We start from the raw sequence: 57,671 nt of genomic DNA, 5'->3' as shown, positions 1-57,671 counted from the left end.
ATCGGCCTGGCCGGCATGGCCGAGCTGGCGGCCATGGGGGTCGGGGCGGCGCTGCTGGGTCCGGCCTTCGGCGCCAGACGTCTCAGGCCGGCGGCGATCGCCTGCGGCTGTTTCCTGGCGGCGCTGAACCTGGCCTCGACGCAGGTGGACGGCGGCCTGCTGGTGCTGGTCCGCGCCCTGGCGGGCCTGCCGGCCGGGGCGCTGATCTGGGTGGTGACCGGCATGATCGTGCGCTCGCCGCGCCCCGATCGCTGGTCGGGGATCTACCTGACCGTCCAGACCCTGATCCAGTTGGCCGTGGTGGCGACCTTGAGCGCCCTGGTCATCGACCGGTTCGGACCGGACGGCGGCTTCGTCGTGCTGACGGGCCTGGCCGTCACCGCCGTGGCGGCGGGCTTCCTGGCCCCGCGCGCCTGGACCGCCCTGCCCCAGGCCGATGACGCCCCCCCGAACGCCTTGAAGGGAGGTCTGCCCAGCCCGCGCGGCTGGGTCGCCCTGCTGGCGGTGTTCTGCTTCCAGGCCTTCATCCTCGCCCTGTGGATCTACGCCGAGCCGCTGTCGCGCCAGGCCGGACACGCGCCGAAGGTGGCGGGCCTGGCCTTCTCGATCTCCCTGGCCGCCCAGGTGGCCGGCGGCTCGGCGGCGACGGCCCTGGCGGGGCGGGTGTCTTGGTTCGTGTCGCTGGCCGTGGGCGTGATCGCGGCGGCGGCCTGCCTGCTGGTGTTCGCCGCCCTGCCGCCGGCCCCGGCCTTCCTGGCCGCCTCGGGCCTGTTCGGTTTCGCCTGGCTGTTCGCCTCGCCGTTCCTGACCCCGCTGGCCATCGAGGCCGACCCCAGCCGGCGCGCCGCCCTGCTCGGTCCCGGCGCCAGCCTGCTGGGCTGCGCGACCGGACCGCTGCTGGCGGCCCTGATCGTCGGCGAGCACGACGTACGACCAGCCGTCTGGCTGGCTGGCGGCCTGGCGCTGGTCACCCTGGCCCTGATCGCCGGCCTGCACCTGACACGGGCCAAGGAACCCCGCTGAGCATTGGCCGCGCGCCCAAACCGCCACGCCGGAAGTGATCGCTGGGGACGAAGCGAAGTTGGCCATTGCGAGCGCGGCCGCCGTCTGGTAGCCATCCGCCCTCTTCGCCGACGCAACCTTGTGTCGACCCGGTGGCCCGGTGGCGGAGTGGTGACGCAGCGGACTGCAAATCCGTGCACCCCGGTTCGATTCCGGGCCGGGCCTCCACCCTTTCCCCTCTGACTTTTCCACGACTTCGAGACGCGTTGCCCGCGCGCCCCTCCGGTCAGCGATCCTTCTCCCCTTGCGGGAGAAGGTGGCGGCGAAGCCGGCGGATGAGGGGTCTCTCAGACATGAGACGCTCCGCCCCCCCCCCGGTCTGACCGCCATACGCCGCGCGGAGGTCTGAGAGACCCCTCACCCGACCTCGCTCCGCGAGGCCACCCTCTCCCGCAGGGGGAGAGGGATCATTTGGCGGCGCTTTCGCGGGGGACTTCCCCTTCCGGGCCGCCTCCCCTTCAGGAGTAGGATCCCTAGACCGTCACTTCGTAGAACAGCGGGTCCTCGACGATGTCGGGACCTTTGACGCCGTTCTCGTCGGCGCGGACCAGAGCTTCCTTGGCCTGCTTGCGCAGGGCTTCCTCCAGCGACGGCAGGGGGATGTGGTCCCAGTGCTTCTTGCCGGCCATCACCTCGTCGACGGGGTTGAGCGCGATGCGCAGCCGCTCCATCGACAGCAGATAGTCCTTCAAGGTGGCGTTGTGGCTGCCGTGGTGGCCGACCTTGTAGACGATGGTGCGGCGCACGAGATCCAGGCCCTCGACGTCGCCGGCCTCGCCCTCGGGCTTGGTCCACTTGACGTCCTTCCAGGACAGCCAGTTGCCGACCTGGGCGTCGGCGGCGAACAGCAGGACGTCGCGGCCGGCGTCACCTCCGCCATCCCCCGGGCCGTCCAGCTCGATGGCCAGCACCAGGCTGGTGTTGTTGGTGTCGTTGTCGAGCTTGATGGCGAAGTCGAGCGCGCTGGAGCCGACGTCGTCGATGCCGCGCCAGCCGGACTGACCGACCTGGTTCCAGTAGTTGTCCTGGAAGAACTTCACCTCGGCGCGGGCCACGTCGAGCGGGATCGTGAACAGCGGCGAGAACGGACGCCCCTCGAGCCCCGGCGGCGGTGCGCCGCCCGGCGCGTCGAGCGCCATGTCGAAGGTCTCGGGCGCCTTCTTGCTGGGCGTCGACTTGCGGATCAGGTCGTGGTCGCGCGGCGGCCCCAGCACCATGATCCGCGCCTTGGCGCCCGGCGGCCGGTAGGGATCCTGGCCGGGCTTGCAGTAGAGAAGCTTGCCCTCGGGGGCCAGTTCGCGGGCCACCTGCACGGCGTCTTCCGTGGTGGCGCGGCCGCCGGCCGCCCCGAACGGCACGTCGTCGATCCCGAAGAAGTCCATCAGCCCGGCGATCTTCTCGCCCGCCGCCGCGTCGCCGGCCGCCTGCATCTGTCCGGCCACGGCCTGCAGGGCGTCGACCGCCCCGCGCCGGCCGCGCGCATCGAGCAGCGACTTGGCGAAGCTGTCGTCCGGATCCTCGGTCCAGGCCATCCACACCTGGCCGACCTCAAGCTTGCGGAAGATCGCCTCGGCCTGGAGGAAGCCCGAGACGTGGTCGCCGTGGGCATGGGTCAGCACCAGGAGGTCGATGACGTTGCCGGTCTCGGCGACGACGTTCTCCATCACGGCGTTGATCTTGGCGCGGGCGTCCTTGGTGCCGAGGATGACGCCGCAGTCGATCAGGATGTTGAAATCCCGGTCGCCGTCGCGGGCCAGACGGACGAGCAGGCAGTCGCCCAGTCCGTGGCGATACATTCTCACCTTGGCGCGATGATCGGTCACGCTCGCCCTCCCCGTCTCAACAGCAGTCGTGAAGCATGGCGAAGGGCTCGCGGTCGCCCATGACGCCGAAATAGGCGCTGCGGACGTGGCCGGTCCCGCGCGGCGGCGGGGCGGCGGCCGTCTCGGCCCAGGCCTGGGCGAGATTGGCCACCCGCTTCCGGATCAGATAGCGGGCCTGGTAGCTCTCCAGATCGAACAGCACCGTGCAGCCGCCCCGGCGCGTGACGCCGCCGCTGTCGGTCCATTTCTGGGTGATCTCGACGACGATGTCGCTGACCGTGACCCCGTCGGGGCCGATCCGTCGGGCGGGCCGCACCGAGTGGACCTCGATCTTGCCGATCGTCACCTCCTCGCTGAAGGTCTCGCCGTTTTCGACATAGTCGATCTTCTGCACGCCCTCGTCGCGATAGAGGCCGAAGGCCTTGAGCTCCAGGTCGGTGGCCCGCTCGTCGAGCGGGACCTGCACCCAGGCGCCGTTCTCCCAGCGCCGGCCCGAGAGCCAGGCGTGCAGGACGCGGGCGTTGTCGCGCGACAGGTTCCAGGCCTTCTGGCGGCGGTTGCGCAGGTTCCAGCCGAGATCCAGCTTGGGCAGCAGCCGCGAGGCCGTGGTGATGACCGGCGGCGGCGCCTCCCAGACCAGGCTGCCGGGCGACAGGTGCGGCACGTTCTGTGGGAAGATCCCGCGCTTGGCGAAGCCGGCGATCAGGGCCAGGCGATAGCCGCGCACGTCGTTGGGCACCACGTCGCGGTCGGCGGTGATCATCGCCCGCAGATAGTCGCCGAAGGTGGCGTCGACCGGCGGGCAGTAGTCGAGCGCGCGGATGCAGATGTTCAGCAGCTGCTCGGCCAGCTTGGCCGCCACCCGCGCCAGGGCCTTGACCAGGGGCTGGGGCAGCTGGCCCTCGGGCAGCACGCCGCTGCCGCCGGTGGCCAGCACGATCACCTCTTCCTGGCGGGCGGCGTAGAGGGTCAGGAAGGCGTCGAACACCGAGGCCACCAGCATGGCCCCGCGATCATGCGCCTCCATCGGCAGCTCGGGCGCGGCGCCCTGCAGCTCCGACAGCTTCTCCTTCGACAGGCCGTCGACCGCCTCGCGCAGGGCCTTCTGGAACTGGCCCTCGCGGCTGGTGGCGCGGCCGAACTCGACGGCCAGCTGCACCAGCGGCCCGCCGCCGGTCAGGTCGCCTCGGCTGCGGCCGATCTGGTGCTCCAGCGCCTCGGGCAGGGTGAAGTGCTGGAACAGGGCGACGATGTCGGCGAAGGCCTCGTGCAGGGCCATGGCGTCGGGATGGGTGGATTCTCGATAGCGCGGATGCAGGCCGTCGAGCAGGGCGTGCGAGGTCTCGTGGGCGACGATGTCGTGCGACAGGCAGCTGAAGGTCATCTGGCCTGCGGGCGAGCCGCGCCAGTCGCCGCCGGCGGCGGGGAAGTAGCCGAACAGCAGCGCCTTGCGATCGGGGCTGTAATAGGCGTTCGCGCCCCGGAAGGCGTGCGGATAAATGCGCAGGCGCTGGACATATTCCTCGCGCTCGCGGCGCTTGGGCGGCTTGCCGACATCGTCGGGCGCCAGGGTCGGCACGTCGCCCTCGTTCAGCCGGCGCGACGACCATTGCGCCGTGCGCCCCAGGGCCCGCTCGAAATGGCCGATGGTCTTCATCGCCACCGCATAGACCATCTGCTGGTGGAAGCGCGGATCGGAGGGGCTCGGCGACAGGCCGTCCTGGCTGAGCAGGTGCGGATGGTTGAGGTCGACGGGCGCATAGGCCGCGTCGCTGACCGGATCGACGTCGATGACTTCCAGATATTCGCCGATCGGCCCGGGCTTGAGATTGGCGTCCCAGGGCACTTCCAGCCGGGCGACATTGATGCCGGCGGTGTCCTGCGAGGCGCTGAACGACGGGTCGAAGGCGTAGACGCGCAGGCGGCGGCCGGCCGGCTCGCGCACGGTCGGGTTCAGGGCGTGGTCCAGGTGCAGCCGCTCCATGTCGCCCAAGGCGGGGGCGGGGGCGGGGGCGGGCGTCGGCGCTGCGGGCGCGGCCGGCGGCTGGACGGTGCGGCTGTCGGACCCGCGCAGATAGGCCTTCAGCCGGCGCGAGGCGCGGGGCTGCTCGGCCAGGGCCTCGCGCAGCTTGCGGCGGCCGGTCTCGGTGTCCGGCGGCTCGGCCGGATCGGGCATGATCGCCTCGATCGCGGCCGACTGCGACAGCTGCAGGATCTCCAGTTCCAGCATCCGCTGAACGGCCGGATCGACCGGCGGTCCTCCGGCCGCGCCGAGGCCGGCGGCCAGGCGGATCAGGGCGAAGGCCGCATCGTCGGCGGGCGACTTTCTGAGCGAGCTGGCCGCAGCCGGCTTGACGCCCAGGGCCTTGTCGGCGCGCAGCAGGCCAGCGCCGAAGGTGGTGCGCGCGCCCGGACGGGCGCTGGAGAACAGCGCCTTGCGCACGGCCTCCACCCGCATCCAGCCTTCGGGATAGGCGTCGAGCTTGGCGCGGTTCTCGGCGATCCACAGGGCCGCGGCGGCGGCGATCTGCGGCGTGGCGCAGGAGGTGCCCTGTCCGCTCCAGTCGACCAGGTCCGCGCAGCCGCCCACCGCCCAGGGCAGGTTGGGCGTACAGGCCGCCAGCGCCGTGCCCATCTTGCTGTCGGGACCGTAGTTGCCGGCCATCCGCCCTTGGCCGAGGTCGGCGTAGGGCGAGCCGTCGGCCATCACCCCGCAGGCGGCGACCACGCGGTTGAAGCGGGCCGGATAGACGACGTTGCGGGTCGGGAAGTTGTTGTCGTTGTTGCCCGCCGCCGTGACGATGAAAATCCCCGCCTCGTACAGCCGGTTGACCGCCTCGGCCCAGGCCTGGGAGGCCAGCCCCCCCATGCTCATGGTGATGACGTCGATGCGGGTCTTCGGGTCGTTGCGCAGGCCGTAAACATAGTCGAGCGCCTGGGCGAAGGTGCTCGAGCGGAACAGCACCACCCGATCGGCGATGCGGATCGGCACCACCTCGGCCCCGGGCGCGCCGCCGTACTGCTCGCTGGCCAGGATGGCGATGGTGCCCATGCCGTGGCCGTCCTGCACCCACAGGCCCTCTGAGCGGTCACTGGCGTCGCGCGGATGGTCGCGGTCGACGAAGTTGCGCTGCAGATCCAGCCGCAGGTGCTTGGGCAGGTAGCGGTGGGTCGGGTCGTAGCCAGTGTCGATATGGGCGATGCGCGCGCCCGCGCCGGTCTGGTGGCTGGCCGGGCCGAAGCCCGAATGGTCGCCGTTGCGGAACCACAGATTGTCGCTGTCGACATGCGGGAAGTTGCGGCGCTGCGGCGTCGGCTGGGCCCGGCAGGCCGGGGCCGCGCCCATCGTCACCTCGGGCGCGGGATAGGACCAGCGCTGCTCGAGGTCGGGCTCGGCGAAGACCGGTCCCCCGCCGCCGGCCGCGCCGAGGCCTTCGCCGCCCTGGCCGGCCAGGGCGTGACAGAGGTCCCACAGATTGCGCTCGTCCCCCTGCTCCAGGCTCAGCTTCTGCCATTCGGCCCCGCCTCCGCCGGCCGCGGCGAAGCCTTCGCCCTCGCCGGCCGGCTGGGAGATGTGCTCGAACAAGGGCTCGGCCTTAAGCCGGACGGGCGCCGCGCCGATGCCCAGGCGCAGGCTCTGCGACTTCAGCGGCGGGGCCTTGATCAGGACGGCGGGCGTGCGATCGGTCGCCATGGCGCGCGCCTCCTTAAGGCCGCGTCATGACGTGGGCGCGGAACAGGCGCAGGTAGAACAGGAAGATGATCAGCGCCCAGGCGTAGTCGAACAGCGCGAACCACAGGAAGCCGCCGCCGCAGAACACCCAGACCGTGCCCATCCAGATCCGCCCCAATATGCCGATAAGGTTGGGGGCGCGCTTATGCACCGGCTCCAGCAGGCCCGGAACGTACAGCGCCGTGACCAAGATCAGGGTCGCGCCCCAGCCGCGCGTCCAGCCCGCGACGTTCGGCGCGTCCAGGCCCACCGTCTGCGAGACGAAGTTCGGGGCGAACATGCACAGCAGGCCCACGACCAGGTGCAGGAACATGTTGAAACCGAGCACGCCGCGATAGACGTTGCGCGCGCGCCTGGCCTGCTCATCCGACCAGCCGATGCTGAGGCCGTCGCTCATCGTCGTTCCCCCTTCAGAAAGTCAGCAGATAGGCCAACAGGTCGGCCTTCTGTTCGGGCGTCAGACCCACGCCGTAGAGGTGTCCGCCATTGCCGTTGCCGGGCAGGGCCGTGTCGTAGCAGCTGGTCCCGCGCGGGGTCGGCTGACCGGGCGTGCAGGCCGTGGTCAGGAAGCCGCCGTTGACCGGGTCGATCACGTCCTGGTCGCGACCGCGCAGGAAGGCCTTGGGCCGCTCGGCCGGCGCTTTCAGCAGGTCGGTCAGGGTCGGCACCGAGCCGTTGTGCAGATAGGGCCCGCGCAGCCACAGCCCGTCGAGCGGCTGGTTGGAATAGCCGTCGGTCTTGCGGAAGTAGCGGAACTGGTAGGGCGTGCCGGCGAACATCTTGCTCAGCTGCTGCTCGCGGAACTCCTTGGTGTAGGAGTCCAGCCGCGCGCGGTCGGTGCCGATCAGGGCGATCGGCGTCACCTTGCCCAGCTTCTCAGCCTTGAAGACGTAACCGCCGGCCTCCTGCCCGCCGTGACAGGCGAAGCACTCGGCCTTGTAGATCGCCTGGCCGCGCAGGGCCGCCTGGGCGTTCAGCGGATGCGGGCTGACCGGCGCCGGAAGGTCCATCAACCAACCCGCCACGCGCCGGAGCGAGGCGTGGTCGACGGTCTTGGGCGTGACGCCCGCGCCGATGGCGGCCGACAGGTTGCGTTCCTGCAGCGAGGTGTTGTTGCCGTCCCAGTGCAGTTCCATGCCCTCGCGCGGGCGCTGGTTGAAGATCGCCGGGAAGTCGGAGACCCCGTGCACCTCGGCCTCGGTCAGGCTGGCGGCCGGCGTGCCGAACTGCAGCAGCTTGTAGGGGTTGAAAGTGTCGACGCGGCCGGCTCCCCAGGGCGACTGCCGTTCCAGCAGCGGCGCCAGGCGGCCGCGCACGCGGATCAGGCCCTCGCGGAAGCGCGGCATGACGGCGGCCTGCCAGACCAGGCGGTCGAACCAGTCCAGACGCGTTCCGGCCTTCTCCATCGGCCCGAACAGGTCGGCCGCTTCCAACCGCTCGTCGGTGGCGGCGGTGAGCAGCAGCGACACGAAGCGGTGGAAGTCGAGATTGTTGGACGGCATGCCCGGCACGACGTGGACGACGCCGCCGTCCGAGGCGCGCCAGGTGCCGGTGTGGCAGGTGGCGCAGTTCAGCCAGACCACGTCGACGCCGTTGACCTGGCGCTTGGAGACGCCGATCGGCAGCTCCTTGCGCACGCCCTTGTCGTCGGTCTCGTAGATGAAGCCGAAGGCGGTGTAGTCGTTGCGGCCCTCGAACTGCTTGGGATAGAGGGCCGGCAGGGCCTTCCACAAGGCATAGGGCACGCCGCTCTGCGGTTCGGAGCCGATCGAGCCGTACTTGAAGTGGTCGACGTCGCTGGCGTAGCGCGGCGTGGCCGAGCCCGACAGCCGCAGGGCCGCGCACAGGCCAAGGCCCAGCACGATCACCGCCAGGGCGATCAGCAGCGCCACCACCGCCACGCCCAGCCGAAGCTGCCAGCGCGTTGCGGCCAGATGGGCCTCGACCGCCGTCACCGCTTTGCGCGCCGCCATCCTACAGCTCCGAAGCCAGGGGAATGCGCATGTCGGCGCGCGGCTTGTAGACGCTCATGATCTCGTCGATCATCGCCTCGCGGGACGGGAAGCGGGCCTCCTCGTAGCAGCCCATCGGGTTCTTGGGCGCGTTGGCCAGGCACTTGTTGCAGTAGGTGCAGGGCTTTTCCGGCAGGTCGTGGCCGGCCGCCCACTGCTGGACCAGATCCTTGTTGGCCATCAGCGAGCGGGCGATCGACACCCCGTCGACCACGCCCCCGGAGATGGCGTCGCGCACGAACGAGGCCGTCTGGAAGCCGCCGGTGCACAGCACCGGCACGCTGACCGCCGCCTTGATCGCCCGGGCCTCCTCCAGGCTGACGCCCTCGATCGGATGGCCCTTCTTCATGCGGAACCAGATCCAGTGGAAGATCGGCCGCAGCAGCGGGTAGCGGAACAGCAGGAAGTTGCGGAAGCCGTAGACGCCCGAGCTGATCATGGCGTCGTAGGTCACCGCCAGGATGTCGATCGGCAGGTCGCCCGGCGGGTTCAGCGGGTGCGGGAACAGCGAGCCAGACGAGACGTGGATGGCGTCGGCGCCGGCCGCCTCGACCCACTGGGCCACCTGCACCGTGTCGGCCAGGGTGTTGCCCTTGTGCTCCCACGGGATGACGTTGTTGCGGTCGATGGCGCTGAGCTTGACCTGCAGGTGGAAGTCGCGCCCCACCCGCGAGCGGATGGCGCCGATCACGTCGAGCAGGAAGCGGGCGCGGTTCTTCAGCGAGCCGCCGTATTCGTCGGTGCGGTCGTTGATCCCCGAGCTGAGGAACTGCGTGAACAGGTAGCCGTTGGCCGCGTGCAGCTCGACCCCGTCCAGCCCCGCCTCGCGCGCCCGCCACGCGCCCGCCGCGAAAGCGTTGATGGTGTGCTCGATGTCGCCCTTGGTCATGGCCCGGCACAGGAAGCCGTGCAGGGTCTCCCTGTTGCTGGTCGAGGTCAGGCTCGGGCGCATCTGGTTGTGCACGCCCGGCAGGTCCATCTGCCGGCCCGAGTGGCTGAGCTGCATGATGTACTTGGCGTCGAAGCTGTGCACCGCCTCGCCCAGCTTGGCCCACAGCGGAATGAACTCGTCGCGGTGGACGGTGGCGTAGCCGGCGATGATCCGGCCTTCCATCAGCACCGGCACGTAGGACGAGATGATCGCCCCCACCCCGCCCTTGGCGAACTTGCTCTCCCAGTTGATCCGCGTCTGGGTCAGCGAGCCGTCCTGGTTGTCGAAGATGCCCGAGATGTTGGAGCGGAAGATCCGGTTCTTGACGGTCAGGTTGCGGAAATGCAGCGGCTGGAAGATCGGGTCGCCCGCGGCCGCCGCGTCGGCGGGGGTGCGGATGATCGGACCGGCGGCGGCGCGCGGCGGCAGGACGTCGGTCATCAGCGCGCTCCCTTACCGGCAGGCGCACTGGCCTTGGCCTCGCGCCAGACCGCGCCCAGCAGCGAGGCGGTCCAGTGGTGGGCGGGACAGCGGCTCCAGCTGTCGGTCATGAACACGATCTGGTGGCTGGGGCTGCGATAGCGGGCCGCGTCGAGTTGGAAGAGCGTGATCGCGCCGGGCTCGACCTCGCCCCACAGGGTGCTGGCCGGGGCCTTCCACTGGCGCAGCACATTGGCCGGGGCGACGGCGCACTGGCAGATCACCGCCTCTTCGGTCAGGCTCTCGCGGGCGAAGGGCTGGCGCCACAGGCCGCGCATGATCTTCAGGCCGCGCACCAGGTTATGGACCGCGACGCCGGTGGCGTGGACGGCGGCCGGATCGTTGTCGACCGGCGCGGCCAGGGTCTTGCGGGCCCGGTCGACGGCCCCGGTCAGGCCCCACCACAGGATCTGCAGCGGATTGAACGAACGCGGGGCGGCGTCCAGCGTGCGGGCGGCCTTCCAGCGGTCCTTGCGGGCCGCGTAGCCGGGGGCGAACAGCTCGCCGACGGCGGCCTGGGCGGTGGGGCCAAGGACCCCCTCCCCCTTCTCGCCGCGCACATAGGCGGCCAGGGTCGCGCGCTGCTCGGGCGTGCCCAGCTGGGCGTTCTGCAAGCGCTGCTCCAGCAGGGCCTGCAGGCGGGCGCGGTCCTCGGCCTCGCGCGGGGCGACGGCCGGCAGCGGGTGCGAACCGACGCGCAGCACCTTGCGGATGCGCCCGGCCAGCAGCCGGTTGATCAGCGGCCCTTCCTTCTTGAAGTCGCGGTCGAGACGCGGATCGGCGACGATCGCGCGAATGGCGGCCGGCTCGTCGAGGCGGATCACGTCGACGAGGCCCGGAATGCGGATCCGGCTGCTCATCCCGCCGTCCCCTTGGCCCAGGGGAAGAACATGCTGCGGGCGTCGGCGAACTGGGCGGCCAGGGCCGGAACGTGGCGCTCCATCACCTGGCGCAGGCCGTTGTCGCGCACCCAGGCGAAGCCGGCCGGGGTGTAGACCTTGGCGTTGAAGTCCTCGCCGTAGAAGCGGTCGCTCTTCAGGCGGCGGGTGGCCATCAGGATGAAGATGCGGAAGGCGGTGTCGGAGAAGCCGAAGCCCGGCGGCGTGCCGTTACGCGTGCACTGGCTCTCGGCGAGGGTGCCGACCAGCAGGTCGACCTTCTCGACGTCGCCGTAGATCTCCTCCAGCTCCTTCTGCCATTCCTTGTTGTCGGTCAGCTCGGCGAAGGTCTTGGGGGCGCGCATGCTCATGTGGCGCCGGAACTCGCAGTAGCGCGGCACGCCCCGCTCGCGGTCGCGCAGGATGTCGGTGGCGGCGAGATCCGTCAGCACGTCGTTCTCGCGCTTGGGCGGCAGGCTGCGCAGGGTGTTGGGGTAGTTGTGCAGGCACAGCGCGCCCGGATGGCTGGTGGCCAGCGAATAGACGACGTCGTCGAAGCTGGCGTGCTCGTAGACGCTGGAGGCCTGGCCGCGGGCCACGCCGATCAGGTCGCGCTTGAGCAGCTCCCTGTCGTCCACGTGGCTGCGGAACGAATAGTCGTCCGGCATCAGCGGGTGCATGCGGTAGCAGGCCGCGAATTCTTCGGTCATCGCGTAGGGCGCGTTGTGGTGGTCGACCGGCGAGCCGGCCACCCCGAACAGGATCTCGCTTTCGCCGCGCCGGCCGAACGCCCGGTGGAAGGTCTCGCCCGCCAGGCCCCACCAGTTGGCGCGCATGGCCAGGCGCCCCTCCGGACTGTTCATCAGGGCCGGCGTCCACTCGACGGTGTGGATCTTGGCCAGCAGGGCCGAGACCACCAGGCGCGCCTTCTGGAACAGCCACTCGCCCGAGGCCTCGGGGAAGTCGATCTTCAGGCGGTCCACGACCGAATTGTGCTCGCGCACGAAGACGGTGTGCATCACCGACAGGCCGATCCACCAGTTGCCGTTGACCCCGGCCAGCTCCAGGCCCGGGATCTTGCCGGCCTCGTCGATGGGCAGTTGGCCGTTGGGCTGCAAACCCAGCTTGCCGTCGGTCAGGAACTGGCCGGTCGTCGGGTCGGTGCGCACCTTGATCTGCCGCCGCAGCGACGAGCCGTAGATCTGCGAGGCGTCCCACCAGTGGGTCTCGACATTGGTGTAGGCCTGGGGCCGGCCCGCGTCGCCCGGACGGTCGGGATCGCGCAGGGTCTTGAGCACCTCCATCACCCCGCCCGGCCAGCTGTCGCCCTCGGGGATCGGCACGTAGAACTTGTCTTCCGGATCGTTCTCGCCGTGGCTCAGCCAGTCGTGGACCATGAACTGCAGCCAGGCGCCGGCCAGGGCGTTCAGGTGCGGGACCGGCACGAACTCCTTGCGGGCCAGCAGCCGGTTGCTGATCACCCGCGGATTGGGGGTCATCAGGGCCGGCTCTTCCTCGCCGAAGGTGCGCTCGATCGGCATGTTGCGACCAAAGCGCGCCCCGGTCATGCCCATCCACGGCTTGGAGAGGTCGTTGTAGCTGCCGTCGGCGGTGCGGGCCTCGCGCACGTCGATCCCGCCGGGCGCCGGGTCGGGCGCGGCGATCGTCGGCTCCATCTCGGTGTCGAACAGGTTTTCGTGGCGCATGTTGACGCGCAGGCCCGCCAGCGTCGGCACGGCCAGCGTGGTCGGATACTTGTGCCAGGGTTGAATCCGGCTCAGCACCCGCGCCGCTCCGCCCAGCAGACTTTCCAGTAACGAACCCGCCACTCGTCGCCCTCCCCGCAGATGGGCACGCCCCACGATTGCAACCCGGAGCTAAACACGGATTCGGTGCAACCGCGAGGGGAATATCAATGTTACGCGAAGGGGAATTTCAGGCCGATCGGCGGCCATGATGCAGCGTTGCTTGGCCAATGCCGCGCCCCATTTGGGCAAACCGGCGAGCCGACGTGAATTCCTCGCGCTTGGGTCACAGAAAATTCCCAAATTGGCGAGAGACAGGGCCTAGCGTTCGCTGCACCCAGGCGTGCATCGCTTCGCGCAGTACAAAATTTACAGGCATGGCGTCAGAGATGGACATCCGCTCTCCCTCCACGACCGAAGCGATTCCCGCCCCTCCCCGCGAGGAAAAGCGGCCCCGCATCGAATGGATCGACGCCGCGCGGGGCCTCGGCATCGTGCTGGTCGTGCTCAGCCACGTCGCGCGCGGGCTGGTTTCGGCCAACATCGCCCAGGGTCCGTTCTGGGCGGCGCTCGACTTCACGCTCTATACTTTCCACATGCCGCTGTTCTTCTTTCTGGCGGGGCTGAACGCCCGCAAGAGCGTCGAACGCAGCGCCAGATCCTACCTGCTGAGCAAGGTCGTTACGGTCGCCTATCCCTATGTGCTGTGGTCGCTGATCCAGGGCCTGATCCTGGTGGCCGCCTCGTCGCAGACCAACCGGCAGCTCGACGTCCACGAACTGGCCTATATCGGCTGGAGCCCGATGGCTCAGTTCTGGTTCCTGTACGCGCTGATGCTGTGCCACATCGTCCTGGCGATCGTGAACTACCGCCCCATCGCGCTGGCGGTCATCGCGATCGGGGCCCTGGCGGCCAGCCAGTTCCTGCCCAACGACGTCATTCTCGAGCGCTTCACCTATTCCCTCCCGTTCTTCCTGGTGGGCGTGCTGACCGCGACCCGCGCCCTGTCCTGGCCAGGCGTGAAGAGCCTTGCCGCCCCCGCCTTGCTGTGGGCGCTGTTCGCCGGCGCGGTCTGGGCGGCCAGTCTGGTGGCGCACGGAGACTACAGCTCCATCCCCGCCCTGCCAGCGGCGCTCCTGGGCGCCGCGGCGCTGGTCGCCACGGCCAGCGCCCTGCCGGCCGCGATCAAGCGTTGGGCGGTGGCGCTGGGCGAGGCGTCGATGAGCATCTACGTCATGCACATCATCGTCGCCGCGGGGCTGCGCATCGTGCTGGTCAAGCTGCACGTCCCGCCGATCGCCGGTCTCTATGCCTTGCTCTGCACCGGGGTCGGGGTCGCCGCCCCCTTCGTTGCGCACCTCGTTCTCACGCGCTGGGGCCTTCTGCCGCCGCTCGGCCTGGCCGCGCCGCGCTGGCTCTCGAAGCTGTCGCGGCCCGCCTCCACCGAAACCCGCCCTGTGCGGGAAGGGGCCTGACACCTGCCGGGCGAGGCCTGTTCACCCAAGACGCGCAAAGTTCATTTCGCGCGTGTAGTCAAGGTCAACTGCTTGGAACTTAGTGAATAGAGCCCACTGAGCAGGCGAAATACGACAGGTCCGGGCACTTTCTAGAATTTTCACGAACGGACGGTTGCTTCCAACTTCTGATTACGCAATTAGGAGCCGTCCGCCTGCCTTGTGTCGCGAGGCGTTAAGTCTAAGAGGTTTCGATGCGCGTAGCGATGATTGGCACGGGCTATGTGGGCCTGGTGTCTGGGGCGTGTTTTGCGGACTTCGGTCACGTGGTGACGTGCATCGACAAGGATCCGCGCAAGATTTCGCGGCTGCTGGCCGGGGAAATTCCGATCTTCGAGCCAGGCCTGGACGATCTGGTCGCCCGTAACGTCCGCGAAGGCCGGCTGTCGTTCACCCTGGAAGGCGCCCAGGCGATCAAGGACGCCGACGCGGTGTTCATCGCCGTGGGCACGCCCACCCGTCGCGGCGACGGCCATGCCGACCTCTCCTACGTCTACGCCGCGGCTGAAGAGATCGCCGGCCTGATCGACGGCTTCACGGTGATCGTCAACAAGTCGACCGTGCCGGTCGGCACCGGCGACGAGGTCGAGGCTATCGTCAAGCGCGTGGCCCCGAACGCCCAGTTCGCCGTGGTGTCGAACCCCGAGTTCCTGCGCGAGGGCGCGGCGATCGAGGACTTCAAGCGCCCCGACCGCGTAGTCGTGGGCACCGAGGACGAGCGGGCCCAGGCGGTGATGCGCGAGCTCTATCGCCCGCTGAGCCTGAACGAGACCCCGATCGTCTTCACCGGCCGCCGCACCAGCGAGCTGATCAAGTACGCCGCCAACGCCTTCCTCGCCATGAAGATCACCTTCATCAACGAGATGGCCGACCTGTGTGAAAAGGTCGGGGCCGACGTGCAGCAGGTGGCCAAGGGCATCGGCCTGGACAAGCGCATTGGCTCGAAGTTCCTCAACGCCGGCCCCGGCTACGGCGGCTCGTGCTTCCCCAAGGACACCATCGCCCTGGTCAAGACCGCCGCCGACTACGGCGCGCCGACCCGGCTGATCGAGACCACGGTCGAGGTCAACACCGCCCGCAAGAAGGCCATGGCCGACAAGGTCGCCGCCGTGCTCGGCGCCGAAGACCTGAGCGGCAAGACCGTCGGGGTGCTGGGCGTGACCTTCAAGCCCAACACCGACGACATGCGCGACGCCCCCAGCCTCGACATCCTGCCGGCCCTGCAGGCCAGGGGCGCCAAGGTTCGCGCCTTCGACCCCGAAGGTCGCCACGAGGCCGAGCACCTGCTGCCCGGCGTCGAGTTCGCCTCCGGTCCCTACGAGGCCGCGCAAGGCGCCGACGTGCTGCTGATCCTCACCGAGTGGGACCAGTTCCGCGCCCTCGATCTTGTCCGCCTCAAGGGCCTGCTGGCCGCCCCGGTCGTCGTCGACCTGCGCAACATCTACAAGCCCGCCGAAATGGTGCGGGCCGGCTTCACCTATGCTTCCATCGGCCGGGGAAGCGTCGTCCAGCCGGAAGCCGAGACCGTCGCATGAGCGGAGGTCCTGTTCTGGTCACCGGCGCCGCCGGCTTCGTGGGCATGCACGTCGCCGAGCGCCTGCTCGATCGTGGAGAGACCGTGATCGGCGTCGACGTGTTCAACGCCTATTACGACCCCGCCCTGAAGGACGCCCGCGCCGCCCGTCTCGACGGGCGTCCGGGCTTCTCGATGGTCCGCATGGACATCGCCGACCACGAGGCCCTGCTCGAGCTGGTCAAGTCGTCGGGCGTGAAGCGGATCGTGCACCTGGCCGCCCAGGCCGGCGTGCGCTACTCGATCGAGAACCCCTTCGCCTATGAGCGCTCGAACCTGGCCGGCCACCTGGCCGTGCTGGAAGCCTGCCGCCATGGCGGCGTCGAGGCCCTGGTCTACGCCTCGTCGAGCAGCGTCTACGGCGATCGCCCCCTGGCCGGCGAAGGCTTCCGGGAGACCGATCCGGCCGAGACCCCGGTCTCGCTCTACGCGGCGACCAAGCGTTCGTGCGAACTGCTCAGCCAGAGCTACGCCAAGCTCTACGGCTTCCCCCAGGCGGGCCTGCGCTTCTTCACGGTCTACGGACCGTGGGGCCGCCCGGACATGGCCTATTTCAGCTTCACCCAGAAGATCCTGAAGGGCGAGTCAATCGAGGTGTACGGTGAGGGCAAGATGGCCCGCGACTTCACCTATATCGACGACATCGTCGACGGGATCATCGGCGTGCTCGACAACCCGCCCCCGCGCGGCGGGCACGAGGTCTACAACATCGGCGACAACGATCCCGTCGGACTGATGGACATGATCTCGGCCCTGGAGGCGGCGATCGGCGTCGAAGCAAAGAAGATCATGCGCCCCATGCAGCCCGGGGACGTCACGGCCACCTACGCCAACATCGACAAGCTGCAGGCGCTGTGCGGCTACAAGCCCAAGGTCAAGCTGGCCGAGGGCCTGCAGCGCTTCGCCAAGTGGTACGCGGAATTCTACCCGCGCGCCTGATCGCGGCGCGATCGCGCGAATGATCGAAGGGGCGGCCGCCGAAAGGCGACCGCCCCTTTTTCATGTCAGGACGCGGCCTGGCTGGCCAGTTCGACGCCCGTGAAGGTGGGGCGCGCCGGCTCCAGCAGGCGGCGATAGAGATCGTCCAGCGAGGCGTTGAGGCGGCCGCTGGTGTAGCAGGCCTCGAACCGGTTCAGGCCGGCTTCGCGCAGCGCTTCGAGGCGGGAAGGCGTCAGGTCCTCCAGCACGTCCTTGAGGGCGTCGGGCTGGTCCAGCGAGACCACGAGGCCGGCCTCGCCGTGATTGACCACCTCGGGCAAGGCGCCGCGGTCGCTGACGATCACCGGCAGGCCGGCGCGCATGGCCTCGATGGCCACGAGGCCGAAACCCTCCCAGCGCGAAGGCATGACCAGGACGTCGGCGGCCTGCATGAAGGCGGCCACGCGCTTGCGGTCGGCCCAGCCATGGAAGGTCACGCGTTGGCGGTTCGTCGCCGAAATGCCGGTCGACACGACCGCCCCGCCGACGACGTGCAGGTGAATGTCGTCGCGCTGCTGCCGCTCGATGGCGTCGAGCAGGATGTCCAGGCCCTTCTGCGGGTCGTGCCGGCCGACGAAGAGCAGGTTGAGCCGCCCCTCGCCCAGCTCGACCTTGGTCCCGACCTCGGGCACGCGACGCACGCCGTTGTGGATGACCATCATCCGCTCGGCCGGCACGCCGGCGGCGATCGCGGCCTTCTGCTCGTAGTCGGAGATGTTGACGATGGCGTCGCTGAAGCCGCTCAGCACCCGTTCCAGCACCGCGTAGACCTTGGAGCTGAGCGCCTTGCCATCGCGGGTGAAGGCCCAGCCGTGCGGGCAGTAGATCACCTTCGGGCGCGGCTGGCTCAGCGCCAGCACCGGCCGGGCCACGCCGGCGAAGCTGCTGTGCAGGTGAACGATGTCAGGCTTCAAGGCCGCCGTCGTGCCGGCCAGCTTGAGGCCCAGCCGCGCCAGGTCGGCGACCGTCCGCTGCTCGCAATCGAACCCGACGATGCATTCGCGCGGGATCGACGGCACGTGGTCGAGCGAGGATTCCGGCAGCAGGAAACGGACGTTCTCGACGCCGTAGGCCTCGATCTGGACGGGCGCGATCTCTTCGAGATAGCTCGCCGTCCCGCCGGGCAGCATCTGGGCGAAGTGCAGGATCTTCATGACTGGGCGCTCTCGGCGACGCGCGTGTAGAAGGCCTCGCGCACGGGGTAGACGGCCGTCGTGGTGTAGCTGCGCGCGTTCTCCAGGTTGACGGCGCTGGCGCGGACCAGCTCGTCGCGGTCGGCGGCAAGCCGGCCGACGACGTCGGCCCAGCCCTTGGCGTCGTCCTGGGGCACGAGGAATTCGGGGCCCACCAGTTCGGTGTTGCCCGGCAGCTGGCTGCAGACGCACGGCAGGCCTCGGGCCTGGGCCTCGATGACCACGCGCGGCAGGCCTTCCTGGCGCGACGGCAGGACGAAGAGGTCGGTCTGGTCGAGAATGGCGTAGACCTCGGCGCCGGCCTTCTTCTTGCCGAGGAACCGCACCTGATCGGCGACGCCGAGCGCGGCCGCCTGGGCCTCGAACTCGGCGCGGGTGTCGCCGTCGCCGACCAGCCAGAGATCGACCAGCACGCCGCGCGACTTGAGGATGGCCACGGCCTCGATGATCAGGTCCTGGCCCTTCAGGTGCTTCTGCATCATGGCCACGTTGACCAGGGTCAGCCGCTCCTTGCCCAGGCTTTCGGCCGAGCGCGGCGCGGCGGCCAGGTGATCGGGCGACAGGTCCAGCGTGGTGTAGTTGAAGGTCGGCCGCTTGGGGTTCGGCGGATAGTCGGCCTGCAGCGAGCGGGCGGTGACGTAGGACGAGACGGCGGCCATGCGGCACTGGGCCTTCATGATCGCCGTCCAGATCACCCGGTAGAAGGCCCGGAAGCGCTTCTTGTAGGCGCCGGGCGCGAACTGGGCGTCGGCGTCGGCCATGGCCTCCACCGCGAAGGGCATGCCGCGCAGGGTCAGCACCATCCAGGCGATGGCCGGGAAGATGCCCGGCACGCGCAGGATCACCGGCGACTTGCGGGGGATCGAGAAGAAGGTCTTAAGGATGCTCGGCCCGAAGCGCAGCAGGTCCGCCGGTCCGTGAACGGGCGGCAGCGCGATCACCTTGACCCCAGGGCCCTCGACCGCCAGCGCGCCCGCTTCCTCGATGTCATGCACGCGGCACAGCAAGGAAACGTCGTTGAACACCGTAGTGTAGCGTTTCGAAAAGTTCTCGTAGTGCGTGCGATTTGACGACGGCGCACCGTCGGTTCGCGTGAAATCCCCATCCAGGACGACAAAAACTCGCTCGAACTTAGTCATTTTCCGTCCTGGACGTCTTCACACAAGCGTTGCAGGCCACATCAGGCCGCGAAAAGCCAAGCCATAACCGGACATGGCGGCACCCTAGCCACTAGATGTGACGACAATTAGCGATGAAACGGGTTTTATACCCGGGCTTTGTGCCTCAGATCGTCTTCAACACGCCCGAGCTTTTCTTCAATCGCGATTTGTTTCGCCAGTCCAGACTGATGGCAATGGCAAACGCCGCCACTTGCACCAGAGAACCGATAGTGATCGCGACATATGCACTGTAGAGGCCAAGACTGGCGCTGAAGAAGCCAGCCACGAGGGTCGCGGCCAGGCCGATCCCGTAGCAGACGGCCATGCGGCTAGACAGGCCGGCGGCGAAGGCGGCCGAGGCCAGGATCGACACGCAGTAGAACGGGCCGGCCGAGATGGCCGCCATGGTCAGCGGACCCAATTGTCCCGCGAACTCGGGACCATAGACGATGCGCAGCACCTGCACGCCGACCAGGCGCACGGCGACGACGGCGACGATCGAGACCCCGACGGCCAGCGCCAGGCCGATGCCGGTCTGCCGGATGAAGCCGCGCCGGTCGTGGGCGCGCACCGCCGAGGCCAGACGGGGCAGCAGAAGCTGGCCGACGGTGGCGAAGGCGACGCCGCCGACGGCGACGAAGTGGAAGGTGGCGGCGAACACGCCCAGCGCCTCGTTGCCGATCCGCTCCAGCGCGTAGCGGGGGGCGTTGGAGTTCAGCGACATCAGCACCGACGACAGGGCCATGGGCGCGGAAACCAGCGCCAGGCTCATGCGCCGCTTGACCGTTTCCGGCGTGCGGTCCCAGACCTGACGGAGCGTGACGGGATTGGCCATGCGGCGCTCGGCGATCAGCGCCGCGGCGCCCCAGACCCCGGCCAGGATCAGCAGCGCCAGCCCCAGATTGTGGGTCAGCCAGTAGGCCAGCGGGAAGACGATCGTCGACACCACCAGGCGGCTGATGCTGACCTCGACGATCAGGCGGACCTGGGAGTCCCGCTGCAGGAAGCCGTAGGACAGGTCGAAATAGCCCTCGGCGAAGCGCAGGGCGAACACCCCGAAGGCCAGCCACAGAGCCTCGGGACCGCGCCCCGAGAGGGCCAGGCCGGCCATCAGCACCAGATAGATCACCGCCGGCAGAACCGTGCGCAGGAAGGTGAAATCGGCGTCCTCGACGCCGTCGACGCGCTTGGAGACCACCTGCTGGCGCAGGGACATCCAGGCCATGTAGCCGGCGGGCACGGCGATGCCCTGCAGGAAGGCGAACTCGCCCAGGCGGTGCGGCCCTTCCGAGCGCGCGACCAGGGCCATCATCAACCATTGCAAAGCCGCGGGCGTAATACTGGCCAACATCAGGCCGATACTCTGGGCGCCTAGCCGACGCATACCCTGAAGCTTGGGCTTATCGGCGAAAACTGCTTCTTCCGTATCCCCTCGCGGGTCGGAGACGGACATGCGCACCCTCATCGATACAATTCGCGCTGGCTTTCACACGTAGGCCTTTCGGATGCAAGGCCAGCGTCATACACGGGGCGCAATACTTAAGAGGAGCAGTCGATGCGCTTCGAAAAGGGCGATGAAATGACTAGACGAGTGGCGCTGCTGTCCACGGAGTATCCGCCCTATCCTGGCGGTATCGCCACCTATGTCGGCGGCATCGCCAAGGCGCTGGCCGCCCTGGGCCACCGGCCGACCATCATCGGCGTGGGCCCCGAGGCGCCCGAGGCGTCCGAAGGCGTCGAGACCCGCCACATCGCCCTGCCCGCCTATTCGCACAAGCAGCTGCCGCTGATCGCCCGCAAGACCCGCGCCCTGCTGGCGGCCGAGGACTACGACGTGATCTTCGCCTGCGACTACCGGATGATCATGGCGATCGGCTGGCTGAACCGCCGCGCCAGGATGGTGGCCGGCGTGCACGGCACCGACATCAAGAGCAAGATCCTGACGAGCCTGGGCGCGGCCGGCGTCTATCGCCCGCTGCGCAACTTCCGCAAGGTGGTGGCCAACAGCGAGTTCACCAAGAGCGAGCTGCTGAGCAACCACCCCTATGTGGATCCGGGCAAGGTGGATCCGGTGCCCCTGGGCGTCGACGCCTTCTGGCGCGAGCCCGACGTCGGCAGCGACGTCCTCGAGCGCCTGGCCATCGGCGAGGACCGCATCGTGCTGGTCTCGGCCGGCCGGCTGGAGCGCCGCAAGGGCCAGAACATCACCATCGCCGCCCTGGAGCGCCTGCCGCCGCACCTGCGCGAGCGCGTCACCTACCTGATCGTCGGCAAGCCGGTCGAGGCCGACTACACCGCCGAGCTGGAGGCGGCGATAGCCGCCGGCGCGGCCGACGTGCGCCTGCTGGGCGTGGTCACGCGCGAGGACATCCGCGCCCTGTACCACCGCGCCCACGCCCTGATGCACACGGCGACCTACATCCCGCGCAAGGCCGAGGGTTTCGGCCTGGTCATCGCCGAGGCCGCCGCGGCCGGCGCCCCGGCGATCGCCTCGCGCGTCGACGCCATCCCCGAGGTCGCCATCGACCAGGTCACAGGCCTGCTGACCAACGACGGCGATCTCGACGACGTGGCGCGCGCGATCACCGCCCTGATCGAGGAACCGGGCCTGCGCGAACGCCTGGCGGCCGGCGCCAAGGCCCGCAGCGACATGTACGTGTGGGAAGTGGCCGCCAAGGCCGTGCTCAACGAGGCGGCCTGACGCACCAGGAAACGTGGAGCGCCGCCGACGCGGCGCTCCACGGTCTTTTTCAGCCTAGCGGAACAGGCCCTGCTCTTCGAGGCGGCGCGCCATGAACGCCGAGCCCGACTTGGTCAGGTGACCGTAGTCGAACTGCACCGGCGAGCCGTCCGGCAGCGTCTGCACGCAGCGATCGGCCGAGCACAGCGCCTGGTAGGTCGAGACGTAGGACACGCCCTCGCGTCGGGCCAGAACCCGCATTTCCTTGTCCAGCTGACCGGCTTCCGGCACCCGGTGCTCGGCCGGCAGGTGCGGCTTGCCTTCAGTCAGGGCGCGGGCGATCAGGCGCGGCAGCGGCGCGTCGTATTCCACGATCGGCCCGACCAGCACGACGCTGAGGCCGCGCGTGCGCAGGGCCCGCACGGTCTCGACCAGCCCCGGCATGTCCTCGGCGCGCCAGCGGGCGGCGATGATCACCCGGCGCGGCGTGTTGTGCTTGAGGAAGTCGTCATAGACCAGGCCCATGATCGCGTCGCAGGCCGGCTTGGCGTTGGCGGCGCGCTTTAGGACTGGCTTGCAGCCCGTCGCGGTGGCCTGGAGGATCACGTCGCTCGACTGGGTCTGCGCCAGGCCGCTCCACAGCTGGGCGGCGTGGCTGTCGCCGACCAGCACGTCGTAGGGCTTGCCCACGGGCGGCGTCAGGCAGGTCTTGCGGTCGTAGTCTTCCAGGCGGTGACCCGAGGCGATGAAGCACTTGCCGCCGCGATAGGCCGGGTCGGCCTCGTAGGACAGCCAGCTGGCCATCTCGCGCGCCTGCGGGGGGAAGCGCTCGGGCCAGCCCTTGGTGGCGACCAGGCCGCCGAACACGGCCAGCAGCACGGCCGACCAGACGCCGACCACGATCAGCAGCCGGCGGGTCGAGAACAGGTCCTGGCGACGGAACGGCCGCTCGACGATCCACCACGAGGCCACGCCCAGCGCCAGGCTGGCCAGGACGAGGACCACCTTGACCAGCAGCAGCGAGCCGTTGGCCAGCAGCACGGCGTTGCTCTGCTGGAAGACGATCAGCGGCCAGTGCACCAGATAGAGCGAATAGGAGATCTTGCCGATGAACACCGCCGGCGGCAGCGACAGGCCGCGATTGACCAGTGAGCCGCCGCAGCCGCCCAGCCAGATCAAGGCCGCCGCGCCCAGGCAGGGCGGCAGGGCCGCCATCCCTGGGAAAGGCGTGGAACGGCCGTAGAGGAAAAGCGGTCCGACGATGCAGGCCACGGCGACGACGCCGATCACCTGGCGCAGCCAGGCCGGCGGCCGCCAGCCGAGCGGCAGGATGGCCAGCGCCGAGCCCAGCATGAGCTCCCAGGCGCGAGAGTACGGCAGGTAGAAGGCGGTGCTGGTGTCGATCGCCACGGTGATCACGGCGGCGACGAACGAGACCGCCGCAATACCCGCGATCACCGCCAGCCAGGTCCGCAGCGAGCGGCGGCGCAGCAGGAACAGCAGCGGCGGCAGCAGCAGGTAGTACTGCTCCTCGACGGCCAGCGACCAGGTGTGCAGCAGGGGCTGGGTGGCGGCGTGGGCGGCGAAGTAGTCCGAAGTCGCCCAGAAGAAGATGTTCGACACGCTGGCCAGGGCCGCCAGGCCCGAGCGTCCGAAATCGTCGAGCTCGGACGGCAGCAGCAGCATGAAGGCCGCCGCCGTCGTGACGGTCATGGTCGCCAGCAGGGCCGGGATGATCCGGCGGATGCGGCGCACATAGAAGGTCGAGATCGAGAACGACTGCCCAACGATCTCCTTGCGCAGGATCGAGGTGATCAGGAAGCCGGAGATGACGAAGAACACGTCGACGCCGACATAGCCGCCGGCCAGGGTGCCGAAGCCCGCGTGGAACAGCAGCACCGACATGACCGCGACGGCGCGCAGGCCGTCGATGTCGGCGCGATAGGCCAGCGAGGCATGCTGGGCGGAGGCCGGAGCCGCGCTTTCGCGGGTCGCGGCGGAGGGCAGGACGGCGTCGTCCGCGGTCAGGGCGCTGCTGGTCACGAGGCGTCTCCGCTGGCGGCTGGGGAGGAGGCGTTGGAGGTCGGGGCCCGGAAACGGGCGGGTCGCGAGGGGGGCGGAGCCAGGCGGGCGCGGACGCCCTCCATGCCGCCGGCGGCGACGGCGTAGGCGGCCGCCAGCCCCAGCGGCCCCCAGAAGCAGAACATCTTCATCGTCGCCACCGACCAGCCGGCCAGGACCGTGCCGAACAGGGTGGCCACGATGGCCACGGCGATCAGCGGCAGCCGTCCGGTGGCTTCACGGTAGCGGTTGGCCGCGCGGCCGGTGATCTGCACCATGACGCAGCCCATGGCCGTCCAGACCAGCACGCCGATCCCGCCCAGTTCGGCGGCCAGCCGCGAGTGCAGCGAGAACGACGGGAAGAACGACGAGTTCGGGTCGGTCATCCAGCGGACGAACTCCCAGCTCAGCGCCCAGCTGGGGATGGTCGAGGCCACGTAGAAGCCGTACTGCCCCATGCCCACGCCCAGCAGCGGATGCTGCAGGAACAGCTTGATCTGGATGGCCACCGTGCCGAAGCGCGTGACGTTCGAGACCTGGCCCGACTGCATTATGGACTCGGCGATCTGGTCGCTGTTGAGCGCGATGTAGAGCAGCGGCAGCAAGTTGGCGGCGATGAACAGGATCAGCACCACCCGCCAGGCCATGCGGAAGCTGAAGCCGCGCATGCGCAGGATCTGGTCGATCAGGAAATAGGCGGCCGTGATGATCATCACCCCGACCAGGGCGGTCCGGCCGGAGATGAAGCCGAACACCACCAGCAGCGCCGTGCACACGAAGATCAGCGGCTTGAAGGCCGAGCGGACCGGCGAGCGCAGATACGAATAGGCGAACGGCAGGATGAAGATCTGGAACGCGCCGAAATTGGACGGCTCGTAGGTGATGCTGTGGATCCGCCCCGGAATGAAGTGGCCCCGTCCGACCGCGGCGTGCAGGAACTTGCTCGAGAAGGCGGTGTAGGCCGTGGTCACCGGACCGATGTGCCAGGCCATGAACTCGATGCAGCCGACGACCGCGGCCACGACCAGCACGATCATCAGCGGGCGCATGACATACTTGTCGAAGTCGTAGATCGCCGCGTTGCGGATCAGGTGCGCATAGTAGAGGCCGAACACCAGCACCATGGTGCTGGTCATCATCTTCTCGCCGCCGCCGCGGTTGCGGAAGTTGGCGACCGAGATCTCGTTGAAGTTCACGACCATCGACAGAAAAATGACGAGCGCGAACAAGCCGAGAAAGACTGTCAGCGTCTTGTCGATCGACAGCCGGCCATCACGGAAGAAACTGAACGCGATCAGCGGCGTGGCGAACACCGCAAAGATCGCATAGGCCTCATGGCCAAGCTCTCCGAGCGGCGAGAACGAGAATTCGCCGTTGAACGGAAAAATAAACACAGAAAACGCGATGAGCAGAAAGCTGACGTTTGTCACGCGCGACTGCGTAACGCGACCAGTCGCCCGGCTCGACGCGAGCGAATTCTGCCTAGCGGACATGAAGACCATGCTTGTTACGATATCCGTAGCGACGCCGTCTCGTGATCGTCGCCTGGACGCCGCGGCAACTCTTCTCGGTGCGTGTAGCAGCCTCCTCGCTCCAGGGGAAGCGAGGCGCCGCAGCGCAACACAGAGATCATGCAATTTTCACGCGGCGCCGTCGGAAGAGGCGGACGGCGGCGGCCCCCGCGTCAGTCGGGGCGCGACGAGACCGCCGGGGCCGGCGCGACCGTGGGCTTGCGCGAGAGGGTCTTGGCGAAGTCGATCATCGGCGCCTCGATGAAGCGATAGGTCAGGCTGGCCAGCGCCGCGGAGACCGCCATCACCGAAACATAGAGGACGATGAAGGCGGCCGTCGGCCAGCCTTCGAGCCGGGCGACCACCGTGTCCAGCACGTGCAGGACCAGGAAATGCAGCAGATAGACGCTGAAGCTGATCTTGCCGATGTAGCGCAGGACGCGGTTGTCGATGATCGGCCAGGACGCCTGCATCGTGAAGAAGACAAGCCCCGTCAGCATGGCGCTGACGACCAGCGGATTGCGCAGCGGCCCGAAGCCGAACGCGCCGACGCCGCAGAGAAGCAGCAGCACGGCCAGCACACCACCGTTGGCGTAGGGACGCAGCCGCTGGACCGCCGGCGCCGCTCCCAGATGATAGACCACCACGCCGAACAGAAAGGCCGGCAGGTTGGTGAGGAAGCCGAAATGGACGAAGTGCGAAAGCGCCTCGGCCTCCACCCGCCCCGCCAGCAGGACCGGCAAGGCCAGCCGGGAGATCACCGACAGCGCCACCCCCGCGACGGCCACGACGAGCGCGCGCCTCAGGGTGGTCATCGTGGCCAGCAGGAACGGGAAGATGAAGTAGAACAGCGCCTCGCAGGCGATGCTCCAGCCGCCGGGGACGATGTCGTTGATCGCGCTGGGCGACAGGCCGTGCACGAAGAACACGGTGAGCAGCACGTTCTTGACCACGGCCGCGTCGATCTCGTAGCCCGGCGAAGTGATCCCCCGCAGCGCCAGATAGAGCACCACCGCCAGATAGAACATCGGCGCGATCCGGAAGAAGCGCCTGATGTAGAAGTCCCTGGCGACGAAGGCGCGGCCGGCATAGGCGCCGAACATCGTGAAAGCGCTGACGATGAAGAACAGCTGGACGCCGCGGAACCCGAAGCTGGCGAAGCGTTCGAGCGCGAACGGAAGGCTCGGGATCGCCTGGCCGACGTGTATCAGCACGACCCCGCAGATCGCGAGCCCGCGCAAACCGTCGAGATAGCTGAGCCGCGCCCCGCCGATCGGCGCGGCCGGTCGCGCCGCCTCGAGCGCGGCCGCATTTTCATGCCGCTGATCCATCGCCCCCGACCTTCCCCGCCCAGAACGAACACCCCTCCAGGAGGCATTCACCGGGCGCTCCACCCATAGCCGATCGCGACGCCGAGCGACAGGCCCGCCCTCCGCCAAACTCAACCAGGGGAAGCTTTGTCAAAAATCTCGTCCACTTCGAGCAAAAATTAGGCAAGAGCCGCGAAGAGCCCCATCCACGACTCCATGCATACCTCAAATTTCCCCGTATATCGAAATAATGGCGCCAACTTGCTTCGAATTTATATTACCATCGGCTCGCAACGCACAAAAGCATGCAAAATCAACACGACAGTCATCTTAACTATAGATCGATTCACGCCCAGTAAGCTTGACCATTACATATCTTTCGGGAGCACAATTCATGGAACGTCGTTTTTTCATCGGCGCAATGGCGTCATTGATCGGCGCCGTTTCGGTGAGCGAGAGCCTGGCCGCTTCAAACCAGGCGGCCGGTCAGGCTGCGCGCGTGAAGATAGCGCCCATCGGTGACAGCCGGACGGCGATCGTCACCTTCGATCTTAACCGCATCCAGGGCGCGTCGCAGTGCCACTACAACTGGGCGAACATGCTGCACCGGCAGCGCTTCCCCCTCTCCGGCGTGTTCGCCACCTCGGGCTTCACCTCGACCCAGGCGCTCGACTGGCTGCCTTCCGCCCTCGACTCGGGCGCGGCGTTCCTGTCGATCCTGCTCGGCGTCAACGACGTCGCCGCCGGGCTTCCCGTCAGCCAGACGGTGGCCAACATCAACTACATGATCGCCAAGGCGCAGGCCGCCGGCATGCGGGTCTTCCTGTTCACCGACCCCGGCAACCAGGCGATGAGCGTCAGCCAGGCGGCCAGTTTCCACGGCTCGGGCGGCCTCAACGATCAGCTGCGCGCCATCGCGGCCGCCAGCGGCGGCCAGGTGATCCTGGTCGACTGGATCCCGATCCTGCTGTCCAGCACCAGCCCCATCACGTTCCGCTCCGGCTATTCCTATGACGGCATACATCTGGACGTGCCGGGGGCCATCGCCGGCGGCGACTTCTTCGCCAGCGTCGCGGGTCCCTACCTGCCGGCCGAAGCCGATCCGGCCCCCAGCGGCAACCTCGTCATCAATCCCGACTTCGCCACCGCCACCGGCGGCTCGCCCGGCGCCGGCAACAGCGGCGTGCTGCCCTACAAGTTCTCGGGCGGCGTGGACAACGCCAACTGCGGGGCGGTGTTCTCGCTGAACACCCGCGCGGACGGGCTCAAGGAGATCGTCGCCGCCGTCACCACGGCCAACGCCGCCACCGCGCTGGGCGGCGTCCGCGTCAACCAGGCCCTGCCCATCGCCCAGTTCCCGAAGAGCGGGCGGTTCCTGGTCGGCTGCCAGATCGACGTCGACGCCGGCTTCACGAACCTGGCCGACGTCGGCTGCCAGCTTGACTACAACTACAGCGACGGCACCTTCGCCCAGGCCTTCCAGGCCCGGTCTTCCAGCGGCAAGCGGGTGATCCCCTCGACGGGCGCCCGAAAGCTGACGGTGGAAAGCCTGCCCCACATCGTTTCCGACACCAAGACCCTGACCAGCGTCACCGTGCGCATGACCGCGCGCTGCCTCGGCGCCGGCCAGGCGACCGTTCGCATGCGCAGGCCCTGGGTGGTCCCCGCCTAGCCCCGATCCAAGCCGGAGGAGAACCGCCGTGCAGAATAGACGACTGTTCCTGGCCCAGGGCGCCGCCCTGGCCGCCGCGCCCGGGCTGGCTTCGGCCCGCGACAGCCTGCCCGTCTACCGCGCCGCCGACCTGGCCGACAGCGTCGGGGTCTGCACGCACCTGTCGTGGGGCAGCACTGTCTACACCACCAAGTTCGACCAGCTGCTGCCGCTGATCGTCGACGCGGGCATCAAGCACATTCGCGAAGAGGTGTTCGTCAAGACCGACTACCCCTACAACTATCCCTACTTTCAGAAATGCCGGGCGCTGGTGGCGCAGGGCGTGCGCTTCTGCTGCATCGCCGCCCGCCTCAACCCCGAGCCGACCCCCGACGACTTTCTCTATATCGAGAAGACCTATGACAACATGGACGGCGGGATCGAATACTTCGAAGGCGTGAACGAGCCGAACCTCTCAAGCTACACCAACTGGCAGGAGGCGAGCGTGCGGATGCAGATGTACCTGTACAACGCCGTCCGCAACTCGGCCAAGCTCGGCGCGGTGGGCGTCGTGGCCCCGAGCTATACCGGCAATGCGGGGAGCGTGGTCGGCGACATCAGCGGCTATGTCGACTACGGCAACGTCCACTCCTACCCGGGCGGCAACCACCCCGAGACGGTCAGCGCGGGCGCGGTGGACCGCTACATGGCGGCGGCCCGGGTGAACACGCCGCAGAAGCCGGTGATCTCGACCGAGACCGGCTACCACAGCGCCATGACGACGACGAAGTCGCACCCGCCCACGCCGCCGGAAATCATCGCCCGCTACCTGCCGCGCCGGCTGATGATCCAGTTCCTGCGCGGGATGACGCGCTCGTATCTCTATGAGTTCGCCGACTCCCGGGAGCGCGGCGAGGCCGACCCGGAATCCCACTTCGGCCTGGTCGACGCCAGCGCCACGCCCAAGGCTTCGTACCTGGCCGTGAAGAACCTGATCGCCATGTTCGCCGACACGGGCGACAGCTATGCGAGCAGCGTCGACATCTCGGTCTCGGGCGGGACCAGCGTCTACGCCGCCGTGTTCCAGCGCTCCGACGGCGACTACCTGGTGCCGATCTGGCGCGGCGTGGCCGACTACAACCCGACCACCCGCACCCTGATCGAGACCTCCAGCGAGGCCGTGCAGCTGGACGCCGCAGAAGCGCTCACCCTGGTGGACGTCCGCGCCCTGACCAACGCCGGCGAGGTGGTCACCACCATCGACGGCCGCCGGGGAACCAGCTTCAACCTGACCGTCGACAGCGCCATGCGGGTGGCCCGCTTCCGGCGCTAGCCCGCGGGCGCTTTCGCCGCCCCGGCTCAGCCGGAGGGTGCTTGTGCGGGAACCGCGCTGGTTCCAGTCTCAAGGCGAAGCTGGATGCCCGCGATGCGTCATCTGTCGGCCTCGCTCCCCGCTATCCCCGGCGCCGCCCGTCTCGAAATTCTCAACCGGCGGATGGAGGGCCTGCGCGCCCTTGCCGAGATCCAATCGCTGCTGGCCAGCAGCGACGTCGGCGTCGACGACTTCATGCAGATCGTGGTCGACAGCGTCCACCGGCTGATGGCCGGGCGCGGCGCCGTGGTCGAGCTCGTCGACGGCGACCAGATGGTCTATCGCGCGGTCAGCGAAGGCTATGCCGAGCATCTGGGCCTGCGCCTGCCCCGCGCCGGCAGCCTGTCGGGCCTGTGCGTCGAACAGGCCGCCATCCTGGTGTGCGAGGACAGCGAGACCGATCCCCGCGTCGACCGCGACGCCTGCCGCCGGGTGGGCCTGCGCTCGATGGTCTGCGCGCCCCTGTTCGACGGCGAGCAGGCGGTGGGCGTGCTGAAGGCCATGGCCGGCGAGGCCACCGCCTTCAATGTCGAGGAGATCGAGCTGCTGCGCCACATGAGCCAGACGCTGGGCGCGGCCATCGCCACGCGGGCCGGGGTCAGCGACCTGCGCCGGCTGCTGCAGGAGCGGACGGCGGCCCTGGAGCGGGTGGAGCGGCGCAACCAGCGGCTGGCCCAGCTGACCCTCGACCTGGCCGACGCCAAGCACGAGGCCGAGGCGGCCAACCGCGCCAAGTCGGAGTTCCTGGCGGCGATGAGCCACGAGCTGCGCACGCCCCTGAACGGCCTGGTCGGGTTTTCGGAACTGCTGGCCCGCGACGCGCTGTCCGGCGACGAGCGCGGGCGCTATCGCGGCTTCGTGCGCGACGCCGCCCGGGCCCTGCTGGCCATCGTCGACGACATTCTGGACCTCTCCCGCGTCGAGGCCGGCAAGCTGATGCTGGAAGACGGCGTCGTGGCTCCCGCGCGGCTGGTCGACAGCTGCGCGGCCATGGCCCGTCCCGACGCCGAAGCCAAGGGGCTGGCGCTGAGCCTTCAGATCGCGCCGGGGACGCCGGAGGCGATCGCCGGCGACCCGACCCGCCTGCGTCAGGTGCTGCTGAATCTCGTGACCAACGCCGTGAAGTTCACCGCCGAGGGAAGCGTGATCCTGTCGGTCGCGCCCGCCGGAGACGACCGCCTGCGCTTCACGGTCGCCGACACCGGCCCGGGCATCGCCCCCGAGGCGCGGGAGCGTCTGTTCCAGCCGTTCGGCCAGGTCGATTCCACCATCCACCGCCGCTATGGCGGCACGGGTCTGGGCCTGGCGATCTGCAAGCGGCTGGTCGAGCTGATGGGCGGAACCATCGACGTCGACAGCGAGGTCGGCAAGGGCTCGACCTTCTGGTTCGAGATCCCCGCCCGCCCCGCCGACCGCCCGGCCGAAGACGATCCCCCCGCCATGGCCGCCAAGGACGAGGCCCTGCGCATCCTGGTCGTCGACGACGCCGAGATGAACCGCGCCCTGGCCGAGGCCGTGCTGCGCTCGGCCGATCACGCGGTGGACTGCGCCGACGGCGGGGCGGCGGGCGTCGAGGCCGTGCGCGCGCGGGCCTATGACGTGGTGCTGATGGACGTGCGGATGCCGGGCATGGACGGCCTGGCGGCGACGCGGGCGATCCGCGCCCTGTCCTTCCCGGCCAGCGCCACGCCGATCCTGGCCCTGACGGCCAATGCGGTGAAGGCCGAGATCGACGCCTGCCTGGCCGCCGGCATGGACGGCCACGTGGCCAAGCCGATCGACATCGCCACTCTGCTGACCCGGGTGCGCGACGCCGCCCGGCTCAGCCGGCCGCGGCGCTAGTCGCCCCTCAATCCCCGATGAACCGGTACCCCACGCCCGGTTCGGTCAGCAGGATCTTCGGGTGGGCCGGGTCGGCCTCCAGCTTCTGGCGCAACTGGCCGACGAAGACCCGCAGGTACTGGGTGTCGTGCATGTGGGCCGGACCCCAGACCGAGGTCAGCAGCTCCTTGTGGGTCAGCACCTTGCCGCGCCCCAGGGCCAGGCGGGCCAGGACCTCGTATTCGCGCGGCGAGACCTTCACCACCGCCCCGTCGCGGGTGACCAGGCGCTTTTCGAGATCGAGCTCGACGGCCCCGGCGCGGATCGGGCCGGCCGGCGCCTGGGTCGCCGCCCGCTGGCGCAGGGCCACCCGCAGGCGGGCCAGCAGTTCGCCGACCCCGAACGGCTTTTCGACATAGTCGTTGGCGCCCTTGTCGAGGGCGTCGATCTTCTCGATCTCGCGATCGCGGGCCGACAGGATCAGGATCGGCCCGTCATAGAAGGCGCGGGCCTTCTCCAGCACCTCCTTGCCGTCCATGTCGGGCAGGCCGAGGTCCAGCACGACGGCGTCCGGCGACCACAGGGCGATGCCGCGCAGGCCCTCCTGGCCGCCGTCGGCGCGCAGCGGGTCGTAGCCGGCCGCGTCGAGCGCGGGGGCGAGGAACCGGTGGATCTGCGGCTCGTCGTCGATGACCAGGATGCGGGGGCGAAGCGCGCTCATGACCTGCTCATAGCAGATGGTGGGGCGTGGCGACGCCCTTGGGCAGGCTGATCAGCATCCGCGTGCCCTTGCCGTCGTGGATCGGGCTGGCGGCGGCGATGCGACCGCCCATGGCCTCGACGAAGCCCTTGGCGATGGCCAAGCCAAGTCCAACGCCCTGGCTGGCGCCCGGCGAGCGGTCGCTGGGGTCCTGCAGGCGGCGGAATTTCTCGAACACCCGCTCGAGGTCCGCCGGCGGAATGCCCCGGCCTTCGTCCTCGATGCTGATGACGACGTGAGCGCGGTCCTCGTAGGCGGCGACCTCGATGCGCGCCCCAGGCGGACTGTAGGCGATGGCGTTCTCCAGGATGTTGACCGCCACCTGCTCCAGCAGGTTCGGGTCGGCCTGGACCAGGCTCAGCGTCTCAGGGAAATCCCGCACCAGCACCCGGCCGTCGAGGCGGCGAGCCACGCGGTCGGCGGCGGCGGCCAGCACGTCGCGGGCGTCGATCCAGTCGGTGCGCAGCTTCAGGCCGCCGCCCTCGATGCGGGTCATGTCCAGCAGGTTGGCGACGTAGCCGTTGAGGCGCTCGGCCTCCTCCTTGATGCCCAGCGCCAGGTCGGCGCGCGCCGGCGGGGCCAGCTTGTCGCCATAGTCGATCAGGGTGGTGGCCGCGCCCAGCACCGTGGTCAGGGGCGTGCGCAGGTCGTGGCTGATGGAGTTCAGCAGGGCGTTGCGGAAGCGGTCGGAGCGGCGCAGGGCCTCGGCCTCGACCGCCCCGGCGGCCAGTTCGGCGCGCTGCAGGGCCACCGCGCCCTGGTCGAGCAGGGCCAGCAGCAGGCGCTCCTCGTCGGAGCCGGAGACCACGGTCCCGGCCTCGATCCCGGCCACGCCGGCGCGGGCGCCCAGGCCCTCCAGCGGCCAGAAGGTCCAGGCGGCCTGAGGCAGGGTGCCGGTGCCGGCGCCGGCCGGTTCGCCCTTCTCCCAGGCCCAGCGGGCGGCGGCCATGGGGGCGGTCCCCAGATCCGTAAGGTCGGGCGCGCCGGCGGCGGGGGCCAGTTCGTCGCCCTCCGGCAGGAATACCACCGCCCGCGCACCGGAGGCGGCGGCCGCCTGCTCGGCCAGGGCCTTGGCCACGGCGGCCTTGCCCGAGGCGGCCGAAAGCGTGCGGCTGGCGGCCAGCAGGCTGGTCACCCCCGCCGCCCGCTTCTGCGAGCCGATGGCCTGGTCGCGCACCCGGCCCGCGAGACCGCCGGTGGCCAGGGCCACGGCCCAGAACACGATCAGGGTCAGCACGTCGGTCGGCGAGCCGATGGCCAGGCTGTAGCGCGGGGCCAGGAAGAAGTAGTTGTAGACGAGGAAGGCCGCCGTCGCCGCCGCCAGGGCCGGACGCAGGCCGTGCATGACCCCGGCCGCCAGCACGGCGGCCAGATAGATCATCCCCAGCTCGACCCGGTCGAAGGCCGTATCCAGCGCCCAGGCCACCAGGCTGGCGGCGACCACGAAGCCGCCGCCGGTCAGGTAGGCGGGCCAGTCGAAGCGGCGCGGTCTGGGAACCGGCGGCTCGACGCTCCCCTCCCCGCCCGCGCCGGTGACCACGTGGATCGCCTCGCCCCGGGCCTCACGCAGCAGGGCGGCGGCCAGGGAGCGGCCGGTCAGTTCCTTCCAGCGCGAGTCCCGCGACTTGCCGATCACGATCTGGGTGACGTTGTTGCGCCGCGCCCAGGCCATGACCGTGGCGACCACGTCGGTCCCGGTCAGCACGACGGTCGAGCCGCCCAGCTGCTCGGCCAGCTTCAGGGCCTCGCGGGTGCGGGCGGCGGCGGTCTCGGGCGGCGGCGGACGGTCGGGGCGCTCGACATGGGCCAGGGTCCAGGGCGCGTCCATCATCATGTCCGACAGCCGCCGGCCGGCCCGGACCAGCATGGAGGCCATGGCGTCGCCGCCGGCCAGGACGAGGATCCGCTCGCCCGCCGCCCACGGCCCCTCGACGCCCTTCTCGCGCATGGCCGCGACCAGCTGGTCGTCGACCGTCTGGGCCGCGCGGCGCAGCGCCAGTTCGCGCAGGGCGGTGAGGTTCTCGACCTTGAAGAAGTTCTCCGACGCCAGGCGGGCCGTCTCGGGCACATAGACCTTGCCCGCCGCCATCCGCTCGCGCAGCTCGTCGGGGGTGATGTCGATCAGCTCGATGTCGTCGGCGCGGGCCAGGGCGCTGTCGGGCACGGTCTCGCGCTGGCGGGCGCCGGTGATGCGCAGCACCACGTCGACCAGGCTTTCCAGGTGCTGGACGTTCAGGGTGGTCCAGACGTCGATGCCGGCCGCCAGGATCTCCTCGACGTCCTGCCAGCGCTTGGGATGGCGCGAGCCGGGCGCGTTGGAGTGGGCGTATTCGTCGACCAACAGCAGCTTCGGCCGCCGCTCCAGGGCCGCGTCGAGGTCGAACTCCAGATAGCTGCGCCCCCGGTTCTCGGCCGGACGGCGGGGCAGGACGTCCAGCCCGCGCAGCAGGCTCTCGGTCTCGCGGCGGCCGTGGGTCTCCACGACGCCGACCAGCACGTCCTGGCCTTCCGCCTTCCGACGACGGGCGGCGCGCAGCATCTCGTAGGTCTTGCCCACGCCCGGCGCCATGCCCAGGAACACCTTGAGGCGCCCCCGGCGGGCCTTGTTGGCGGCCGCCAGAAGCGCCTCGGGGTCGGGGCGGCCCCTTTCGGGGTATGAAGAGGGGTCGCCCGCCAAGGCCTAGCCGACCATCGGGAAGCGCTCGTCCAGGGCGCGGTTGACGTCCAGCACGTTGACGCGCGGCTGGCCGATGAAGCCCAGCAGCGGCGGCTTCACGGCCGCCTCGATCATCCCCAGCACCTCGCCGCGCGGGGCGTTGCGGGCGGCGGCGATGCGCGGGGCCTGCAGGCGGGCATAGGCCGGCGAGACGTCCGGATCCAGGCCCGAGCCCGAGGTCGTGACCGCGTCGGCCGGAATGGCCGCACCGTGAAACTCGGCCCGCAGGGCGGCGGCGTCGGTCTTCTCGCGCTCGATCAGCTTGTCGTTCAGCGGACCCATGTTGGAGCCGCTGGATGCGCCGGCGTCGTAGCCGTTCCCGGCGGCCGACGGACGGCCGTGCAGGTACTCGGCCTTGGCGAAGACCTGGCCGATCAGCTCGGAGCCGACCACCTGGCCATGGCGGTCATGAACCAGCGAGCCGTTGGCCTGCTGCGGGAACGCCGCCTGGGCCACGCCGGTGATCGCCAGCGGATAGGCCAGGCCCAGAAGGACGGTGAACAGGCCCATCGAGACGAGGGCCGGACGAAGATGCTTCAGCATGTGGGCCTCCTCTAGAACACGGCCTTGAGCGTGGCGACGGCGCGGCTGTCGTACAGCTTGCCGAAGTCATGCTCGGACGTGTCGTGATAGCGCAAGTCCAGCGCCAGCTTGTCGGTGAAATTCCAGGTCCCGCCCAGATTCCAGGTCGTGTAGTCGCCGGGGCCGGCATAGGTCTGGCGGCCCAGGGCGGCCGAGACGCTGATGGCCTTGGCGAGCGGATAGCCGCCATTGACCTCATAGTAGGTCGCCTCTTCGGCGGTCCCGAAGCCGTCGGGGCTGTGGAACACCGCGGCCCCCACCCCACCCTTGCCGGCCGGAACGCTGGCGGCGACCTTCAGCTCGGCGTTGCCGTAGTCGGCCCCGCCCGGCGCGCCGACATAGCCGTAGTAGATGACGCCCAGGTCGAGGGTCGCGGGACCCAGGGTGGGCTTCACGCCCGCATAGAGGTCCACCTCGGCGTCGGTCTTGTCGCCGAAGTCGACGTTCGAGGCCCAGACGCCGGCGTAGACCTTGCCGGCGGTCAGGTCGGCGCCGCCGAAGACCTGCGGGTCTTCATCGGTCTGGCTGACGCCTCGGAACACATAGTCTGAGGCCGCGCCGAGGTTGAAGGTCACGCTGGGGGCCTCGGCGCGGGCGGCGCCGGCCAGGGCGAAGACGAGGCCCGAGGCCATCAGCAGCGAAGAGAACTTGGACATTTGATAGAGCGCCTTTCACGACGCGAGGAGTTCGGCGGCCTTGGCCGCCAGGAAGACGAGCCCGATCGCCCCGAGGCCGAAGACGAGGTCCGGAACGATCGGGCGGTTCATCAGGCCAGGCCCAGGGTCGAGACGATCATGTCGATCAGCTTGATGCCGACGAACGGGGCGACCAGGCCGCCCAGGCCGTAGATCAAGAGGTTGCGCGACAGCAGCTTGCCGGCGCCGATGGCGCGGTACTTCACGCCCTTCAGGGCCAGGGGGATCAGGGCGACGATCACCAGGGCGTTGAAGATCACCGCCGACAGGATGGCGCTCTGCGGGCTGTGCAGCTTCATGATGTTCAGCCCGCCCAGGGCCGGCAGGGCGACCACGAACATCGCCGGGATGATGGCGAAGTACTTGGCCACGTCGTTGGCGATCGAGAAGGTCGTCAGGGCGCCGCGGGTGATCAGCATCTGCTTGCCGACCTCGACGATCTCGATGACCTTCGTGGGGTCGCTGTCGAGATCGACCATGTTGCCGGCCTCGCGGGCGGCCTGGGCGCCGGTCTGCATGGCCACCCCGACGTCGGCCTGGGCGAGCGCGGGCGCGTCGTTGGCGCCGTCGCCGCACATGGCCACCAGCCGGCCCTTGGCCTGCTCGGCGCGGATCAGGCGCAGCTTGTCCTCGGGGGTGGCCTCCGCCAGGAAGTCGTCGACCCCGGCCTCCGAAGCGATGGCGGCGGCGGTCACCGGGTTGTCGCCGGTGATCATCACGGTGCGCAGGCCCATGCGGCGCAGGTCGGCGAAGCGGGCCTTCACGCCGGGCTTGACCACGTCCTTCAGGTGGATGACGCCGACCAGGGCGCCGTCCTCGCTGACCGCCAGCGGCGTGCCGCCCGAGCGGGCGATGCGGTCGACGGCGGCGGCCACCTCGGCGGGGATGCGCTTGGGGTCGATGGCCAGGCTGCGATAGACCGCGTCCACGGCGCCCTTGCGCCAGGACTGGCCGGCGAAGTCCAGGCCCGACTGGCGGGTCGCGGCGCTGAAGGCGATCGAGGTCGCGCCGGCCGGAACCTCCAGGGCCAGGCCCTGCTGGCGGCCCAACTCGACGATCGAGCGGCCTTCCGGCGTCTCGTCGGCCAGCGAGGCCATGACGGCGGCGCGCAGGGCCGCGTCGGGACGCACGCCCGGAGCGGCGATTACCTCGGTGGCCATGCGGTTGCCGAAGGTGATGGTGCCGGTCTTGTCGAGCAGCAGGGTGTCGACGTCGCCGGCCGCTTCCACCGCGCGGCCCGAGGTGGCCAACACGTTGACCTTCAGCAGGCGGTCCATGCCGGCGATGCCGACGGCCGAAAGAAGCCCGCCGATGGTCGTCGGAATGAGCGTGATGAACAGCGCGCCCAGCACTAGCGGGTCCAGCGCCACGCCCGAGAACTTGCCCAGGCCCAGCAGGGTGACCACCGCGATCAGGAAGATCAGGGTCAGGCCGGCCAGCAGCACGGCCAGGGCGATCTCGTTGGGCGTCTTGCGGCGGTCGGCGCCCTCGACCATGGCGATCATGCGGTCGAGGAAGGTCGAGCCCGGCGCGGCGGTGACCCGCACCTTGATCCAGTCGGAGACGACCGTGGTGCCGCCGGTGACGGCCGAGCGGTCGCCGCCGCTTTCGCGGATGACGGGGGCGCTTTCGCCGGTGATGGCGGCCTCGTTGACGCTGGCCATGCCCTCGACGATCTCGCCGTCGGTGGGTACGACGTCGCCGGCCTCGACCAAAACGAGCTCGCCGGGGACCAGCTTGTGCGCCGGGGTCGGGATCACCGTGCCGGCCTGGTCGTCGATGATCAGCTTGGCCTTGGTGGTCACCCGGGCGGCGCGCAGGCTGTCGGCGGCGGCCTTGCCCCGGCCCTCGGCCACGCTCTCGGCCAGGTTGGCGAACAGCACGGTGGCCCAGAGCCACAGCGAGACCTGCACGGCGAAGCCGGCCGACTGCTGGGCGACGATCGCCGCCACGGCCGACACCGTCGACAGCAGGGCTACGATCCAGGTCGCGAAGATCACCGGATTGCCGGTCAGCTTCCGCGGGTCGAGCTTGAGGAAGGCGTCCTTGGCCGCGCGGGCCAGGATCGGGGCGGAGAGGCCGCCGGCCAGGCTGGCCGGCTTGCGCCGGCCGCCTTCGACGGCTCCGTTTTCGTAGGTTGTCATGGAAGTGCGCTTTCGATCAGCGGTAAGCGATCAGTGGCTCGAGGCGACGAAGGCGAGCGCCTGGAAGTGCTCGACGATCGGCCCCAGCGCCAGAGCGGGGAAGAACTGCAGGCCGCCGAGGATCAGGATCACCCCGATCAGCAGGCCGACGAAGAGACCGCCGTCGGTCGGCATGGCGCCGGCCGTGGGGGCGAGCTTGGGCTTGGCCGCCAGCGCCCCGGCGATGGCCAGCACCGCGACGATGGGAGCAAAGCGCCCGAACATCATCGCCAGGCCCAGGGTGACGTTCCACCAGGGGGCGTTGGCGGTCAGGCCCGCGAAGGCCGAGCCGTTGTTGGCCGTGCCGGAGACGTAGGCGTAGAGGATCTCCGACAGGCCGTGGGGTCCGGCGTGCATCAGGCCCTTCAAGGCTTCCGGCAGGATCGCGGCGAAGGCGGCGAAGCCCAGCATGAACAGCGGGATCACCAGCACCGCCAGCATCGAGAACTGGATCTCGCGGGCCTCGATCTTCTTGCCCAGATACTCCGGCGTGCGGCCCACCATCAGCCCGGCGACGAACACCGCCAGCAGGGCCATGACGACCATGATCGCCACGCCCGAACCGATGCCGCCGGGCAGGATCTCGCCCAGCTGCATCAGGAACATGGTCACCCCGCCGCCAAGCGGCATCAGGCTGGAATGCATGCCGTTGACCGAGCCGTTGGAGGCCCCGGTGGTCATGGCGGCCCAGACGGCGGTCGAAGGCGCGCCGAAGCGGACCTCCTTGCCTTCCATGTTCACCGACGCATCCACGTGCGCCGCGACCTGGGCCGGCGGGGCCTGGGTCTCGGTGACGTAGATGGCCGCCGCGCCGGCGCTCAGCAGCACCATGGCCGCCACGACCAGGGCGCGAACGTCCTTCTTGGCCAGCACGCTGCGGCCAAAGGCGAAGAAGGCGGCCCAGCCCAGCACGTTGATCGACACCGCCGTGATCAGGTTGGTCAGCGGGGTCGGGTTCTCGAACGGATGGGCGGAGTTGGCGTTGAAGATGCCGCCGCCGTTGATGCCCAGCTGCTTGACGGCCAGTTGGCTGGCGGTGGCGAACAGCGAGATCTTCTGCTCGCCGCCCTCCAGGGTGTGGGCGGTGACGCCGGCGGCCAGGGTCTGGGGCACGCCCAGGGCCACCAGCACCAGGGCCACGACCACGCACAGCGGCAGCAGCACCCACAGCGTCGTGCGGATCACGTCGCTCCAGAAGTTGCCGACGTCCTCGCCCTTGCTGGCCAGGAAGCCGCGCGCCAGGGCCGCCGCGATAGCCGCCCCGGTGGCGGCCGAGACGAAGTTCTGCACCGTCAGCACCAGCATCTGGCTCAGCGTCGACATGGTGGTCTCGCCGCCATAGCTCTGCCAGTTGGTGTTGGTCACGAAGCTGACGGCGGTGTTGAAGGCCAGGTGCGGCGAGAGGCCCGCGAAGCCCTGCGGGTTCAGCGGCAGCACGCCCTGCAGGCGCAGCACGCCATAGACGAGGAAGAAGCCGACGGCGTTGAAGGCCAGCAGCGCGCCGGCATAGCCGATCCAGGTCTGGCCCTTGCGCGGATCGACCCCGCAGGCGGCGTAGAAGAGGCGCTCGACCGGGCCGAGCACGGGGTCGAGCCAGGTGCGCTCGCCGTTCCAGACGCGCGACATGTAGACGCCCAGCGGCCAGCCGATGCCGACCGCCAGGCCAAGCGTCAGGGCGATTTCCGCCCAGCCTTGCCAGTTCATGTGAGTTTATCCGAAGAGCGTCAGAAGCGGTCCGGCCGCATCAGCGCCGTGACCATGTAGGCCGCGACGACGATCGCCCCGGCTCCCCAAAGCGCGTTCACAAACAAGGTCATGCGCGCCTCAATGCGATGGCGAACAGGCCGAAGGCCGCAAACAGCCCTCCGCCCAGCGCCAGGAAAATGATGTCAGCCACGTTCGGCCTCCTTCCAGTTGGCGCGGAAGGGACCACGGAGCCGCGTAAGGGCTCCATTCGGGAGATGTGAGCCGCGCATAAGCGCCGCATAAAGAGCGGCGACCGCGGCAAGCGATGCTGCAACGCAGCGCGTTCAAGGGTCCAGCTTGGCGAGATCAAGGTTTTCGGCAAACTTTGCCGGCAGCCTTAAAAACAAGGCGTTATCGTGACAAGCGCCCCGTTTCCGAACAACTTGGCGCCGCGGGGAAATTTACTCTTGTTTGCATCGCAAAATCGCGAAACGGTGGCAGCCGATCCAAGTCACGCGCGTTCTGGGCTCATGTCACCGCTGTTTCCAACCTTGGTCATCGTGGCCCTGCTGGCTCTGCTCATCTGGCCCAGCATCGAGCCCCGCCTGCGCCGCCGCGGACGCGGCCGCAGCCGTCGTCGCAGCTATTTCCGGGATTAAGTTCCGGGATTAGGGCGCTGCTCCCCTCTCCGTAAAATCCCCGCGAAAGCGGGGACCCAGGCTTTTTCCGTTCCCTCTCCCCTTGCGGGAGAGGGTGGCCTGCGAAGCAGGTCGGGTGAGGGGTCTCTCAGATCTCAACACCGCGTGCGGCGGTCAGGCCGGGTGAAGCGTCTCAGGTCTGAGAGACCCCTCATCCGTCGGCCTTCGGCCGCCACCTTCTCCCGCAAGGGGAGAAGGATCGCGGAAGGGGATAGAGCGCTGCCAATCCCCGTCGAGCTCAGATCAAACCCCAACCAATCCAACCCCTTACAACTTTCTCACCGCTCTGGATCAGACGCGCTCAAACCACCCGCATAATAACCCCGTCTCGCCGCACCGAAGGGGCGCGCGGCCAGCGACCATGCGGCGGCGGGATGCGATCGAGCGGGACTGGGGCGGATTGGGAAGATCCGTCGCGTCCGGGGACCTGGCGCTGGCCAGGCCCGCCCGTCGTCGGCTTGGGCGAGGATTACAGAGCACCCCTCTCCTCGTCGCCGCCTGGAAGGGAAACCTCGAAGGCGGTCCTGGTAAGGCGTTAAGAGCGCCGCCGCCCGGGAAGCCGGCAGCCAAACGACCGCGCGGAGCGCCTTGGCTTCGTCGAAACGGTAACAACACAAAGCACCTCCGGGCGTAGCCCGGGCGCTCCGCTCCCCTTCATCAACTCGCAGCGAAAGCGCGGGGCCATAAACCCGTTCCCTCTCCCCTTGCGGGAGAGGGTGGCCTGCGAAGCAGGTCGGGTGAGGGGTCTCTCAGAACTCAAAACCGCGTGCGGCGGTCAGGCCGGGCGGAGCGTCTCCCATCCGAGAGACCCCTCATCCGACGGCCTTCGGCCGCCACCTTCTCCCGCAAGGGGAGAAGGATCCCGGTTACGACTCCAGCTCGATGTCCCAGTAGAGATAGTCGAGCCAGCTGGCGTGAAGGTGCCCCGGCGGGAACTTGCGGCCGCGGTCCTGCAGCTCGTGCATCGAGGGTCGGCGCGCCGTGTGGAACGGGTGCATGCCCGCCTCGCGCGGGGTGCGCCCGCCCTTGGCCAGGTTGCAGGGCGCGCAGGCGGTGACGATGTTCTCCCAGGTGGTGCGGCCGCCGCGCGAGCGGGGGATCACGTGGTCGAAGGTCAGGTCCTCGGGCGAGGCGCAGTACTGGCAGCTGAAGCTGTCGCGCAGGAACAGGTTGAAGCGGGTGAAGGCCGGCGGCCGCTCCTGCGGCACGTACTGCTTCAGCGACACCACGCTGGGCAGCTTCATCTCGAAGGACGGCGAATGGACCACATGGTCGTAGGTCGAGACGACGTCGACGCGGTCGAGGAACACCGCCTTGATCACCTCCTGCCATGGCCAGAGGGACAGCGGATAATAGCTCAGCGGCCGATAGTCGGCGTTGAGCACGAGCGCCGGCATGCCGGACGGGGGGCGGGTCAGCACCTGCATCAGGGCCTCCCGCTCATGGAACCGACGAGGTCCCTATGGGGCTGGTACGCGGTCGGACTGAAGACGGGCCTCCTTCCTACGCAAATCAGGGAATCGCCATTCACTCCCGGACGCACAGAAAGGATGATCCCAATCGGCGACAGAACCAAGACGAAGCTTGCGAAAGTTCGCCCCCTACGCCGTCAGACTGATCTCGCCGCGCCGAACGCCGCCATAGCAGGCCCAAAGAAGATGCGCCGCCACGCCGCGATAGGGTTTCCAGGCCTCCGCCCGGACATAGGCCGCCTTCTCATTGGGACGAACCTCCAGCCCGTCGGCCCAACGCATGGCTTCCTGCAAGGCGACGTCGCCGCCGGGGAAGACGTCGATGCGGCCCTCGCAGAACATCAGGAAGGTCTCGGCCGTCCAGCGGCCCACGCCCTTGATGGCGACCAGGGCCGCCACCGCCTCGGCGTCGGGCAGGGCCTTGAGGGCGTCGAAGTCGCAGGCGCCCGTCAGATGCGCGTCGGCGATCTCGCGCAGATAACGCACCTTGGGCCGCGACAGGCCAAAACCCTGGAGCGCCGGATCGTCCAGGGCCATCAGGGCGTGCGGCGTCATGTCGGGCAGGCCCGCCTGCACCCGCGCCCAGATCGAGGCGGCGGCGGCCACCGAGATCTGCTGCTCGACGATCATGCGAGCCAGACCGGCGAAGCCGCCGGGCCGCAGCCGCCATTCGAAGACGGGGGTCACCGCCTCCAGGCGGCCGAACAGCGGGTCGGCCTGCGCCAGGTGGGCGCGGGCGGCGGCGATCAGGTCGGGGGTGGGAGCAGAAGCGGAGATCACGCCGGCGAGGAAGCCCTCGCCGGGGATGGCTGGCAATCCGAAACTTGCGGCGGGCTCACGACCTCAGCCGATGGCGACGATCTCGACCTCGCCGCCGGCGACCATGGCGGTGTCGCCGACGCCCTTGCCCATCAGGGCGCGGGCCAGGGGCGAGACGTAGGAGACCGAGCCCTTGGCCGGATCGGCCTCGTCCTCGCCGACGATGCGGAAGGTCTGGGTGCGGCCGTCCTCGCGGTCGAAGGTCACCGTGTCGCCGAACTGCACGCTGGTGCGGCTCTCGTCGCGCTCGACCGGCTGGGCGGTGCCACGGCGGGCCGACCAGTAGCGCAGGTCGCGGGTGGCGCGGGCCATGGCGGTGCGATCTTCGGCGACGCCGCCAGCGGCCTGGGCCGCGGCATAGGCGGCGCGGGCGGCGGCGAACTCGGCCTCGATCATCGCCAGGCCTTCGGCCGTGACGAGATTGGGCTGGGTCGAGATCGGACGGTCGGGAAGGTCGGCGGCGAAGGCCTCGGCGTCGCCTTCCTTGGTGAAGGCCACGCTCATCGGGCGTCTCGCGGGAAATGGGAAAAGACAGTCATCAGACGGAAACCCGAGGTGTCGCGGGTCGTTCCGCCGGCTCGGCTATGGCCGAGCAGAGCGCTCCGATCAAGATGGGGATCAAGTCGAGCGGCGCACCCCGGCGGCCGTCCCCGGACAGGCCGGGACGGCCGCGACGGACATTTCGTCCTTACAGCGCGATCGCGAGCACGGCGCCGGCGACGGCCAGAGCAGCCACCAGGAAATAACCGATGGCGACGCGGTCGAAGATGCCTTCGAAGGCTTCAAAGCTACGGTTGGTCATCACACACATCCTTGAAAGTTGTTTCGCGCCGACCCCCTCGGCCAGCGTGGTCCAGCGGCGGTCTCTTGATCGGCCGATCCATCTGAACGATGCTTAGATAACACAGATCTGAGCAGCGTCAAGATATCTTGACAATGTTTGGATGAATTTTCGCTACGTAAGGGATAGAGTGCCGCCCGATGACTCTCGCCTCGCCCGAAGCCGCCCGCCCCTATCACCACGGCGATCTCAGCCGCGCCCTCGTCGAGGCCGCCCGGCGGATCCTCGAGACCGACGGCCCGGCGGCCCTGTCGCTGCGCGCGGTGGCCCGCGAGGCCGGGGTCAGCCCGGCCGCGCCCTACCACCACTTCAAGGACAAGGGCCAACTGCTCGACGCCGTGGCCCACGAAGGCTGGGTGGCGCTGGACGAGGCGCTGATGAAGGCCCGCCACGACAGCGAGAGCGACCGCCAGCGGATGACCAATCTGGGCGTGGCCTATGTCACCTTCGCCCGCGACAACCCGGCGCTCTACCGGGTGATGTACGACTGCTCGCGCGACAAGGACGCCCTGCCCGACCAGATGAAGGAGGAAGGGGCCTACTGCCAGGTGCGCAACACCATCGCCCACCAGGCCGGCCCCGGCGTCTCGGAGATCGACCTGGAGCTGGCGACCATCGCCGCCTGGTGCGCCGGCCATGGCCTCGCCGAAATGAGCGGCTTCAAGCAGTTCGCCGGCCTGAAAGCCATGCTGGGCGGCGAGGAAGCCTTCCTGAAGGCCGTGTTCGACCACCTGGGCATGTTCGCTAAGTTCGATCGCGGATGATCTCCTCCCCCGTGAAACGGGGGACTTGGCGCGGATGAGTTTCGCCACCCGCTTCGCCCCCTCCCCCACCGGCTTCCTGCATCGCGGCCACGCCTTCTCGGCCCTGACGGCGTTCGAGGCCGCGCGCGAGGCCGGCGGCCGCTTCGTGCTGCGCATCGAGGACATCGACGCCACCCGCAGCCGGCCTGACTACGAGGCAGCGATCCTGGAGGACCTGGCCTGGCTGGGCCTTTCCTGGGAGCAGCCCGTCCGCCGCCAGTCCGAGCACCTGGCCGACTATCACGCCGCTATCGACGCCCTGCGCGAGCGCGGCCTCGTCTATCGCTGCTTCAAGACCCGCAAGGAGCTCGATATCGGCCGCGCGCCGCACGAGCCGGCCATTCCCTATCGCGGCGCGCGCCTGCCCGCAGCCGAGGAAGCCGAACGCCTGGCGCGCGGCGAGGCCTTCGCCTGGCGGCTGTCGCTGGACGCCGCGCAAGCGACGCTGGGCGGCTTCGAAGCCCTGAGCTTCGTCGAGGAAGGCGCCGGTCCCGACGGCGAGACCGGCCTGATCAAGGCGCGCCCCGAAACCGCCGGCGACATCGTGCTGGCCCGCAAGGATGTCGGCGTCGCCTATCACCTGGCCGTGGTGCTGGACGACGCCTTGCAGGACATCACCCACGTCATCCGCGGCCATGACCTGTTCGAGGCCGCCCACATCCAGCGCCTCTTGCAGGCCCTGCTGGACCTGCCCGTTCCGACCTACCGCCACCACGGCCTGCTGGTCGGCCCGGACGGCAAGCGCTACGCCAAGCGCGACAAGGCCCAGACCCTGCACGAACTGCGCGCGGCCGGGGTGACGCCGCGGGCGCTGCGGGCGGAGATGGGCGTCTAGCCCCCGCCCCCCGCCTGCTCCACCAACTGGCCCATGGCCTTCAGATAGCGGGCGAAGGCCGCCCGGCCGGTGTCGGTCAGGCGCACACGGGTCAGGGGCTTTCGGCCGACGAAGCTCTTGTCGATCGACACGTAAGACGCCTCCTCCAGCTTGCGCAGATGGATGGAGAGGTTGCCCTGGGTGACCTCCAGCAGGTTTTTCAGCTCGGTGAAGTCGGCGACCTCGGCGCTGGCCAGGTAGGCGACGATGCCCAGCCGCACCCGGCCATGGATGACGTCGTCGAGCCCGCTGATGTCGAACCGTTCAGCCACGCCCGCCTCAGGCCGCCGCGCGCTGGGCTTGGCGCATCAGGAAGAAGCCAGGGACCATCATGAAGCCGAACAGGCCGATGCTGGCGATCAGCAGGTAGAGGTCCGCCCGATCGACCAGCAGTCCCAGGGCGACGCCAGAGGCCAGCCAGCCCAGCGAGACCACCAGCATCCAGGCCCGCTTGCGCAGGGCGAAGACGGCGTACCAGACCGCGCCCTGCATCACGAACACCACCGCCGGATGGAACAGCCAGTAGCGGAAGTCGTGATTGCGGGCGGCGGCCACGGCGAAGACGATGATCAGCGCCAGATTGGCCAGGCCCGCCCCGGCGAAGGCGGCGTTGATGGCCCGGTGGGCGACACCGCCCTTGGGCTTCCTGCGCTCGACCACAATCACGATCGTCATCAACACCAGGAAGATCAGCGTCGGCAGCCAAGCCAGGATCAGGTTGCCCAGTCCTCCCAGCGACAGGACGCCCTTCTCCTGGGCGAAGTAGACCAGGGTCTGGATCCCGTAGAGCAGGCCGGCCGATCCATAGAGGGCCCCGCCGGCGACGCCGAACCCGCCCCGCTCGGCGCCGCCCTCGGCGATGCCGCGCAGGAAGGCCAGGTCGTCCTGCACCGTCTTCAGCTTGTCGTTCATGGGCGCGGCTCCGTCGCGAACATCATGCAGGGTCAAAGGATTCGTCCCAACAGCGGCATGCGGCGAAGGGCCATGGTCAGCAGCCAGCTCAGCGCCGTCGCCCCGACGAACACCGCCGCGCCCTTCGCGAGGCCGCCCCACGCGGCGGGCAGCAGCATCCAGGCCAGCCAGGAGGTGAAGACGTAGTGCAGCAGGTACATGCCGTAGGCGTTGGCCTGCAGGCTGGCGCCGATTGGGCCGGTCTTGCGGGCGAAGCGCAGGAATGTCGCCAGGGCGGCGAACGACAGGGCCGCGCAACCGAGGGCGAACATCAGGCCGCCGAACAGGTCTAGGAACACCCTGGGCGGCGGATTGGGCGAGAAGGCCACGATCAGGGTCGCCACCCCGCCGACGATCGGCGCGATCGGGGCCAGCTGCCAGAGCCACCAGCGGCGGGCCAGCTTGCCATCCGGATCGGTCAGCCCCTGGCCGACGCCGGCCGCACCGACGGCCACGCCCGCCAGGAAATAGACGAGGTAGTGGCCGATGCGGGCGGTCTGCACAGAGAACGGCCCGACCATGGTCCAGTGGCCGAACGGCGTGGTCATCGACAGCGGCAGATAGGCCGCGAGGCTGATCGCAACGAGACCCAGGAAGAACCGGCCGGGCCTGGCCTCCGCGCCCTTGGCCAGGCGCCCGAGGGCGTCGATCGCGCCAGGGGCGAAGGCGTGCAGCCCCGCGATGATCGCGGCGAAGGCCAGCAGCACCCACAGGAACCAGGCCGGTCCGCCGGGCCAGAACGGCAGATGGGTCCAGGCCTGCGCGAAAGCGCTCAGCGACGGCGCGCCGCCCGATTGCAGCCAGGCGGGATAGTAGGCCAGCGGCGCCAGCAGGCCGGCGCCGATCACGAACGGAACGCCAAGGCGCAGCGCCCGCCCCTTCAGGAAGCCGCCCGCGCCCTTGGTCCGCAGCCCCTGTGCGACGAACAGGCCGGAGATGAAGAACATCAGCGACATGAAGAACATGTCGTTGACCAGGGTCAGGATCCCGAACGCTCCGACCTTCTGCGGATCCACGACCGGGAAGGCCGTCCACAGGATCGGCGGCGCGGCGAACGCCTTCGGGGCCGGGGCGTAGGGGTGATAGGCCAGCGCCGTGTGGTGGGCGATCACCAGCAGGGTGACGAAGGCGCGCAGGGCGCCGATCGGGGCGTTGCGACCGTCGGCGACGGTCGGTCTCTCCAGGGTCTTGAGCGGCGCGTGCATGGCTTCCTCCCCCACCCGTCTCGGTGGCGAGCCGAACACTGTATCAACTAGTTTGTTTTGTAAACCAGTTAGAAAACGGCGTTCGAAATCGCACGTGTCGCTGCTTGAGTTCGACGAGGAGTATCTAGGCCGCCGCCTGCGCCGCCTTGGTCGCACGGGCTTCGCGCAGCAGGCCGATGGCCCGCAGCGCCATCTCCAGGCGCGAGACCGAGAACAGGCCCACACCCAGGACCACGAAGCCGTCGGTCAGCAGCACGGCGTTGATGTGCCAGGCCTGAGCCTCGGACTCGAGGAAGGCCTTCAGGGCGAAGCGCACGACGAACAGGCCCAGCAGGAACAGGATCGCCGCCGGAGAGGGCTTGGTGTTGAGCTCGTGGGTGTCGGGATCGATGGCGATCGGAATCAGGCGGCCGCGCCACCAGCCGATCGTCGCGCCGACGGCGAAGATCAGGCCCAGCCACAGCCAGTCGGTCCCATGCGGCGTGAACTGCACGAACAGGAAGATCGTGGCGGCGACCATGATCGCCGGCAGGATCCACATGAACTCCAGCTTCAGCCGCCGCTCCTTGTTCATGGCGCGGAAGCGCAGGGCGAAGACGATGGCCACGACCGCCGCCGTGATCCCATAGCTGATCAGTTTCTGGTTTCCGTGATCCACGGCCATTCCCCCAACACATACACGCGGCCACGCGCCGCTTTCCCCGGAGCGGATGAGCACCTCAAACCGGCGCTCTCGTCAATCGCGAGCGGGCCTGCTCCAGTAGCGATAACGGTAGGCCGTCGAAAAACCGCGCGCCGCGTAGAGGGCGATGGCCGGGGCGTTGGCGGCCTCGACCTGCAGATAGGCCGTGCGCGCGCCCAGCCCCTCGGCCTCGACCAGCAGGGCGCCCAGCACCCGGCGGGCCAGGCCCCGGCGGCGGAAGTCCGGATCGGTGCGCATGCCGAAGATCCCCACGGCTTCGCCATCGACCGCGCAGGCGCCCAGGGCGGCGGCGCGCCCTTCGACGGCCAGACGGGCGAACCGGGCCGGGGCCGGAATGCGGGCCAGGGCTTCGAGCCGTTCGCGGGCGTCGGCCAGGTTTCCCTTGGCCGAGGCGACCAGCACCGCCTCGAAGGCAGGGTCGGGCGCGGTCGACAGGGTGACGTCCGGATCGGCCGCGCCAGCCACGGCGCCGGTCATCACCAGGGTCTCGCCGTGAGTCGCGTAACCCCGGCGGGCCAGGCGCTCGGCCAAGTCGGCCGGGGCCGTCATGCCCTCGGTCAGCTTGAAGCGCACAGGCAGTCCGCGTGCGACGTAGAAGGCCTCGACCGCGTCGATGGCGGCCTCGGGGTCGCGATCCGGCTCGCCCAGCGGCCAGCAGGCGTTGATGCGCAGCGAGAAGCCGTCGGCAGCGTTCAGCCGCCAGCCGCCCAGGCGCTCCCGCTCGCGGGCCGGCCAGGCGCCGTCGGCGATCGGTTCGAGATGCTCGGGGCTCATTTCTCTTTCAACAGGGCTTCGACCAGGCCGCGGGCCTCGGGGCTGGACCAGTCGGCCTCGCCGGCGATGCGGGCCCGCTCGCGGCCCTGCTTGTCGTAGATCACCGTGGTCGGATAGCCGATCGCGCGCGGCTGGAGGTCGAACGACAGCTTGTAGGACTTGTCGCGGAACGAGACGAGCGGCGGGTTCTTGGCCATCTCGGCCTGGATCAGGTTGACGTCGTCGTCGCGGTCCATGCTGACCGGCAGCACCTTCAGCGGCTGGGTGGGGTAGGCGCCCGCCAGCTTGGCCAGGGTGGGCATCTCCTTCTTGCAGGGCGCGCACCAGGTGGCCCAGAGATTCATCACCACCACCTGCCCCTTGAAGTCGGCCAGGGTGTGCGGTTTTCCGGCCATGTCGGTGAAGACGGTGGCCGGCGCGCCGCGCGGCGACTTGGGCACATCCAGCTTTGCTAGGGACGCCTTCTTGAATTCCGTGAGGTCGGCGGCCTCTGCGGGTTTGAACGAAGCCTGGGCGATGACGTATAGGACGCCGACGACGCCGACGAGCATGACGGCGCCGATGGCCCATTTCAGGGGGCCGGGCTTCGGCTTGGTCACCGCACCGTTCGACTGGACTTCGCTCATATGACCGACACCGCCTCCAAAACGCCCGCCGCGAACGGCCAGGGCCAAGCCATGTGGGGCGGACGGTTCTCGGCCAAGCCGGCGGAACTGATGCAGGCGATCAACGTCTCCATCGGCTTCGACAAGCGCCTCTGGGCGCAGGACCTGGCGGGCAGCCGCGCCCACGCGCGGATGTTGATCACCCAAGGCGTCATTGCAAGCAGCGACGGCGAGGAAATCCTCGAGGGCCTGGCCAAGATCGAGGACGAGCTGGCCACCGGGACCTTCCCGTTCCGCGACGAGTACGAAGACATCCACATGAACATCGAGGCGCGGCTGCGCGAACTGATCGGCCCGACGGCCGGCCGGCTGCACACCGCCCGCTCGCGCAACGACCAGGTGGCCGTCGACTTCCGCCTGTGGGTGCGCGACGCCGCCGACCGCTCGGCCGGCCAATTGGTCGCCCTCCAGAAGGCCCTGCTGGCCCAGGCCGAGACCTATGCCGACGCTCTGATGCCGGGCTTCACCCACCTGCAGCCGGCCCAGCCGGTGACCTTCGGCCATCACCTGATGGCCTATGTCGAGATGTTCGGCCGCGACGCCAGCCGCTTCCGCGACGCCCGCGCGCGGATGAACGAGTGCCCGCTGGGCGCGGCCGCCCTGGCCGGCTCGCCCTTCCCGATCGACCGCCACCAGACGGCCGCGACCCTGGGCTTCGACCGTCCGACCGCCAATTCGCTGGACAGCGTCTCCTCGCGCGACTTCGCGCTGGAAGCCCTGTCGGCCGCCTCGATCACCGCCACGCACCTGTCGCGCCTGGCCGAGGAGATCGTGCTGTGGACGACGCCGATGTTCGGCTTCATCAAGCTGACCGACGCCTTCACGACCGGCAGCTCGATCATGCCGCAGAAGAAGAACCCCGACGCCGCCGAGCTGATCCGCGCCAAGGTCGGCCGCATCCTGGGCAGCCTGACCACCCTGACCGTGGTCATGAAGGGCCTGCCGCTGGCCTATTCTAAGGACATGCAGGAAGACAAGGTCCCGGCCTTCGAGGCCTTCGACGCCCTGGAACTGAGCCTTCTGGCCATGGCCGGCATGATCGCCGACCTGACGCCGAACACCGAAAAGATGGCCGCCGCGGCCGGCGCCGGCTTCTCGACCGCCACCGATCTGGCCGACTGGCTGGTGCGTGAACTGAACATGCCTTTCCGTGACGCCCACCACGTGACAGGCTCGGCCGTGAAAGCCGCCGAGACCAAGGGCGTCGATCTGTCGGACCTGTCGCTGGCCGAGTTCCAGGCCATCGAACCGCGGATCACCGACGGGGTCTACGCCGTCCTCACCCCGGCCGCCTCGGCGGCCAGCCGCATGAGCTATGGCGGGACCGCCCCCGCCCAGGTCCGCGCCCAGATCGCGCGTTGGAAGGAAACCCTGGCATGATCCGTCCCGCCACGCTGCTCGCCATCGCCGCCCTGGGCCTGACCGGCGCCGCCCTCTCCGCCTGCGGCAAGCAGGCGGAACTGGAGCGTCCCGCGCCGCTGTGGGGTCCGGAGAAGAAGGCCGCCGAAGCCTCCAAGCGCCGCGAAGCCTCGGCCCAGGCCAACCAGCCGGCCCGCCCGAACGGCACCCAGGAGAACATCGACCCGGCGTCGAGCAACCGCACGACCCGCGCCGCTCCGCTGCGCGGCGCGCCGTCCGACCCGTTCGGCGGCCCGTCCGCCGCCGGCTTCCCGTCCTCGACGCCGAACTGATCCTCAGCGCGGAACCCTCGCCCTTCGACAAGCTCAGGGTGAGGGTTCTGTCGAACGCATCTGCATTAGCCCTCATCCTGAGCTTGTCGAAGGACGAGGGCGGACCCGCCGACGCGGCCGGTCCCCGGAAGGTCTGAACGTGAACCACTTCGAATACGGCCCCGAGGGCCTGGCCTGCGAAGGCGTCCCCCTGGCCAGGATCGCGGCCGAGGTCGGCACGCCCGTCTATGTCTATTCCCGCGCCACGCTGGAGCGGCACTTCACGGTGTTCCGCGACGCCCTCGTGCAGGCCGGCGTCGTCGATCCGCTGGTGGCCTATGCGGTGAAGGCCAATTCGAACGTGGCCGTGCTGAAGGTTCTGGGCGACCTGGGCGCCGGCGCCGACACGGTCTCCGAGGGCGAGGTCCGCCGCGCCCTGGCCGCCGGCATCCCCGGCGAGCGCATCGTGTTCTCGGGCGTGGGCAAGAAGCGCGAGGAAATCGCCTTCGCCCTGAAGGCCGGCGTCGCCGAGATCAACGTCGAGTCCGAGCCGGAGATGGAGCTGATCGCCAGCGTCGCCGCCGAACTGGGCGTGCGGGCCAAGATCGCCTTCCGGGTCAACCCGGATGTCGCGGCCGGCGGCCACGCCAAGATCGCCACCGGCAAGTCGGAGAACAAGTTCGGCGTCTCGTTCGCCGAGGCCGCCCGCCTCTACGCCAACGCCAGCAACAACGCCGCGCTGGAGCCGATCGGGGTGGCCTGCCACATCGGCAGCCAGATCACCGACCTGGAGCCCATGCGCGCCGCGTTCACGAAGATGCGGGGGCTGGTCGAACAACTTCTGGGCGAGGGCCTGTCGGTCGAGCGCCTGGACCTGGGCGGCGGCCTGGGCGTGCCCTATTTCAACCACCCCGAGCCCCCGCCCCCGGCCGCCTTCGCGGCCATGGTGGCCGAGGTGACCAAGGGCCTGCCCGTGAAGCTGGCCTTCGAGCCGGGCCGGGTCATCGCCGCCAACGCGGGTGTGATGGTGTCCGAAGTCATCCACGTCCACGAACGTCCGGAAGGTCGCAAGTTCCTGGTCATCGACGCGGCCATGAACGACCTGGTGCGTCCGGCCATGTACGACGCCTTCCACGACATCCGGCCCGTGCTGCCGCGTGACGGCGAGACGGTCTACGACGTGGTCGGCCCGGTCTGCGAGACCGGCGACACCTTCACCCGCGACCGCGCCCTGCCGCCGTTCGGCCCGGGCGACCTGGTGGCCTTCATGTCGGCCGGCGCCTATGGCTCGGCCATGGCCAGCGAGTACAACACCCGCCCGCTGGTCCCCGAGGTGCTGGTCGATGGCGATCGCTACGCCGTGATCCGCAAGCGCCCGACCTATGAGGAGATGCTGGCCCGGGACCTGGTTCCGGACTGGGTGTAGGCGCGAGCGGCGGCGGCAAATTCTTGCGCGTCGCCGCCCTCCCCGCTCTCCGCCCGCAAAGTCTCGCCCCCAAACGCCCTTTGGGCTAGAAGCCTCACCATGTCGCACAACACCTTCGGTCACCTGTTCCGCGTCACCACCTGGGGCGAGAGCCACGGGCCCGCCCTCGGCTGCGTCGTCGACGGCGTGCCGCCGGGCATCCTGCTGACCGCCGAGATGATCCAGGGCTTCCTCGACAAGCGCCGTCCGGGCAACGGCAAGTTCGTCACCCAGCGCCAGGAGCCGGACGCGGTGAAGATCCTGTCGGGCGTGTTCGAGGACGAGCGCACCGGCGGCCAGCGCACCACCGGCACGCCGATCAGCCTGCTGATCGAGAACACCGACCAGCGCTCCAAGGACTATGGCGAGATCGCCCAGGCCTTCCGCCCCGGTCACGCCGACTACCCCTATTTCGCCAAGTACGGCGTGCGCGACTATCGCGGCGGCGGGCGCAGCTCGGCGCGCGAGACCGCCGCGCGGGTCGCGGCCGGCGCGGTGGCGCGGCTGGTGATCCCGGGCGTCACGGTGCGCGCGGCCCTCGTGCAGATCGGCCCGTACAAGATCGACCGGGCCAACTGGGACTGGGCGCAGACCGAAGAGAACCCCTACTGGTCGCCGGACGCCGCGATCATCCCGGTGTGGGAAGAGCATCTGGAGAAGATCCGCAAGGCCGGCTCCTCGACCGGCGCCGTGGTTGAGGTGGAAGCCGTCGGCGTGCCGGCCGGCTGGGGCGCGCCGCTGTACGGCAAGCTCGACGCCGAACTGGCCGCGGCCCTGATGTCGATCAACGCCGCCAAGGGCGTCGAGATCGGCGAAGGCTTCGACAGCGCCGCCCTGACCGGCGAGGACAACGCCGACATGATGCGCCTGGGCCCCAACGGCCAGCCGGAGTTCCTGTCCAACCACGCCGGCGGCGTGCTGGGCGGGTTGTCGACCGGCCAGCCGGTGACCGCGCGCGTGGCCTTCAAGCCGACCTCGTCGATCCTGATCCCCCGCCAGACCCTCAACGAGGCCGGCGAGGAAATCGACCTGCGCACCAAGGGCCGCCACGATCCGTGCGTGGGCATCCGCGGCGTGCCGGTGGTGGAAGCCATGACCGCCTGCGTCCTGGCCGACGCCTTCCTGCGCCATCGCGGCCAGACCGGCGGCGGCGCGTTCCTGCCGGGCGGCGGCGGCGAGCGGGTCTAGCCGCTTCGCGGCCCCCTCCGGCCCTTCGGGCCACCTCCCCCAGAGGGGGAGGATCTAATCCGACGCCTCGCCAGAAAGATGCTCTCCCTCTGGGGGAGCTGTCGCGGAGCGACTGAGGGGGCAAGCACGGCGCTTCATCCTCGCGCTTTCGCTACGAGTTGATCGGAGAGGGCGCGGGGCGTCCGGGCCTCGCCCGGAGTTGTGAGTTTTGAATACCGTTTCGACGAAGCTCTGACGCCCCGCGCGATCGTTATTCCTCAGGCCGGGGCGCGCGGGCCTCTTCCGCCCTTCACCCCCTTCGGCTTGTGCCTTCCCCGGAACCGGGCTGTAAGCTTCGCTAGCCATCGCGTGCAGACAGAAGGCGCCGGAGCGGACCCTCGGACGGGCGGGAGCCTATTGGGCAGACCCCCGATGGATGGGTTTACGTCCCCCACCCTCATTTAAGCCGTTCGGTCCTGCTCACGCAGCTCCGGCGGCCCCGCTCGATCGCATCCACGTCGCACGCTTCGGGCCGGATCCTTGCGCCCTCTCCCTGCGACGGGACGGGGTCCATTATGCAGCGGGTTTCAGCGCGTCTGATCCGGAACGCTCAGAAAGTTGCAAGCGGCTGGATTGGTTGGGGTCTTTGGCGCGATCGTCGGGGATAGACGCTCGCTAATCCCCATCAGCCCAACCCAACACCGCCTTCCTGGGCCTTGTGCCCAGGATCCATCGTTCAGCTGCTCAGACCTGTCGAGGACGGCCGAGGTTTGAGCGGTCGCCGGCATGGCCCCTCGCCACAGGGGCGAGGGAGGCGGAGTGGGGCGGTGAAAAGCCTGGGTCCCCGCTTTCGCGGGGATTTTACGGAGTGGGGGGCTGGCGGGAACTCTCGCCCATCAGAAAGGACCCGAACGTCACCCCTCCCGACGTTCCGGCCATTCTTCCGGCCGCATGATCATCGATGGGCGTAGGAAGGGGGACTGGACGCGGTCGTAGTCGGCGACGTCAAGATCTCGACACAATCTGGCAAGCAGTTCTTCGCCGCTGAGGTCGGGGACGGGCTCGCCGCGCAGCTCTCGCCACAGCGCCTGGGCCTCCTGCTTGATCATGTCTTCTCGGCGGGGCATCGGTTCAAGTCTCTAGCATTCGACCAACCAACCGCCGAACTTTAGGACTCGTTCCTGATTTTTTCGTTTACAAATCTTAATCAAGCTGCACCGCCGCATTTTTACCACGAGAACTGTCGGCCTACAGACTCGAAGACCTGAAAAGTCGGCCAGACGACAGCGACCTTGCGACGCGGAGATCGTAAACCTTTATTCGGCTAGAACCGACGGACCCTTGTTCCGCGAGTTTCTTCCCCATGCGCGTTTCCCGCCTGCTTCTCGTTCCCGCCCTGCTGGCCGTCGCGGTCGGCGCCCAGGGGTGCCTGGCCGGCGCCGTCGCGGGCGCGGCCGTCGGCACGGCCGGCGCCGTGGTCGGCACGACCGGCAAGGTCGTGGTCGGCGCCGGCAAGGCGGTGATCCCCGGCGAAAGCAAGAAGGACCGCGAAAAGCGCGAATTCCGCGAGTGGAAGAAGGCCCAGCGGGGCTGAAGACCCCCTCCGGCCCTCCGGGCCACCTCCCCCAGAGGGGGAGGATCTACGCCGCAGATGCTCCCCCTCTGGGGGAGCTGTCGCGAAGCGACTGAGGGGGCTCTACTCCGCCGCCTGAGGGATCTGATCGCCCACGGCCAGGCCCTCCAGATACAGCGACAGCGGCCGGATCTCGTAAGCGCCGGTCGGATTGGCCTCGCCCAGAGCGCGGGCCACGTCGAGGGCCTCGTCCATTGAGGCGCAGTCGACGATGTAGAAGCCGAGCATGGCCTCCTTGGTCTCGGCGTAGGGACCGTCCATGACGATCGGCGGCTCCTGGCCCTTGACCAGGGTCTTGGCCGAGCCGGTGAAGCCCAGGCGGCCGGCCGGTCCCAGCTTGCCCTCGGCATAGAGCCGGTCGTGGACGACCGACAGCTTTTCCATCACGGCCGCGTCTTGCGCCGGGGTCCAGTTCGAGACCAGGTCCTGATCGTTGTAGCAGAGGATGGCGTAGAGCACGGCGAGACCTCCCGGGGCGCTTTTCTGAGCGCAAGGGGTAGCCCGACCAGCGTTCTCTGGAAAGAGGACTCAGGCTTCGGGCGGCGGCTCTGCGACCGCTTCCGACGCCTCACCTTCAGGCTCAGACTCCGGCGTCGCGGGACGCGGACGGCCCAGGCGGACGATCTTCTCCTCGGCGGTGCGGACCATGCGCGTCTGGTCGTTGAACTGCGCCAGCTGGGCGCAGACCGTGAAGAAGGCGCCGGGCATGCGGGTGTCGATCCCCTCGCTCAGCGTCATCAGGTAGAGCCCGGCCGCCTGGATCTTGCCCAGCACCTGCAGCAGGTCGACCAGGTGGGCGGCGAAGGCGTGCAGGCTGGGGACGACCAGCAGGTCGCCGGGCCGCGCCGAGGCGATGGCCGCGTCCAGCCCCGGCTTGTGCACGGCCAGGGCATAGCAGGCGTCGTGGTGCAGCGCCTCGCAGCCGGCGGCGACGAGCTTGTCCGCCAGGGGTCCGTCGAAGGTCGCGCCCCGTACGGGCGGAACCCGGAAGTAGCCGATCATACGCATGGGCGCTGTGTGACGAACTCCGCGCCGCCGCGCCAGAGGGCGGCGGCGTCAAAGTCGGGGATAATCGCTTACAGCGTCAGCGCGCAGCTCTCGCCGATGGTCGGACGCGAGAGGACCACGCGCGACAGGCCCGGGAACTGGGGCTTCAGGCGCTCGGCGAAATAGAGGCAGATCCGCTCCAGGGTCGGGCTTTCCAGGCCCGGGCGGTCGTTGAGCAGGCCGTGGTCGAGCTCGGTGGCGACCGCCTTGAGGGCGACGTCCAGGCTTTCCAGGTCGGCGACCCAGCCGGCGGCCTGCATGGAGCCCTTCACGCTGGCCTCGACGCGGAACGAATGGCCGTGCAGCCGGCGATAGCGATGGTCGCCGGGGCCTTGCTCAATGTAGTGGGCCGCATCGAAATGCGCGGCCTTCGTGATCTCGAAGACGGGTTCGGACATGGACTTCTTTTATGACTAGGCCTGGGAGGCTCTAGCGCAACGGTCCTGTCACCAAACCGAGCGCCTTATCCGTCAGGGCAGGCCGAGATACTTGTGTGTCTGGACGCTTAAACGCCATTGAGGGTGGGAAAGGCAATAGGCGACGGCCAATTGCGTGTTTGCGTCGCGGTCCGGGCCGTCCATCGGCTGGAGATAGAAGCGCTCGAAATCCAGGCTTTCGAAGCGTTCCGGCATGGCCTTTTCCTGCGGGAACACCAGCTTCAGCTCCTGGCCGCGGGTCTGCACGACCGGCGCGTCGGCCTTGGGGCTGATGCACACCCAGTCGATGCCTTCGGGCGCGACCACCGTGCCGTTGCTCTCGCAGGCGATCTGGAAG

Annotated in this window: 48 protein-coding genes and 1 tRNA gene (2 of these 49 only partly in view); 16 read left to right on the top strand and 33 right to left on the bottom strand. The window is 69.2% G+C overall.

Features of this window, described 5'->3' with window-relative positions; all coding sequences use genetic code 11:
• Together AC2YHT_RS05850 and AC2YHT_RS05845 are read left to right on the top strand one after the other, a co-directional pair.
• Positions 1-1,023, top strand: the 3' portion of a protein-coding gene (locus tag AC2YHT_RS05850) for an MFS transporter (RefSeq protein ID WP_487288636.1). 150 nt of this gene lie to the left of the window's left edge; the window shows 1,023 of its 1,173 coding nt (coding positions 151-1,173); its start codon lies off the left edge, out of view; its stop codon occupies positions 1,021-1,023.
• A 133-nt stretch (positions 1,024-1,156) separates the two neighbouring features.
• A tRNA-Cys gene (locus tag AC2YHT_RS05845) sits at positions 1,157-1,230 on the top strand.
• A gap of 305 nt (positions 1,231-1,535) precedes the next feature.
• On the opposite strand, the gene AC2YHT_RS05840 is transcribed toward AC2YHT_RS05845, so the two are convergent.
• The 7 genes from AC2YHT_RS05840 to AC2YHT_RS05810 are packed head-to-tail and all read right to left on the bottom strand — an operon-like array spanning position 1,536 to position 12,748.
• Positions 1,536-2,885: an MBL fold metallo-hydrolase gene (locus AC2YHT_RS05840; protein ID WP_487288635.1), complete on the bottom strand. Its 1,350-nt coding sequence runs from the start codon at positions 2,883-2,885 to the stop codon at positions 1,536-1,538.
• 16 nt (positions 2,886-2,901) lie between these two features.
• Complete coding sequence (locus AC2YHT_RS05835; RefSeq protein ID WP_487288634.1) at positions 2,902-6,579, bottom strand: S8 family serine peptidase; 3,678 nt, start codon at positions 6,577-6,579, stop codon at positions 2,902-2,904.
• Positions 6,580-6,592: 13 nt separating this feature from the next.
• Positions 6,593-7,015 (bottom strand): hypothetical protein, encoded by a 423-nt coding sequence (locus AC2YHT_RS05830; RefSeq protein WP_110117880.1) that lies wholly within the window; start codon positions 7,013-7,015, stop codon positions 6,593-6,595.
• Positions 7,016-7,028: 13 nt separating this feature from the next.
• The gene (locus AC2YHT_RS05825) at positions 7,029-8,591 is read right to left on the bottom strand and encodes a c-type cytochrome (protein WP_487288633.1); all 1,563 of its coding nucleotides are present in this window, start codon (positions 8,589-8,591) and stop codon (positions 7,029-7,031) included.
• Position 8,592: 1 nt separating this feature from the next.
• Entirely contained in the window at positions 8,593-10,002 is a 1,410-nt protein-coding gene (locus tag AC2YHT_RS05820; RefSeq protein ID WP_487288632.1) for an NADH:flavin oxidoreductase, read from the bottom strand.
• Entirely contained in the window at positions 10,002-10,901 is a 900-nt protein-coding gene (locus AC2YHT_RS05815; protein WP_487288631.1) for a hypothetical protein, read from the bottom strand. The genes AC2YHT_RS05820 and AC2YHT_RS05815 overlap by 1 nt, the downstream gene beginning before the upstream one ends.
• A complete protein-coding gene (locus tag AC2YHT_RS05810) occupies positions 10,898-12,748 on the bottom strand; it encodes a peroxidase family protein (RefSeq protein WP_487288630.1) in 1,851 nt (616 codons plus the stop codon). Before AC2YHT_RS05810 ends, AC2YHT_RS05815 begins: the two co-directional genes overlap by 4 nt.
• Before the next feature lie 305 nt (positions 12,749-13,053).
• Here AC2YHT_RS05810 and AC2YHT_RS05805 point away from each other — a divergent pair, with 305 nt between their 5' ends.
• The 3 genes from AC2YHT_RS05805 (at position 13,054) to AC2YHT_RS05795 (ending at position 16,690) form a co-directional block, all read left to right on the top strand.
• Positions 13,054-14,139 (top strand): acyltransferase family protein, encoded by a 1,086-nt coding sequence (locus AC2YHT_RS05805; protein ID WP_487288629.1) that lies wholly within the window; start codon positions 13,054-13,056, stop codon positions 14,137-14,139.
• Between the two features lie 233 nt (positions 14,140-14,372).
• On the top strand, positions 14,373-15,713 hold the full coding sequence (locus tag AC2YHT_RS05800; RefSeq protein ID WP_487288628.1) for a UDP-glucose dehydrogenase family protein: 1,341 nt from the start codon (positions 14,373-14,375) through the stop codon (positions 15,711-15,713).
• The gene (locus tag AC2YHT_RS05795; protein WP_487288627.1) at positions 15,710-16,690 is read left to right on the top strand and encodes an NAD-dependent epimerase/dehydratase family protein; all 981 of its coding nucleotides are present in this window, start codon (positions 15,710-15,712) and stop codon (positions 16,688-16,690) included. The genes AC2YHT_RS05800 and AC2YHT_RS05795 overlap by 4 nt, the downstream gene beginning before the upstream one ends.
• A gap of 65 nt (positions 16,691-16,755) precedes the next feature.
• Here AC2YHT_RS05795 and AC2YHT_RS05790 read toward each other — a convergent pair whose 3' ends face one another.
• The 3 genes from AC2YHT_RS05790 to AC2YHT_RS05780 form a co-directional block, all read right to left on the bottom strand.
• Positions 16,756-17,883, bottom strand: a complete 1,128-nt coding sequence (locus tag AC2YHT_RS05790) for a glycosyltransferase family 4 protein (protein WP_487288626.1) — start codon at positions 17,881-17,883, stop codon at positions 16,756-16,758.
• On the bottom strand, positions 17,880-18,947 hold the full coding sequence (locus AC2YHT_RS05785; RefSeq protein WP_487288624.1) for a glycosyltransferase: 1,068 nt from the start codon (positions 18,945-18,947) through the stop codon (positions 17,880-17,882). The genes AC2YHT_RS05790 and AC2YHT_RS05785 overlap by 4 nt, the downstream gene beginning before the upstream one ends.
• Positions 18,948-19,206: 259 nt before the next feature.
• Positions 19,207-20,433 carry a lipopolysaccharide biosynthesis protein gene (locus AC2YHT_RS05780; protein WP_487288623.1) on the bottom strand — a complete coding sequence of 409 codons (1,227 nt, stop codon included), beginning with the start codon at positions 20,431-20,433 and terminating at the stop codon, positions 19,207-19,209.
• 204 nt (positions 20,434-20,637) lie between these two features.
• On the opposite strand from AC2YHT_RS05780, the gene AC2YHT_RS05775 reads away from it, so the two are divergent.
• Positions 20,638-21,783: a glycosyltransferase family 4 protein gene (locus AC2YHT_RS05775; protein WP_487288621.1), complete on the top strand. Its 1,146-nt coding sequence runs from the start codon at positions 20,638-20,640 to the stop codon at positions 21,781-21,783.
• 54 nt (positions 21,784-21,837) lie between these two features.
• Here the strand turns inward: AC2YHT_RS05775 and AC2YHT_RS05770 are convergent, their stop codons facing one another.
• The 3 genes from AC2YHT_RS05770 to AC2YHT_RS05760 form a co-directional block, all read right to left on the bottom strand.
• Complete coding sequence (locus tag AC2YHT_RS05770) at positions 21,838-23,805, bottom strand: acyltransferase family protein (RefSeq protein WP_487288619.1); 1,968 nt, start codon at positions 23,803-23,805, stop codon at positions 21,838-21,840.
• Positions 23,802-25,217, bottom strand: a complete 1,416-nt coding sequence (locus AC2YHT_RS05765) for an O-antigen ligase family protein (RefSeq protein ID WP_487288618.1) — start codon at positions 25,215-25,217, stop codon at positions 23,802-23,804. The genes AC2YHT_RS05770 and AC2YHT_RS05765 overlap by 4 nt, the downstream gene beginning before the upstream one ends.
• 290 nt (positions 25,218-25,507) lie before the next feature.
• Positions 25,508-26,665: an acyltransferase family protein gene (locus tag AC2YHT_RS05760; RefSeq protein ID WP_487288617.1), complete on the bottom strand. Its 1,158-nt coding sequence runs from the start codon at positions 26,663-26,665 to the stop codon at positions 25,508-25,510.
• A gap of 373 nt (positions 26,666-27,038) precedes the next feature.
• Here AC2YHT_RS05760 and AC2YHT_RS05755 point away from each other — a divergent pair, with 373 nt between their 5' ends.
• The 3 genes from AC2YHT_RS05755 (at position 27,039) to AC2YHT_RS05745 (ending at position 31,509) form a co-directional block, all read left to right on the top strand.
• Entirely contained in the window at positions 27,039-28,316 is a 1,278-nt protein-coding gene (locus AC2YHT_RS05755) for an SGNH/GDSL hydrolase family protein (RefSeq protein WP_487288616.1), read from the top strand.
• Positions 28,317-28,344: 28 nt separating this feature from the next.
• Positions 28,345-29,628, top strand: a complete 1,284-nt coding sequence (locus AC2YHT_RS05750; protein WP_487288615.1) for a hypothetical protein — start codon at positions 28,345-28,347, stop codon at positions 29,626-29,628.
• Positions 29,629-29,721: 93 nt separating this feature from the next.
• A complete protein-coding gene (locus AC2YHT_RS05745) occupies positions 29,722-31,509 on the top strand; it encodes an ATP-binding protein (protein WP_487288614.1) in 1,788 nt (595 codons plus the stop codon).
• Between the two features lie 7 nt (positions 31,510-31,516).
• Here the strand turns inward: AC2YHT_RS05745 and AC2YHT_RS05740 are convergent, their stop codons facing one another.
• From AC2YHT_RS05740 to greA, 9 genes are all read right to left on the bottom strand, one after another.
• Complete coding sequence (locus tag AC2YHT_RS05740; RefSeq protein ID WP_487288613.1) at positions 31,517-32,209, bottom strand: response regulator; 693 nt, start codon at positions 32,207-32,209, stop codon at positions 31,517-31,519.
• A 7-nt stretch (positions 32,210-32,216) separates the two neighbouring features.
• On the bottom strand, positions 32,217-34,817 hold the full coding sequence (locus AC2YHT_RS05735) for a DUF4118 domain-containing protein (protein ID WP_487288648.1): 2,601 nt from the start codon (positions 34,815-34,817) through the stop codon (positions 32,217-32,219).
• 111 nt (positions 34,818-34,928) lie between these two features.
• Complete coding sequence (gene kdpC, locus AC2YHT_RS05730) at positions 34,929-35,507, bottom strand: potassium-transporting ATPase subunit KdpC (protein WP_487288612.1); 579 nt, start codon at positions 35,505-35,507, stop codon at positions 34,929-34,931.
• 11 nt (positions 35,508-35,518) lie between these two features.
• Positions 35,519-36,202, bottom strand: a complete 684-nt coding sequence (locus AC2YHT_RS05725; RefSeq protein WP_487288611.1) for a TorF family putative porin — start codon at positions 36,200-36,202, stop codon at positions 35,519-35,521.
• Positions 36,203-36,312: 110 nt separating this feature from the next.
• A complete protein-coding gene (kdpB, locus tag AC2YHT_RS05720) occupies positions 36,313-38,385 on the bottom strand; it encodes a potassium-transporting ATPase subunit KdpB (protein WP_487288610.1) in 2,073 nt (690 codons plus the stop codon).
• Positions 38,386-38,415: 30 nt separating this feature from the next.
• The gene (gene kdpA, locus AC2YHT_RS05715; protein ID WP_487288609.1) at positions 38,416-40,128 is read right to left on the bottom strand and encodes a potassium-transporting ATPase subunit KdpA; all 1,713 of its coding nucleotides are present in this window, start codon (positions 40,126-40,128) and stop codon (positions 38,416-38,418) included.
• Between the two features lie 1,546 nt (positions 40,129-41,674).
• On the bottom strand, positions 41,675-42,238 hold the full coding sequence (locus AC2YHT_RS05710; protein WP_487288647.1) for an HNH endonuclease: 564 nt from the start codon (positions 42,236-42,238) through the stop codon (positions 41,675-41,677).
• A gap of 171 nt (positions 42,239-42,409) precedes the next feature.
• Positions 42,410-43,096: a DNA-3-methyladenine glycosylase family protein gene (locus AC2YHT_RS05705; RefSeq protein WP_487288608.1), complete on the bottom strand. Its 687-nt coding sequence runs from the start codon at positions 43,094-43,096 to the stop codon at positions 42,410-42,412.
• Between the two features lie 27 nt (positions 43,097-43,123).
• Positions 43,124-43,603 carry a transcription elongation factor GreA gene (greA, locus tag AC2YHT_RS05700; RefSeq protein ID WP_110117907.1) on the bottom strand — a complete coding sequence of 160 codons (480 nt, stop codon included), beginning with the start codon at positions 43,601-43,603 and terminating at the stop codon, positions 43,124-43,126.
• Positions 43,604-44,080: 477 nt separating this feature from the next.
• Between greA and AC2YHT_RS05695 the strand changes: the two genes are divergently transcribed.
• Together AC2YHT_RS05695 and gluQRS are read left to right on the top strand one after the other, a co-directional pair.
• Positions 44,081-44,704, top strand: coding sequence for a TetR/AcrR family transcriptional regulator (locus AC2YHT_RS05695; RefSeq protein ID WP_110117906.1), 624 nt, complete (start codon positions 44,081-44,083; stop codon positions 44,702-44,704).
• Between the two features lie 34 nt (positions 44,705-44,738).
• Positions 44,739-45,578 carry a tRNA glutamyl-Q(34) synthetase GluQRS gene (gluQRS, locus tag AC2YHT_RS05690; protein WP_487288607.1) on the top strand — a complete coding sequence of 280 codons (840 nt, stop codon included), beginning with the start codon at positions 44,739-44,741 and terminating at the stop codon, positions 45,576-45,578.
• Here the strand turns inward: gluQRS and AC2YHT_RS05685 are convergent.
• From AC2YHT_RS05685 to AC2YHT_RS05660, 6 genes are all read right to left on the bottom strand, one after another.
• Positions 45,575-45,889, bottom strand: a complete 315-nt coding sequence (locus tag AC2YHT_RS05685) for a winged helix-turn-helix domain-containing protein (protein WP_487288606.1) — start codon at positions 45,887-45,889, stop codon at positions 45,575-45,577. The two genes, gluQRS and AC2YHT_RS05685, sit on opposite strands and share 4 nt — an antisense overlap.
• A gap of 7 nt (positions 45,890-45,896) precedes the next feature.
• The gene (locus AC2YHT_RS05680; protein WP_487288604.1) at positions 45,897-46,529 is read right to left on the bottom strand and encodes a hypothetical protein; all 633 of its coding nucleotides are present in this window, start codon (positions 46,527-46,529) and stop codon (positions 45,897-45,899) included.
• Between the two features lie 32 nt (positions 46,530-46,561).
• Positions 46,562-47,773, bottom strand: a complete 1,212-nt coding sequence (locus AC2YHT_RS05675; protein ID WP_487288602.1) for an acyltransferase family protein — start codon at positions 47,771-47,773, stop codon at positions 46,562-46,564.
• A 124-nt stretch (positions 47,774-47,897) separates the two neighbouring features.
• The gene (locus AC2YHT_RS05670) at positions 47,898-48,431 is read right to left on the bottom strand and encodes a CcdC protein domain-containing protein (RefSeq protein ID WP_487288600.1); all 534 of its coding nucleotides are present in this window, start codon (positions 48,429-48,431) and stop codon (positions 47,898-47,900) included.
• Positions 48,432-48,509: 78 nt separating this feature from the next.
• On the bottom strand, positions 48,510-49,250 hold the full coding sequence (locus AC2YHT_RS05665) for a GNAT family N-acetyltransferase (protein ID WP_487288599.1): 741 nt from the start codon (positions 49,248-49,250) through the stop codon (positions 48,510-48,512).
• Positions 49,247-49,876 carry a TlpA family protein disulfide reductase gene (locus AC2YHT_RS05660; protein ID WP_487288597.1) on the bottom strand — a complete coding sequence of 210 codons (630 nt, stop codon included), beginning with the start codon at positions 49,874-49,876 and terminating at the stop codon, positions 49,247-49,249. Before AC2YHT_RS05660 ends, AC2YHT_RS05665 begins: the two co-directional genes overlap by 4 nt.
• Between AC2YHT_RS05660 and argH the strand changes: the two genes are divergently transcribed.
• From argH to aroC, 4 genes are all read left to right on the top strand, one after another.
• Positions 49,877-51,295: an argininosuccinate lyase gene (argH, locus tag AC2YHT_RS05655; RefSeq protein WP_487288596.1), complete on the top strand. Its 1,419-nt coding sequence runs from the start codon at positions 49,877-49,879 to the stop codon at positions 51,293-51,295. It begins immediately after the preceding gene.
• Complete coding sequence (locus AC2YHT_RS05650) at positions 51,292-51,606, top strand: hypothetical protein (RefSeq protein WP_199228294.1); 315 nt, start codon at positions 51,292-51,294, stop codon at positions 51,604-51,606. The genes argH and AC2YHT_RS05650 overlap by 4 nt, the downstream gene beginning before the upstream one ends.
• Positions 51,607-51,745: 139 nt before the next feature.
• Positions 51,746-53,011 (top strand): diaminopimelate decarboxylase, encoded by a 1,266-nt coding sequence (lysA, locus tag AC2YHT_RS05645; RefSeq protein ID WP_487288595.1) that lies wholly within the window; start codon positions 51,746-51,748, stop codon positions 53,009-53,011.
• Between the two features lie 99 nt (positions 53,012-53,110).
• Positions 53,111-54,238: a chorismate synthase gene (gene aroC / locus AC2YHT_RS05640; RefSeq protein WP_487288594.1), complete on the top strand. Its 1,128-nt coding sequence runs from the start codon at positions 53,111-53,113 to the stop codon at positions 54,236-54,238.
• A gap of 893 nt (positions 54,239-55,131) precedes the next feature.
• Here aroC and AC2YHT_RS05635 read toward each other — a convergent pair.
• Entirely contained in the window at positions 55,132-55,326 is a 195-nt protein-coding gene (locus AC2YHT_RS05635) for a hypothetical protein (RefSeq protein ID WP_233245226.1), read from the bottom strand.
• Positions 55,327-55,580: 254 nt separating this feature from the next.
• Between AC2YHT_RS05635 and AC2YHT_RS05630 the strand changes: the two genes are divergently transcribed.
• A complete protein-coding gene (locus tag AC2YHT_RS05630; RefSeq protein ID WP_110119496.1) occupies positions 55,581-55,811 on the top strand; it encodes a hypothetical protein in 231 nt (76 codons plus the stop codon).
• Between the two features lie 102 nt (positions 55,812-55,913).
• Here the strand turns inward: AC2YHT_RS05630 and AC2YHT_RS05625 are convergent, their stop codons facing one another.
• From AC2YHT_RS05625 to queE, 4 genes are all read right to left on the bottom strand, one after another.
• Positions 55,914-56,309: a YciI family protein gene (locus AC2YHT_RS05625; protein WP_487288593.1), complete on the bottom strand. Its 396-nt coding sequence runs from the start codon at positions 56,307-56,309 to the stop codon at positions 55,914-55,916.
• Positions 56,310-56,378: 69 nt separating this feature from the next.
• Entirely contained in the window at positions 56,379-56,858 is a 480-nt protein-coding gene (locus AC2YHT_RS05620) for a recombinase family protein (protein ID WP_487288592.1), read from the bottom strand.
• 68 nt (positions 56,859-56,926) lie between these two features.
• The gene (locus AC2YHT_RS05615; RefSeq protein ID WP_334348542.1) at positions 56,927-57,295 is read right to left on the bottom strand and encodes a 6-pyruvoyl trahydropterin synthase family protein; all 369 of its coding nucleotides are present in this window, start codon (positions 57,293-57,295) and stop codon (positions 56,927-56,929) included.
• Positions 57,296-57,367: 72 nt separating this feature from the next.
• Positions 57,368-57,671, bottom strand: the 3' end of a protein-coding gene (gene queE / locus AC2YHT_RS05610; RefSeq protein WP_487288591.1) for a 7-carboxy-7-deazaguanine synthase. The gene runs 329 nt beyond the window's last position; 304 of the gene's 633 nt are visible here — the last part of the coding sequence; its start codon lies off the right edge, out of view; its stop codon occupies positions 57,368-57,370.

It is taken from the genome of Caulobacter sp. SRI_008, assembly GCF_057586355.1.
This window is presented reverse-complemented; position numbering and strand designations above follow the sequence as displayed.

Coding starts and splice junctions, on each gene's coding strand:
- AC2YHT_RS05835 (WP_487288634.1), bottom strand. CDS start 6,579: ATGGCGACCGATCGCACGCCCGCCGTCCTGATCAAGGCCCCGCCGCTG.
- AC2YHT_RS05830 (WP_110117880.1), bottom strand. CDS start 7,015: ATGAGCGACGGCCTCAGCATCGGCTGGTCGGATGAGCAGGCCAGGCGC.
- AC2YHT_RS05825 (WP_487288633.1), bottom strand. CDS start 8,591: ATGGCGGCGCGCAAAGCGGTGACGGCGGTCGAGGCCCATCTGGCCGCA.
- AC2YHT_RS05820 (WP_487288632.1), bottom strand. CDS start 10,002: ATGACCGACGTCCTGCCGCCGCGCGCCGCCGCCGGTCCGATCATCCGC.
- AC2YHT_RS05815 (WP_487288631.1), bottom strand. CDS start 10,901: ATGAGCAGCCGGATCCGCATTCCGGGCCTCGTCGACGTGATCCGCCTC.
- AC2YHT_RS05805 (WP_487288629.1), top strand. CDS start 13,054: ATGGACATCCGCTCTCCCTCCACGACCGAAGCGATTCCCGCCCCTCCC.
- AC2YHT_RS05800 (WP_487288628.1), top strand. CDS start 14,373: ATGCGCGTAGCGATGATTGGCACGGGCTATGTGGGCCTGGTGTCTGGG.
- AC2YHT_RS05795 (WP_487288627.1), top strand. CDS start 15,710: ATGAGCGGAGGTCCTGTTCTGGTCACCGGCGCCGCCGGCTTCGTGGGC.
- AC2YHT_RS05790 (WP_487288626.1), bottom strand. CDS start 17,883: ATGAAGATCCTGCACTTCGCCCAGATGCTGCCCGGCGGGACGGCGAGC.
- AC2YHT_RS05780 (WP_487288623.1), bottom strand. CDS start 20,433: ATGTTGGCCAGTATTACGCCCGCGGCTTTGCAATGGTTGATGATGGCC.
- AC2YHT_RS05775 (WP_487288621.1), top strand. CDS start 20,638: ATGCGCTTCGAAAAGGGCGATGAAATGACTAGACGAGTGGCGCTGCTG.
- AC2YHT_RS05760 (WP_487288617.1), bottom strand. CDS start 26,665: ATGGATCAGCGGCATGAAAATGCGGCCGCGCTCGAGGCGGCGCGACCG.
- AC2YHT_RS05755 (WP_487288616.1), top strand. CDS start 27,039: ATGGAACGTCGTTTTTTCATCGGCGCAATGGCGTCATTGATCGGCGCC.
- AC2YHT_RS05745 (WP_487288614.1), top strand. CDS start 29,722: ATGCGTCATCTGTCGGCCTCGCTCCCCGCTATCCCCGGCGCCGCCCGT.
- AC2YHT_RS05740 (WP_487288613.1), bottom strand. CDS start 32,209: ATGAGCGCGCTTCGCCCCCGCATCCTGGTCATCGACGACGAGCCGCAG.
- AC2YHT_RS05735 (WP_487288648.1), bottom strand. CDS start 34,817: ATGGCGCCGGGCGTGGGCAAGACCTACGAGATGCTGCGCGCCGCCCGT.
- kdpC (WP_487288612.1), bottom strand. CDS start 35,507: ATGCTGAAGCATCTTCGTCCGGCCCTCGTCTCGATGGGCCTGTTCACC.
- AC2YHT_RS05725 (WP_487288611.1), bottom strand. CDS start 36,202: ATGTCCAAGTTCTCTTCGCTGCTGATGGCCTCGGGCCTCGTCTTCGCC.
- kdpB (WP_487288610.1), bottom strand. CDS start 38,385: ATGACAACCTACGAAAACGGAGCCGTCGAAGGCGGCCGGCGCAAGCCG.
- kdpA (WP_487288609.1), bottom strand. CDS start 40,128: ATGAACTGGCAAGGCTGGGCGGAAATCGCCCTGACGCTTGGCCTGGCG.
- greA (WP_110117907.1), bottom strand. CDS start 43,603: ATGAGCGTGGCCTTCACCAAGGAAGGCGACGCCGAGGCCTTCGCCGCC.
- AC2YHT_RS05695 (WP_110117906.1), top strand. CDS start 44,081: ATGACTCTCGCCTCGCCCGAAGCCGCCCGCCCCTATCACCACGGCGAT.
- gluQRS (WP_487288607.1), top strand. CDS start 44,739: ATGAGTTTCGCCACCCGCTTCGCCCCCTCCCCCACCGGCTTCCTGCAT.
- AC2YHT_RS05680 (WP_487288604.1), bottom strand. CDS start 46,529: ATGAACGACAAGCTGAAGACGGTGCAGGACGACCTGGCCTTCCTGCGC.
- AC2YHT_RS05675 (WP_487288602.1), bottom strand. CDS start 47,773: ATGCACGCGCCGCTCAAGACCCTGGAGAGACCGACCGTCGCCGACGGT.
- AC2YHT_RS05665 (WP_487288599.1), bottom strand. CDS start 49,250: ATGAGCCCCGAGCATCTCGAACCGATCGCCGACGGCGCCTGGCCGGCC.
- AC2YHT_RS05660 (WP_487288597.1), bottom strand. CDS start 49,876: ATGAGCGAAGTCCAGTCGAACGGTGCGGTGACCAAGCCGAAGCCCGGC.
- argH (WP_487288596.1), top strand. CDS start 49,877: ATGACCGACACCGCCTCCAAAACGCCCGCCGCGAACGGCCAGGGCCAA.
- AC2YHT_RS05650 (WP_199228294.1), top strand. CDS start 51,292: ATGATCCGTCCCGCCACGCTGCTCGCCATCGCCGCCCTGGGCCTGACC.
- aroC (WP_487288594.1), top strand. CDS start 53,111: ATGTCGCACAACACCTTCGGTCACCTGTTCCGCGTCACCACCTGGGGC.
- AC2YHT_RS05635 (WP_233245226.1), bottom strand. CDS start 55,326: ATGATCAAGCAGGAGGCCCAGGCGCTGTGGCGAGAGCTGCGCGGCGAG.
- AC2YHT_RS05630 (WP_110119496.1), top strand. CDS start 55,581: ATGCGCGTTTCCCGCCTGCTTCTCGTTCCCGCCCTGCTGGCCGTCGCG.
- AC2YHT_RS05620 (WP_487288592.1), bottom strand. CDS start 56,858: ATGCGTATGATCGGCTACTTCCGGGTTCCGCCCGTACGGGGCGCGACC.
- AC2YHT_RS05615 (WP_334348542.1), bottom strand. CDS start 57,295: ATGTCCGAACCCGTCTTCGAGATCACGAAGGCCGCGCATTTCGATGCG.